Genomic DNA, 57671 nt, shown 5'->3' with positions numbered 1-57671 from the left:
AGGACCGCACTTGGGTCCTTCAAGCCGTGGTCAGACCCCGCCACTACCCCCGGCAGCGCAGGCGATTTCGCCGATCACAGCGTCCAGCCCGCAAGGACCGGCGTCTGGGTCACCATGTCCCGCAGCGTCCGCCGGGTTATCCGGTGTTTCGGAGAAATGGCAGGCCAGCGCGCGGAACAGCACCGCAACCATGGCTGCGGCAGGCGACCATGCCGCCGCCTCGGCCTCAAGGGTGATTTCGTCGTCCCGGATCGTCAGGTGCGCGATTCTGTGTCCGTCCTCGGTGCTTTCGTGGGTGATGTCGGCGCCTTGGGGCATCAGGCGGGCGGCTGCGCCTGCGACGTCGCCGCGGCGGACCTGAGCCGTGACATCCAGCGCCAGAGCCGTCCAGCGCGCGGCGTCGATGTCCCGTCCTGCCTTGCCGAAGATCACCAGCGTCTCGAAGATCATGGCGTCGGCATCGTGCCTGCCTGCGGCCTCCGTGCGCCAGGCAAAACGCTCGAGGTCGCGGGCGAACTTGCGGCGTTGGGCTGCGGACATGCACGGAGCGCTTTCGTGCAGGAAGAAGCGGCGCGTATCGAAATGGGTCGGCAGCAGGTCGGTTCGAGGCGAGGGCATGGCGCGAGCAGTCTTGTCCTATCGGGGGGCTGGCGCTCTTCGCAGTCGGGGGCGGGCAGGCAATCGTGAAAAGGAGGCATGTAACGGTGAAACGGAGCGTATCCCGGGGACCGGACCAGCAGCCCGCCGGCGCTCCACCGGTCGCAATTCCGGGCCTTTTGGGCGCCCAGGAAGGCCTGCGCAGGGGCGTTCTTCGCATGGCCGTGGACAATTCGCTTTGCCCACCTGCGCCAAGCGTTTAAGGGCCTTTGAAGCACGGTATTACGACGAAGTCCCGGTGAACCCCACAGCGTGAAATTCCTAAACGCCATAGACCGCTACATCCTGCGCCTGGTGCTGATGCCGATGTTCGGCATCTTCCTGCTGGCAGCCTCGCTGCTGGTGCTCGACAAGATGTTGCGGCTTTTCGATTTTGTCGCGACGGAAGGCGGGCCGATCGGTGTCGTCTTCAAGATGCTCGCGAATCTCCTGCCGGAATATGCCAGCCTCGCGATCCCGCTGGGGCTGATGCTGGGCATCCTGCTGGCCTTCCGCAAGCTCGCGACGTCGAGCGAACTGGACGTCATGCGTGCGGTCGGCCTCAGCTACACGCGGCTGCTCAGGGTGCCTTATATCCTGACGATCCTGCTGGCGGGCCTGAACTTCGCCATCGTCGGCTATCTCCAGCCGCTTTCGCGCTACTACTACGAAGAGCTGAACTACGAACTGAAGTCGGGCGCTCTGGGCGCCTCGATCAAGGTGGGCGAGTTCACCACGCTCAAGGACCGCGTGGCCCTGCGCATCGACGAGAGCCGCGACGAGGGCCGCCGCCTGATCGGCATCTTCGCGCGCGTGGCCAACGACAAGGGCCAGGTGCTGTCGATCTCCGCGCGCGAAGGCCAGTTCCTCGCGCTCAAGGGCGCGCCTGACACGATCATCCTGCGCCTCGACAACGGGCAGATCATCCAGGACGTGCCGGGCAAGGACCCGCGCGTGCTGACCTTCACCCGCCATGACCTGCCGGTCGAGCTTCCGCAGATCGAGAAGTTCCGCAAGCGTGGCGGCCAGGACCGCGAGTACCTCCTGCCGGAACTGATGCACCTGGGCTGGAACAAGGGCGTGCCCGAGGAAGAGCGCGTCTCCAGCCAGGCCAACTTCAACTACCGCATGGTCGAGGTGATCATGATGCTGCTGCTGCCGCTGCTGGCGGTGGCGCTGGCGATCCCGCCCAAGCGTTCGACATCGGCGCTCGGCCTGTTCGTGTCGATCGTGCTGGTCGTGGCCTATCACAAGGTCAACCAATATGCCGCCGACGTTGCCGCGCTTGGCAAGATGAACCCGATTCTCGGCCTCTGGGGGCCGTTTGCCCTGTTCGCGGCATTGATCGTGTGGATGTACTGGCGGGTCGCCTACGTGCCCGGCGGGCAGCCGCTCGGCTGGCTTGAAAAGGGCTCGGAGATCGTCGTCAAGTGGCTCAAGTCGCTGCTCAAGCGGCGGCGCCATGGACCCGTATTGCCCGAAATCGCGTCCGAAGACGCGGCCTGACCTGGGATCGAGATGGAATTCTTCCCTTCACGCACATTGACCTGGTACCTCGCGCGGCTGTTTGTCGTGCGCATCTTTGCCGTGCTGCTGATGCTGGTACTGGTGCTCCAGGTGCTCGACCTGCTGGGCGAGAGCGGCGATATCCTGGCCTACAAGGGCAACGGCGAATCGCAGCTGCTGTATTACGTGACGCTGCGTATCCCGCAGCTGATCGCGCGGTTCCTGCCCTATTCGGTGCTGCTGGCCACGATCATCACCCTGGCTACGCTCAACCAGAACAGCGAGGTCATCTCGATGAAGGCGGCGGGGCTGTCGGCCCACCAGGTGCTGGCGCCGCTGTTGCTGTCGGCCTTGCTGATTTCCGTCGGCAGCCTGGCGTTCAACGAGCGGATCGTCACCCGCTCGACCGCGATGCTCAGTGCCTGGCAGGGCGCCAAGTACGGGCCGATTCCCAAGAACACCAGCGCCCGCGCCAACCTCTACCTTGCCGATGGCCGGGACCTGATGATGGCCTCCAGCATCGACGGCGACGGCAATGCCATGGTGCTGCACGGCGTGACGTTCTACAACCGTGACGACAACGGCATCATCACCCGCACGCTGCGCGCCGACAAGGCGACGTTTGCCAATCCCGGCTGGCGCTTCGAAAACCCCACCAGCTTCGATGTCGCCAAGACGACGACGAGCCGGGTCGCCACGGTGACTGTGGCCCCGGGGATCACCCCTGCCAAGATCATGCTCTCCAAGGTCGACGCGGATTCGCAGGACATCTTTGAACTCACCCGCTCGATCGAGGCGATGAAGGTTGCCGGACGCCGTACCAGCGAACTCGATGCGGCCTGGTGGCACAAGCTTTCGGGGCCGTTTTCATCGGTGCTGATGCCGCTCTTGGGCGCCGTCACGGCCTTCGGTCTGGCCCGCTCCGGCCAGTTGCTGATCCGCGCGGTGATCGGCATGGCGCTGGGCTTTGCCTACTTCGTGCTCGACAACGCGGCTCTGGCTATGGGCAACTTCGGCGGTTACCCGCCGCTTATCGCGGCCTGGGCGCCGTTCGTGCTGTTTGCCTTCATCGGCGAGACGGTGCTGATCCGCACCGAAGAGTAGGACAGCGGGGAAGAGGGCGACGTGCTCCTCTCCGGACAAAAAAAGGCCTCGCATTTCGCGAGGCCTTTTTTTGTAATCCGCTGATCAATGCGCCCGCATCGTGCTCCGCGCGAGTCGTTCCAGCAGCGGCATCAGCCCGGGGTAGTTCGCTTTGGCATAAGTCGTGCCCGCGCCGAACTGGCGGGCAAGACGGCGATGCGCCTCGGCCAGCGAATGGTAGGGCATCGAGGGCAGCAGGTGGTGCAGCGCGTGATAGCGCAGGCCGACCGGCGCCCAGAGTTCGGAGAACTTCGCCGGCGGCGGCACGTTCACCGAATCGAGGTACTGCGCGGTGACGGTCATCGCCTCGCCATCATTCTCCCACAAGTGCGCGACCAGAGTGCGGACCTGGTTGAGGAAGGCGGTGAGCGACATGACGCAGAGCGCGATCACCAGCGGGCGCCAGCCATAGGCATAGCTCGCGGCGAGCACGGCGATGGCCCAGACCGAGCAGCCCAGTTCCTGCCAGAACACCATCTGCGCGAACTTGCCTTCGGGGGCGCGGCGATCGAAGCGCGGGTTGATGGCGAGCGCCGAGGCACGGCCCCAGACCAGCTTGCGCAAGGGGGGGATCACCACGCCGAGCGGCGTCAGCACCGCCGAGCGGATCAGGAGCGCGGGCGGCAGCAGGATCGCGGTGAGCGCGAAGACCGGCAGGCTCCACGGCTTCATCAGTGCCAGCGGCAGGTATTCCGGGTCCTCGATGGTGCCGTAGCGGGTGCGGGTGTGGTGGATCGTGTGCACGCCCTCGTACATGAACGAGGGGATCAGCATCGGGATGCCGACGATCAGGTTCCACACGAAGCGGAAGCCGGGCAGGGCGTCGCGGTGGATGTGGGTCAGTTCGTGGATGAACAGCAGCGCGCGGTAGAGCGCCAGCGAAGCCAGCAGGCCCAGCGCGAGCGCTGCCCAGGGATTGCTCACCAGGATCGCGCCGGCCAGCGCGCCGTAGCCCACCAGGGCGGATGCCAGCATGTCCGGCCAGTAGATTTCGGGGCGCGCGGCGGCGATGTCGCGCGTCAGCTCGACGGCGGCGCGCAGCATCTCCTTGTCGTCCGGGATCTGCGACGAGCGCAGGCGCTCTGGCGCCTCGGTGGGCGCGTTGGGAGACAGGTCGATGGCTTCCTGGGCAGTCATACGTTCAAAATCCAAAGTCATCGGGCAAAAAGCCGGCCCGTTACGGACTTTTGCGGCTGGCGGCGCCTTGCTCATGCTTGACAAGGTGCGGGCACCGGCCGCAGGTCGCGATCCTGATAGTCCCCATAATGCGGAACAAAGGCAGGATCGTGGCCAAAGCCGAACTAGTCATCACACCCGTTTCCAGCAAGGCCGACCGCGCTGCCTTTGTCGATTACGCTTATCGGCACAATGCGTCAGATCAAAATGGGGCGTCAGATCAAAATGGGCCGTCAGATCCAAACTGGGTCCCCAATCTGCGCTCGGAGGAAATTTCCAAGTTCACCCCCGGCAAGAACCCGTTCTGGGATCATGCGCGCGGTCAGCTGTTCCTGGCCAGGCGCGGCGGCGAGGTGGTCGGGCGCATTTCGGCGCATATCGATGAACTGGCGCTGAAACAGCCGGCGGAGCAGGGCATGGGCCCGGGCACCGGCAACTGGGGCGCGATCGAGGCCGAGGACGAGGAGGTGGCCAAGGCGCTCATCGCCCGGGCCGAGGACTGGCTGCGCGCCGAGGGCATGACCCGCGTGCTGGCGCCGATGAACCTCTCGGTCTGGGAAGAGCCGGGCCTGCAGGTCTTCGGGCATGACCATCCGCCGATGGTGATGATGGCGCACCACGATCCAGCCTATCAGCCGTGGATCGAGGGCGCCGGCTACGACCGGGTGAAGACGCTCTACACCTACGATCTCGACGTGACGAAGCCGTTCCCGCCGCTGGTCCAGCGCATCGTTTCCTCGGGCGAGAAGAATGCCAAGATCCGCATCCGCGAAGTCGATCCCAAGCGGTTCGACGAGGAAGCGGCGCTGATCTGCGACATCCTCAACGATGCCTGGTCGGACAACTGGGGCTTCGTGCCCTTCACCGAGAAGGAAATCGCCTATACCGGCAAGGCGCTCAAGCCGCTGGTCCATCCCGAACTGATTCGCGTCGCCGAATACGAGGGCGAGCCGGTGGCGTTCATGATGACCTGGCCCGATCTCAACCAGGCGCAGAAGCGCTTCAACGGCCCCAAGGGCAAGCCGGGTATCTTTGGCCTGATCAAGCTGCTGCTGTGGCTGCGCAAGCCCAACCCGGCCGACATGCGCGTGCCGCTGATGGGCGTGCGCAAGAAGCTGCAATCCTCGCGCCTTGCCAGCCAGCTGGCTTTCATGATGATCGAATACATCCGCCGTTCGGCCACCGCCAAGTTCGGTGCGCGCCGTGCGGAGATCGGCTGGGTGCTCGATGACAACCAGGGCATGGTCGCCATTGCCGGGGCCATCGACAGCAAGGTGAACCGCGAATACGCGATTTACGAAAAGGCGCTGTGATGGCCGCATGAACGGCTGCCTTTTCAGGCATGCCACAAGAAAGGGCCTGCTGCGCGCGCAGCGGGCCCTTTTCTTTTGCCAGGGCGCGTGACGCCGCTTTCGGGGCGCATATCCATTTTCTTAATCGCGGCCTCCTAGGTCGTAAACTCATAAACGGCACCATCGAGGTTTGAGGCAAAATGGCTCAGCGGCAGGAGGGAAGGCGCTGGAATATATCGATATTTCAAGACTTCCCGACGCAGCGCTGGGCCATTTTGGGCAAATCCCGCAGGGACGCCTAAATGGCTTCCATCTCGAACCGAAGCGGCCTTGGACGGGCAACCAGCCCGTCCGGCGGCAACTTCGGCCCGAGCTGTTCGCCATTTGGGCGCCTCGATGGTGCCGTTTATGAGTTTACGACCTAGGGTTTGGCGATAGGGAAATAGGGGCGCGCAGATGAAGTACAGGTCCTGGCTGATCGTTCCGGGAAACAGCGAGAAGCGTCTGGCGCTGTCGCATGGCGTGGGGGCGGACGTGGTCGTGGTCGACCTTGCGGATACGGTTCCGGGCGAAGGGCGCGAGATCGGGCATCGCTCGGCGGCGCAGTGGCTCATGGCGGGCCGCCATGGCGCGGCAGGCGCACGTCATCAGGCGCGCTGGGTGCGAATCAACAGTTTCGAATCGGGGCTCTGGCGAGAGGATCTTGCTGCGGTGATGCCTGCGGCGCCGGAAGGCATCATCCTGCCGGCTGCAGCCGGGCCCGAGGCGGTGCGCGAGCTGGCCAGCGAAATCTACGGTCATGAGGAGCGCAACGGCATCGCGGCCAGCGCCACCCGTATCATGCCGGTGCTTGGTGCCAGCGCGCGGGCGGTGTTGCATGTGGGGCGTTATCTCGATTCCGCGCACCAGCGGCTGGACGGGCTGGCCTGGAGCGCCAGTGCGCTCGGCGTGGCACTGGGGGGCGCCCAGCGCCGCGACCGACAGGGTGGCTGGGGCGGTGTCGCGGCCCATGTCCGTGCGCAAGTGCTGCTGACTGCCCATGCCGGAGCGATGCGCGCGCTCGAGGCCCCGTTCGAGGACTTCGAGGACGAGGCCGGGTTGGAGCGTGCCGCGCTGCAGGCCCGCGCTGACGGTTTTTCAGGCATGTTTGCGGTGCATCCGGCGCAAGTCGCCGTCATCAACCGGACATTCGCGTCGCGGCCGCAGGATCTCGGTGCTGCGCGCGAGATCGTTGCGGCCTTTGCCGCCAATCCGCATCTCGGACGATGGCGGTGGGCGGCCGGATGGTCGACCGCGCGCACCTTGCGCTTGCGCGTCACACGCTGGCGCAGGCGGATCTTGTCGTCGATGTCGGCGAGGAACTGCGCCGGGCGGCTATTCTCCGCCCGGCTTGACCGGAGCGGTGCTGTCCACCGCAGCCGTTGCCGCTTCGACATCGGCGGCGGCGGCGGCGGCCGCATCGGCGGTGCTGTCGCCGGTCGAGGCGCTGGCATCGCTTGTCGGCCGACGTGCCGACGAACCGCCTGCCTCCGGCGCCATGTGCGGACTTTGCGAACGCACCGTGTCGTACGCGGGCATGTCGTCGGTGACCGAGCGCTGCTGCAATTGCGCACCGGCAGCGGCCTTGTCGCTGGCCGCTTCCTGCTTGTTGCAGCCGGCCAGCGCGAGCGCTGCCAGAATGGCCGCGGAACGGAACATCAGGCTCATGCGGGCGTCTCCGGAGCGGGGGCGGCGGGCGGGCAGGGGCGGTCGAGCGCGGAGAGGAAGGCGTCGGCATGGGACAGCAATGCGGCGTCCCAGCGGTTGAAGTCGATGTCGTGGCCAAGCCGCTTCATGCTGGTGACGCCGAACTCGTCGATGCCGCAAGGCACGATGCCGGTGAAATGGGCAAGGTCGGGGTGAATGTTCACCGCGAAGCCGTGCATCGTCACCCACTTGCGGATGCGCACGCCGATGGCGCCGATCTTGGCCTCGCGCCCGTCGACGTCGCGGGTCCAGATGCCGATGCGGCCTTCGCTGCGGAAGCTCTCGACGCCGAAGTCCTTGAGTGTCTCGATCACCCAGCCTTCGAGGCCGTGGACAAAGCCGCGCGCATCGCGGGCGCGCTTGCGCAGGTCCAGCAGCACATAGGCAACGCGCTGTCCGGGGCCGTGGTAGGTGTAGCGGCCGCCGCGCCCGGCCTCGACCACTTCGAAGCGCGGGTCGAGCAGTTCGGTGCGGTCGGCGCTGGTGCCGGCGGTGTAGACGGGGGGATGTTCGAGCAGCCAGATCAGTTCACGCGCCTCGCCTGCCGCGATCGCGGCATTGCGGGCTGTCATTTCCTCGAGGGCGGCGCGATAGGGCACTTGTTCGGTGCTGACGCGCAGTTCGATATCACCGGCCAAAGTCGTGGGGAAAGTCATGTTCCGTTGCGTGGCGTCATTCCCTGCGGTTATCAAGCCACTTTGAGATGACCGCCCTATCCTGGCGGCGGCAGGAGCAGCAATGACGTTCGACAGCAACCGGGCCTGGAACGAGGCGAGCCGCGCGGTTTCCGCCAACAAGGAAGTGGTTCTGGCCATCGCGGGGGTCTTTTTCCTGTTGCCGCAGCTGATCTTCTCGATCTTCTTTCCGGCGCCGGAAATGGCGAGCGGCGGGACCGAGCAGCAGGTGCTGGATGCGGCGAGCGCGTATTACGCCTCGATTCTCCCGGTGATGATTCCCGTCGCCCTCTGCCAGGCGCTGGGCACGCTGGCGCTGCTCGGCGTGCTCGATACCGATCGCCGTCCGACCGTGGGCGAGGCGATCGGCAATGGCCTCAAGGCGCTGTTGCCTTACCTGCTGGCGCAGCTGGTGATGGGCTTTGCATTGATGAGCATCGGCCTCGCCGTGGCGACGGTCTTTGCGGCGGCGGGCGGCAAGGTGGGCGTGATCATCGGCCTTGCCATCGGTTTTGTGCTGGTGGTGCCGATCGGCGTGCGGCTGTCGCTGGTGGCGCCGGTGATCGCGGTGGACAAGCTGCGCAATCCGATCGCCGCCCTGATCGTTTCATGGCGGCTGACCAAGGGCAACACGGCGCGGATCTTCGGCTTCTATGCGCTCCTGTTCGTGGCGATGATGGTGCTGATGCTGGTTTCGGGCCTCGTCACGCTGCCGATCGGCCTGCTGGCGCCCAAGGACATCGCCGTGCCGCTCGGCGCGGGCGTCCAGTCGCTCGTCGCGGCGCTGATGGCGGCCTATTTCGTGGCGGTGATCGGCCAGATCCACCGCCAGCTTTCCGGGGGATCGCCAGAGGCGCTGACCAGCCCGTTCGAGTGACGGGCCGCGCCTCCGAGGCATCAGGTGCTTCCACCTGATTGGGAAGCGCTCTTGCCTTCACCTGCATGCAAAAAGGCCGGCGTTCGGGAACGCCGGCCTTTTTTGTCTTGCCGATGGCGGGACTTTTCAGTCCCAGGTTTTCAGTCCTCGTCCTTCCAGCCCCACCACATGAAGCAGGGGGGGACGTTGATCGGTTCGATCTTGTCGTCGATGCGCTTGAAGTGGCGGGCCATGAAGCTCTTGGCCTTGGGCGTGAACTGGTAGACCAGGAATGCGCCGCCCTTGCGGATCACGCGGTAGGTGGCCGCGGCGATGGCCGGGCCGACACCTTCGGGCAGGGTCGAGAAGGGCAGGCCCGAAAGCACGTAATCGGCCTTCTCATGGCCGTGCGCGCGCACGATCTCCTCGACGTCGGCCGCCGAGCCGAGCACCGGGATGAAGCGGCTGTCGGTGATCGTGCGGCGCAGGTAGTCGATGAAAAGCGGGTTCGTGTCGATCACGATCAGCTGGGCATCGCGGCTCATGCGGTCCAGCACCGGACGGCAGAACGTGCCGACGCCGGGGCCATACTCGACAAAGAGCTTGGTGTTCGCCCAATCGACGGGCGCCAGCATGCGATTGATCACGAAGCGCGACGAGGGGACGATCGAGCCGACCATCACCGGGTTGCGCAGAAATCCTTCGATGAACACGCCCCACGGTCCGAGGCTGTGCTTGATCTTTCGCTTGATTCGCTGGGGGAGCGCCTCTCGGGCAAGCTCGGTACTGGTCATGCTGGCGAAAACTCTCGCGTTGTTGTCGTCCTGCGGAGGGCGAAGGCGTGGCAGATCGGGGTGGACATTGCAAGCAAGCCGGGTGGCTATGTTGCAGGGCGATTACAAAATCTCGTGGACCTTTTCCATGGGGCGGCAGAGGCGCACGCCCTTGTCGGTCTCGACCAGAGGGCGTTCGATCAGGATCGGCTCTGCGGCCATCGCGGCAAGCACCGCGGCATCGTCGGCATCGGGAATGCCGCGCTCCTGGGCGTCGGTGCCGCGCAGGCGCAGGCCCTGCTGCGGGGTGAGGCCCGCGTCCTTGTAGAGCTGCGCCAGCTTTTCGGCGCTCGGCGGGGTCTTGAGGTATTCGATCACCGTCACGTCCACGCCGGGGGTCTCTTCCAGCACGGCGAGCGTCTTGCGCGAGGTGCCGCACTTGGGGTTGTGCCAGATCGTGGCTTTCATGGAAGCTGTCCTTCAGTGTTCGGATGAAGTCGGGTTCAGCGCCGGGACCGCGCGGGCGGCGTCCTCGGGCGCGATGCCGGGGGCAGGCGCGGCGCTGATGGTTTCCTCGCGCCGCATGACGCGGCCCGCGCGCTGCACGGCGGCGAGCAGGCGCGGGTGGACGCCGCAGCGGCAGAGATTGGGAATGGCGGCGCCGATCTCGGCCTCGCTCGGGTTGGCATTGCGTGCCAGCAGCGCGGCAGCGGCGATGACCACGCCCGGCGTGCAGAAGCCGCACTGGATCGCCTGTTCGGCCACCATGGCCTGCTGCACCGGATGCGAACGGTCCTGCGAGAGTCCCTCGATGGTGGTGACGAAGCGCCCCTCGCACTCGCCCAGGGTGACGAGGCAGGAGCGCAGCGCGGCGCCGTCGACCATGACCGTGCAGGCCCCGCAATCGCCGGTGCCGCAGCCGTACTTGGTGCCGGTGAGATTGGCGCCGTCACGCAAGCCCCAGAGCAGCGGTGTCTGCGGATCCATGCGGATCTCGACCGGGTGGTCGTTGAGGGTCAGGCGCGCCATCGGCATTCCTTAACCATCGCGGCGGCGCGTTTCCAGTGCGGGATCCATCGATATCAGAGCATTACTTTCATGCCTGCCCAGATCGTGCGCGGCACGCCGAGGTCCATCGATCCGTCCTGGTTGCGGGTGACGATGGTCTGGTCGGTGAGGTTCTCGGCCCGCAGCACCAGCGAGACCGGGCCGGCCACCGGCACCTGCAGATAGGCATCGAACGTCGTGGCGGCGGGAAGCACGTATCGCTGCTGATCGTCCTCGAACTGGGCGCCGGTGCGGCGGACCGTGGCGGCGAAGCGCCAGCCTTCGCGCGGCATCCATGCCAGCGTCGCGGTGGCGGAAAGCCTGGGCACTTGCGCCGGGCGCATGCCGTCCAGCGCCAGTCCTTCGGCCTTCACCCTGGAATCGGTCCAGGCCAGCGAACCGTCGAGACTGACCGGGCCGAGATCGAGCGCGGCGCTCGCCTCGATGCCACGCGCGCGGATCGCATCGACGTTCTGACGCTGCTGGGTATTGGTGGCGACAGTGACGTTGGCGATGGCGTTCTTCAGCCGGTTGTCGAAAGCGGTGAGCGAGAGCGTCAGCGGTGTGATCGGCGTGACATCGATTCCGGCTTCATACCCGCGCAGGCGTTCGGGTTTGAGGTTCGGATTGGCGTTGGTCGTCACCGGAAAGACCACGTAGGGCCGGTATAGCTCGTTCAGCGTCGGCAGCCGCATGCCGGTATAGGCGGCGGCGCGCAGGCTGACCGCCTCGCCGGCCTTCCACACGATCCCGCCGCGCGCATTGCCCTCCCAGCCCGAGCGATCGGCATAAGTGCTGTCCTGCGTCACCGCGCCGCTGGTGGGCGAGACCGAGCGGTAGAAGCCATTGCGGATCGTCCAGCGATCGGCGCGGCCCCCGGCGGTGAGCACCAGGTTGCCGATGGTCCAGTCGTCCTGAAGGTAGAAGCCGAGGTCGGACTGGTCGCCGCCCGCGCGGCGCACGGCGGTCGCAAGGCCGGTCGCTGCCGAATAGGGCATTTCGAGGAGGTGCCCGGAGGCCAGCTTCACATCGGTGCCGAGGCGCAGCACGTGGTTGCCGCCCACGGGCGGGCGCAGTTCGGCCTTGCCGCCGATCGCCGTGGTCGGCGTGCGGTGCTGGTCGAGCGTCTTCTTGTAGCTGGTCGAACTGATGACCACGTTCGAGAAGTCCTGCGCCTGCACATAGCCCAGCACGTCGAACTGCCACTGGCCCCGGCCGACCACACGCAGCGAGGCCTGCTGGCCCTCGGACGTCGAATCCGCGCCCTTGAAGCGCAAGCTGCGCGAATCGTCGTAGGCCAGCACGGCGGCCTGCATCTCGACGTCGCCCGAGATCGGGGCCACGGCGCGCAGGCTTCCCGAAAGTGTCTCGTAGGCGGCGCGGGCAGAGGCAGCGACGCGCTGGTCCTTCGGCGTCGTCCAGAAGCCGTCGCCGCGGTCCCACTGCACGCTGGCGACCAGGAAGCCGCTGCCCAGCTTCGGCGCCGCGGTGAGCGAGGCCTGCGTCTCGCCCCGGTCGTTCACCAGCGCCTCGCCTTGCAGCAGGCCGATCTGGTCGGGGCCGGCGCTGCTCATCTCGATGGTGCCCGCCACCGCGCCCGATCCGAATGCACCCGATCCGCCGCCGCGCGTCACCCGCACCGAGCCGATGCGTTCGGGGGGAATGGCGCTGTAGGGGATGTAGCCGAAGAACGGGTTGGCGACCGGCACGCCGTCGAGCAGCACCAGAGTGCGGCTGGCCGCATTGCCGCCCAGCGCGCGCAAGTTCGCGCCTTGCGCCGATGGGTTGGCCGAGCGGCTGTCCGAACGGCGGAACTGCGAGAAACCGGCGACGGAAGACAGCACGTCCTCGATCCGGCCCGAGGCGCTGGAGGTGATCGTGTCGCGGCCGATGATCTCGACATCGTAGGCGGGCGTTGCCGGACCGTCGTCGAGGCCGTGGCCGGTGACGATGATGGGACTCGCCGGCTCGTCGGCCAGCGCGGGCGCGGTGAGGGAGACACTCGCCAGCAGGGCAATCTTCAGAGGCTTGCGCATGGAATCAGGCCGCCGCGATTTCCAGCACCAGCGGTTCGAGGCCGTCCACGCGGCCTTCCAGCCTGTCGCCGGGGGCAACGGGACCGACGCCGGCCGGAGTGCCGGTATAGATCAGGTCGCCGGGGGCGAGGTGATATAGGCGCGAAAGGTCGGCGATCAGTTCGGGGATCGACCAGATCATGTCGCTGAGCGGCGCGTCCTGTTTGGTTTCGCCGTTCTTGGTCAGGGTGATGCGCTGGGCAGCGAGCGCGCCGAACTCTGCGGCGCGGGTGATCGGGGCGATGACGGCGGCGTTCTCGAAGTCCTTGGCGGTGTCCCAGGGATAGCCCTTGGCCTTCGCGGCGTTCTGGAGGTCGCGGCGGGTGAGGTCGATCCCGCAAGCATAGCCATAGACGAGGCCCATCGCTTCATCGATGGAGACTTCGAAGCCTTCGGCGCCAATGGCGACGACCAGTTCCATCTCGTAGTGGCAATCCTGTGTGCCGGGCGGATAGGGTATCGTCGCCGGGGAATTGCACAGCGCGGCGGGGGCCTTGTTGAACCAGATCGGCGCCTCGCGGTCGACCGCGTTGCCCAGTTCGCGGGCATGGGCGGCATAGTTGCGGCCCACGCAGAACACGCGCCGCACCGGATAGCGCGCCGCCTCGCCGATCACGGCGACCGAAGGCGTGGCGGGCAGTTCGAAAAGCAGGCTCACGGGTGAAAATCTCCTGAGGTTTCGCGTTCGCATAGAGTGCCCGGATCGGTGCGAAAAGACGTTAGGAGTTATTTGAAAATCCGCCGCAGGCGGATTTTGGCGGCACCAGCCCACTCCCCCACCCGACCACCCACGAGTGTACCCTGATGGGTGGTCGGCCCCTTCAGCGAAAAGGTCCCCCGGACCTTTTCGTGCTCTTCGGGACGGGAGTGGGCTGGTGCCGCCCCGAAAATGCCCTTTCCGGGCATTTTCCAAAGAGCGCGTTGTGCCTTGCCGTTATGGCCCAAGCGCCTACAATCGCACCGTGACCGAGAAACAATACCTCTCCGGAAGGCTGCTGCTGGCCATGCCGGGCATGTTCGATCCCCGCTTCGACCGCACCGTCAGCGTGATGTGTGTGCATGACGAGAACGGCGCGCTGGGCATCGGCATCGGCCGGCTGCGCGAAGGTGTTCGCTTCCACGATATTCTTGAAGAGTTCGATATCGATCCCGGCGATACCCCCAATTGTCAGGTGCACGATGGCGGGCCGGTGGAGCCGGGGCGCGGCTTCATCCTCCATTCCACCGACTGGGGCGGCGCGGACACCTTGCAGGTCCAGCCGCTCTGCGCGCTGACCGCGTCGATGGACGTGCTGCGTGCCATCGCCGAAGGCCGCGGGCCGAGCCGCTGGCTGATGGCGCTGGGCTATGCCGGCTGGGGGGCGGGCCAGCTCGAGAGCGAGATGCGCCAGCACGGCTGGTATGCGGCCGACCCGCATCCCGAGATCCTGTTCGAAACCCCGGTCGATGCCCGCTGGGGCGCGACATGGCGGGCGGAAGGCATCGATCCCGCCTTGCTGGCGAGCGAGACCGGTCGGGCCTAGCTTCGCAGCGCGTGCAAGTCCTCCGGCCGATCCACGTCCAGCAAGATTGCCGGATCGTCCACCTCATCGAACACCACGTCCCGGCGGGAACGCAGCAGTCGGCCTGCGCCTTCATCGCCCCCCAGCCTGGCGATCTGCGGGAACAGCCGTGCGCGGAGCAGCGCGGGGTGTCCGGGTCTTCCCCGGTAACGGGGCAGGGCGGCGATGTTGTTCCCGATGATCGCCGCCAGCCTTGCCGCTTCCCCGTGCGGCACCCGGGGCATGTCGCCGAGGAACACAAACACACCGTCTGCTCCGGCTGCCGCCGCGATCCCGGCTTTCAGGGATTGCGACAATGCCGCACTGTCGATCCGCAAGGCATCGACCGGCGGTTCGCCTGGCCATTCGCCGAGGTCGAGGCCGGTGCGTGCCACCACGATCACCCGGCAAACCGGCGCGGCCCGCGCTGCGCGGATCGCATGAAACAGCAGCGGTTCGCCGTCGAGCAGGGCAGAGAGCTTGTCGCTGCCGAACCGGCTGGAGTGCCCCGCTGCCAGCACCAGCGCGGTGTGGGTCATGCCCGCTCGGCCGCCGGGTTCATCGCCTGCATGATCTGGGCGAGGATGCCGGTGGCCACTTCGAAGGGTGATTTGCCAAGCCCGGTGACGCCGGGCGAGAGGTTGAGGCGGGCCAGCTCCGCCTCGCTTGCGCCGAGGGCGCGGAGGGCTGCCAGCCGCCCATCAGCCCGCGATCTGGCGCCGATCATGCCGACCCAGGCCGCCTGGCCGCGCAGGGCGGCGAGGCAGCCGCCGAGATCGTGTCCGTCCTCGTGGGTGGCGCCGAGATAGGCGGTCCAGCGGTCCATCCCGAGATCGCTGACGGCCTGTTCCGGCGCGCTGCGCAAGTAGCGCGAGACCGTGAAGGGCGGCGGCGAATGGGGGCCGTCCGGACGCACCAGCACCGTCTCGAACCCGGTCATCGCGGCCAGCCGGGCGGCGGCGAGCGCGCCCGGATCGCCGCCGGAGACGATCAGGCGGCGTGGTGGATCGTGGCGGCGGGCGAGCGTGAAAGGCGCTTCGCAGAAGGCGAGAAGGGGGCCGTCGTCGCGCGTCACGCGCCGGGTCAGCCCATCGCTGTGCCAGCGGCAGGGGCGGCGCTCTTCGGCATGGCGCAGCAGGTCGGCGGCGGCCGGGCAGTCGGCCGCCAGTCGCTCCACCATCACGTGGAGCGCGCCGCCGCAGCGCAGGCGCAGGTCGATCCACGGGCTGCCCTGCCCGTAGTGGAGCCAGCGCGGCTGGCCATCGGCGAGGACTTGCGCGGCGTGGTGCGCCACGTCGCCTTCGATGCAATCGCCCGAGAAATAGCCGCTGGCTTCCAAGGTGCCATCGGAGCGGGCCGCGAACAGCATCTGGGCGCCGGGGCCGCGCGGGGCGCTGCCGGCCACGCGGTAGAGTGTTGCCAGCACGCCAGCGCGGCCACTGGCCCGCGCGGCGGCGAGGGGCGCGCGAATGTCGTCGATCCAGCCGAACAGCGGCCAGTCGGCATGCGCGATTTCGCCGGGCAAGCCCGCGCCCATCGCGCCAGCTGGCGTGTCAGCCTGCAAGGGCACCTGCCGTGACCGCCGAGCGGTCCCCGATCAGCGGGGCGATGACCAGCCGGTGGAGCAGGGGGGCGACGGCATCGGGTGCCATTTCCGGCGCATGGCCCAGCCACCAGGCCAGGAGGTCGAACGTGGCGCCGGTGCCGTGGACGACGCCGAGGTCGGCGGGAAGCCAGGTCACCGGGGTCTCGACCTGGCCCACCAGCCCGCGCGCCTGGCGGATGAACTCGTTGCGCACGATGGCCGCCGCGCCGCCGGCCAGCAGGGCCGACCACAAGGCGCGGTGCTGCTCGACATAGCGGCACAGCGCCAGCGTGGATTCGAAACTGTCGGCATCGCGCAGCACCGGGATCGTCATCGCCAGAAGATGGGCGATTTCATCCGAGGCGACGTCGCCGAGCAGGGCTTCCTTGGTCGGATAATGGCGGAAAAAGGTGGCATAACCGATCCCGGCATGGCCGGCGATCTCGCGGATGGTGATCTGGTCGAACGGGCGCTGCTCCAGCAGCGCGAGCATCGTCGCGTTCAGCGCCTTGCGCGAACGCACCTGCCGCGCGTCGGTGGGCGCGTCCTTCCTGAACCCGGTGAGTTTTCCGTCCATGCCGGTTTTCGTAACAGGACGCCGCCGCACTGTCTAACGCGCCAGTGATGCATGGGATTCATTGACGTCGTGACAAAAATGAAAGCGGGACGCGTTCTTGGCCCGCATTTCAGCGTGTGCCTTGGGCTGGCGCTGAGAGACCGTTTGAAAATTCGCGAAACGCGAATTTTGCGGCACCGGCCCGCTCCCCCACCCTACCACCCAACGGTAGTATCCTGTGGGTGGTAGGGTGGGGGAGAGGGCCGGTGCCGCCCCAAAAATGCCCCTCGGGCATTTTTCAAACGGTCTCTGAGCCGGCGCTCTCAACCTTCGCCGATACGGTCCGCAAACAGCAGGCGCCCGCCCGAAAGGTGCATGAGGGCGTCGCCGAAGTCGGTCGGCGCCATCGCGAAGCAGCCTTCGCTGCGGCCGATCTTGCCCCATTTGGCGATCATCGAGGCATCGACGTACCAGGCCGGATGCATGACGATGGCCCGTTCGAGCGCGGCCGAATTGTCGGCGTCGAGGCCCTTGAGGCGGATCGAGGTCCCGTACTTGCCCTGATACCACTCGCAGGTGAGATAGGCCCCGCGCGAGGTGGCTTCCGAACCGTACATGTTCGAGAACGACTGCAGCCAGCCGCTGTGCGCCGGGTCCGAACCGCGACCGTGCGCAAGCAGGAACGAGCGTACCGTGCCGTTTTCGAGGTTGGCGAAATGCAGGCGCGGTCGGGACGAGGGCTGTGCGAAGTCGGCAATGCCGACAACGTCGGTGCGCCACAAGTGCGACTGAACGCGCTGCACCTGCCGGGCCGCCGCATCGAGGATGCGCCGTTCATAGGGCGTGCGGCTGTAAGGCGCCGCGCTGATGCCGCCCGACGAAGGCGTGCTAACGGAAGAAATTTCGGCTGCCAGCACCCGGGAGGGAAGCGCGAGGCTTGCCCCCGCCGCCAATCCGCCCATGAGGACAGCACGTCGACCCAACGTGTTTTCCATAGGCTTGAGACTAACCGATTTCGGTTAACAGCGCCAGAAGGCCTTACCCATTGGTTCCCGGAAGGCGGTCGGCTCGCCGCATGATGAAAACGGCTTGCCGCAATGCAGCAAGCCGTTGATCAAGTCTCTGATCCGCAACGCTGGTTACGGGCGGGTTGCTGGCCGGTTTCGGATCGCCATCGTTTCATGTCGTTCCGTGCTGCGCTCCCGTGCGCGGCAGAACCGGGGGGGGGGGGGGGGGGGGGGCTCTCAGGCCACCGCCTTCAGCGGCTTTTTCTGGTGCTGGCGAATCCACGCCTCGACGACAGGGGCGATACGGCCGCGCCATTTGCTGCCGTTGAAGATGCCATAGTGCCCCACGCCTTCGGCCAGGAGGTACTTCTTGCGGTCCTCGGGCAGGTTGGCGGCGAGGTGCAGCGCCGCCTTGGTCTGGCCGAGGCCCGAGATGTCGTCCCGTTCGCCCTCGACGGCGAGGATGGCGGTGTCGCGGATCGCGCCAAGGTCGATGCGCTCGCCGCGATGGACGAACTCGCCATTGGGCAGCGAATGCTTCTGGAACACATGCTCCACGGTCTGGAGGTAGTATTCGGCGGTCATGTCGCAGACCGCGCGGTATTCGTCATAGAAGGCCTTGGTCGCCGCCGCGCTCTCGTCGTCGCCTTCGACGAGGTGCTTGAACATGCCGTAGTGGCTCATCATGTGGTTGCCGAGGTTCATCGCCATGAAGCCGGCCAGTTGCAGGAAGCCGGGATAGACCTTGCGGCCGCCGCCGGGATAGGTCAGCGGCACGGTGGTGACGACGTTCTGCTCGAACCAGGCGAGCGGCTGGTTCATGGCGACGTCGTTGACGCTGGTGGGCGCCTCGCGCGTGTCGATCGGGCCGCCCATCACGGTGAGCGTGGCCGGGCGGCAGGGGTTTTCCTGCTTGCCCATGATCGCGGTGGCGGCAAAGGCCGGCACCGAGGGCTGGCACACGGCAAGCATGTGGGTGCCGGGGCCGATATGTTCGAGGAAGGCAATCAGGTAGTCGATATAGTCGTCAAGGTCGAAGCGGCCCGCGCTCTGCGGCACCATCTTGGCGTCGGCCCAGTCGGTGATGTAGACCTCGCAGGTCTCGACCATGCGCGCCACGGTGCCGCGCAGCAGGGTGGCGAAGTGGCCGCTCATCGGCGCGACGACCAGCAGCTTGGGCGCGTTCTTGGGCAGGCCCGGATGGTCGAAGCGCAGCAGGTTGCCGTAAGGGCGGTGCATGACGATGGCTTCGGTGACCGGGTAGGTCTTGCCGCCCAGGGTCACCTCCTCGATGTCGAATGCGGGCTTGCCGCGGGTCATCGTGGCATGGGCAAAGACGTCGAGCGCCGAGGCCATGACCGGGCCGAAGCCGAAGTGGCTGAACGGCATCGAGGGATTCGTCAGCAGCTCAGCGCCGACCGATGCCCAGGCGGCGGCGCCGCTCAGCATGGTGCGCTGCAGTTCGTAAGCGTTGTAAAGCAAGTGAATTTCTCCTGCGCGACATGCCCGCCCGGTCTCTGATTAGCTCTCTTGTGGACCGCATTTGTCGGGGTTTTATGGCATCCATGTGGGCCTGCCGGACCATTTGCGCAATGCGGCAATAGTCCAATGGCATCTTTCACGAGGGTGATCTTGTGCGATCACTGTAAGCGGAACATCCGTCGAGTCGCCTGCCTGCCGGGTCTTTTCCCGGAGCCTGCAAAGGGATAATGCGCAAGGCCATGCAAGCCGATGTGGAACAGAGCGAGGCGCAGGAAATCGGCGCCGCGATGAAGGATGGCCCGAGGCCGGCCAAGGGTGACGGGCGCAGGAGCCTGGGCGCGCTCGGCATGGTCTGGCGCGAACTGTTTCACTACCCCGGCCGCATGGCGATTGCCGGCGCGGCGCTGGTGACGACGGCGACCACGACCCTCGCGATTCCCTATGGTTTCCGCCAGATCGTCGACCAGGGCTTTTCGCAAGGGGCCGATCCTTCGGCGATCCGCTGGTGGTTCGTGATGCTGATGGGGGTGGTGACCGTGCTTTCCATCGCCACCGCGATCCGCTTCTATTCGGTCTCGTGGCTGGGCGAGCGGGTCGTTGCCGACATTCGCCTGCGCGTGCAGCGCCACCTTGTCACCCTCTCGCCCAGTTTCTTCGAGGAAAACAGTCCCAAGGAAATCGCCTCGCGCATGACGGCGGATACCGCGATCATCGAGACGGTGGTGGGGACGACGGTCTCGGTTGCGCTGCGCAACGCGATCATGGCGGTCGGCGGCGTTGCCTACCTGTTCATGCTGGCGCCGCACCTGACGCTGGGCCTTGTCATCGCCATTCCCGTGGTGATCCTGCCGATCGCCGCGTTCGGCCGCCGCCTGCGCGCGGTCGCCCGGTCGAGCCAGGACCGCGTCGCCGACATCGGCGCCATCACCGGCGAGGTCTTCGGCGCCCTCCGCGTGGTCCAGGCCTTCAACCAGGAAGGCCATGAAATGACGCGCTTTGCAGGCGCCGTGGAGCGCACCTTCGAGACCGGGCGCAACCGCATCGTCATCCGCGCGGCGATGACCGCGGTGATCATGTTCCTGATCTTCGGCGCGATCACCGTGATCCTCTGGCGCGGCGCCATCGGCGTGGCCGAGCACACCATTACCGGGGGCACCATTGCCGCTTTCGTGGTGACGGCGGGTATCGTCGCGGGCGCGTTCGGTTCGCTTACCGAAGTCTACGGCGACCTCGTGCGCGGGGCCGGGGCGGCTAGCCGTCTGGCCGAACTGCTGGGCGAGCGTCCGGCGATCACCGCGCCGGCCCGCCCGCTGGTCCTGCCCGAGCCGGCCCGCGGCAAGATCGCGTTCGAGCGCGTGACCTTCCGCTATCCCGCGCGGCCCGACACCGCCGCGCTCCACGATTTCAGCCTGACCGTGGAGCCGGGCGAGACGGTCGCCATCGTCGGGCCCTCCGGCGCGGGCAAATCCACGCTGTTCCAGCTGGCCGAGCGCTTCTACGATCCGCAGAGCGGCGTGGTGAAGATCGACGGCGTGCCGCTGACTTCCGCCGATCCCTCCGAAGTGCGCCGCCGCATCGCGCTGGTGCCGCAGGAAGGCGTGCTCTTCGCTGCCTCCGCGCGCGACAACTTGCGCTACGGCAACCCCGGGGCCGACGACGAGGCAATCTGGGAAGCCGCCCGCGCGGCGAATGCCGAGCAATTCCTGCGTGGGCTGCCCGAGGGGCTCGATACGTTCCTTGGCGAGGACGGTGCGCGCCTTTCGGGCGGCCAGCGCCAGCGCCTTGCCATTGCCCGCGCGCTGCTGCGCGAGGCGCCGATCCTGCTGCTGGACGAGGCGACCAGCGCGCTCGACGCCGAAAGCGAAAGGCTGGTGCAGGACGCGCTCGACCGCTTGATGGCGAGCCGCACCACGCTGGTCATCGCGCACCGCCTCGCCACCGTGCGGCAGGCGGACCGGATCATCGTGATGGACGGCGGCCGCATCGTCGAGGAAGGCAATCACGAGAGCCTGACGCGCTCCGGCGGCCTCTACGCGCGATTGGCGGCCCTGCAGTTCGATATGGTGACCGGCCTGACGGGATAATTCGGGCCTCAACCGTTTTTCCGCAATCGACGAACGGCTGACCGGCGCCGACGAACTGCAACGAGGGGCTGGCGTTGCCCGCGCGGGCAATTATGTTGCGCTGCATGGCGGATCGTTCTGGTCCGTGCGTATTCCATGCGTGTTACATCTTTCGGAAAGGCTCGCTCATGCCTCGCACTCTCCTGAGGGCGCTCGCCACAACGGCGCTTGTTTCTGCAATCGGCGTCTCTGCAACGGTTCTCTCGGTTCCCGCGCTCGCGCAGCAGGCGGCACCCGCCGCTGCCGCCAGCAACCCGATGGAAGTCGATCCGGCCAAGGTCTCGTGGGGCGGCGCGGGCATCCAGACCCAGTGGCAGGACAAGAGCGTCAAGCCGGGCGACGACTTCGACCGTTTCGTCAGCGGCAAGTGGTCGGATGCGGTAGTGCTGCCCAGCGACCGCACCAACTGGGGCTCGTTCACGGCGCTGCGCGATCTTTCCGAACAGCGCCTGCACGGCATCATGAACGACCTGCTGGCCTCGAACCCGGCCCCGGGCAGCGATGCCGCGCGCGTCGCCGCTGCCTACGGCGCATTCATGGACGTCGACGCCATCAACAAGGCCGGCCTCGCCCCCGCGCAGCCGTTCCTGCAGCGCATCTATGCGGCCCAGTCGGCCAGTGACCTGATGAAGCTGTTCGCCTCGCCCGGCTATGCCTCGCCGCTCGGTGCCTATATCGCGCCCGACGCCAAGGCGAGCGACGTCAATGCCTTCCAGGTCGGCCTCGGCGGCCTGGGCCTGCCGGACCGCGATTATTACCTGAAGAACGACGCCCGTTCGCAGGAAATCCGCGGCAAGTACCTCGATTACCTGACCTTCCTGCTCGGCAAGGCGGGGTACACCGATCCCGCCGCTTCGGCCAAGGCCGTGCTTTCCCTCGAAACCCGTCTGGCGCAGGCCGACTGGGATCGCGGTGCCAGCCGCAACCCCGACCTTACCTACAACAAGCTCTCGCTGGCCGAGTTCGAGGGCCTTGCCGCCCCCGGCCTGATGAAGACCTTCGTCGACACCATGGGCGCCGGCAAGGCGACCTACGTGCTGGTCGACGAGATGCCGCCTTCGGCCGACGAACTCAAGGAAGCCCGCATCGACGCGGCGCAGGCCGCCGCATGGTTCGGCGGCGGTGTGCCCGAAGTCGCCAAGCTGATCGAGACGGTGCCGGTCGCCACCTGGCAGGCCTGGCTTGCCGCGCAGTTCCTGCGCAGCCATGCCGCCGTGCTGCCCACCGACATCGATGACGCCAACTTCGCCTTCTACGGCAAGGTCATGAGCGGCCAGCCCGAGCAGCGCGCCCGCTGGAAGCGCGGCATCGCGGCGGTGGAAGGCATGGCGGGTGAACTGCTCGGCAAGATCTATGCCGAGAAGTATTATCCGCCCGAAGCCAAGGCGGCGATGGAATCGCTTGTCGGCAATCTGCGCAAGGCGATGGCCGCGAACCTTTCGGACCTCTCGTGGATGGGCCCGGAAACCCGCAAGGCCGCCGTCGCCAAGCTGGATGCCTTCACGCCCAAGATCGGCATGCCCGCGACGTTCAAGGAATACGAGGGCCTGACCTTCTCGGCCACCGATCCGCTCGGCAACATGATGGCCGCCGAAACCTGGGCCAATGGCGACCAGATGCGCCGCCTTGGCCAGCCGGTGGACCGCGCTGAATGGTTCATGCTGCCCGAGACGATCAACGCCTACTACAACCCCTCGTTCAACGAGATCGTGTTCCCCGCCGCGATCCTGCAGCCGCCGTTCTTCAACGTCTCGGCGGATCCGGCGGTGAACTACGGCGCGATCGGCGCGGTGATCGGCCATGAAATGGGTCACGGCTTCGACGACCAGGGGGCCAAGTTCGACGGCCAGGGTAACCTGCGAGACTGGTGGACGGCGGCCGACAAGGCCAACTTCCAGAAGCTTCAGGACCGCCTCGAGGCCCAGTACAACAGCTTCTGCCCGTTCGACGAGGGCAAGACCTGCGTGAACGGCAAGCTGACCATGGGCGAGAACATCGGCGACCTCGGCGGCCTCAGCCTCGCCTACCGCGCCTACAAGCTCTCGCTGGGCGGCAAGGAAGCGCCGGTGATCGACGGGCTGACCGGCGACCAGCGTTTCTTCATGGCCTGGGCGCAGGTCTGGCGCAGCAAGTACCGCGAGGAAGCGGTGCGCCAGCAACTCAAGACCGACCCGCATTCGCCCGCGCACTATCGCATCAACGGCCTCGTCCGTAACTTCGACGAGTGGTACAAGGCCTTCGACGTGAAGCCGGGTGACAAGCTCTATCAGGCGCCTGCCGAGCGCGTGCGTATCTGGTGAGGCAGAACCGACAAGGCGGTTCCGACAAGATCGGCCGTTGAACCGGTTTGAATGAGATGAAGTGGCTCGGCCGGGCGATAATCCGAGCCGGGCCGCTTTGGTTCTTGAGTAAGCGTATAGCGCCAAACCCCGCAAATGAAGGTCTCGCCTTTGGGCTGGCATGGGATTGGGGCGGGGATATCGCTGTATTTGAGGGGGAAATCACGATGTTGTCGATTGTGCTGCCGCTCCTGTTTGAACAAGCTCTAACGGACCTGCAAAAGGTCGTTCTAGAGGCACCAGCCGAGGAAATGGCTCGTTCGCGAGATGGCATCGAAGTCATCAGGCTGGTGATTGCCCCGGATGGTTCCTTGGCGGGATGCTATCCGCAAATCGTGGGCCGGGGACCGATTGAAGATCGCAGGAGTTGCCGAAAACTGTCGAAATTGACGTTTGCTCCATCCCCGGATCAGGCGGCACACAAAGTCTATGGAGAGACTTTTGCCATTGTCACGTGGCAGGCCATACTCCGAGGTCAAGCATCTCCGCGAGTGTATCCCAAGCTGGGGCCAGAGCTGTATCTGCCGCTGGCACGCCTCCCCGACGGTCTGGCGAACCCGGCAGTCAGACTAGGACTGTTGGTCGAGGCCGACGGCAAGGTCGAGCATTGCGAAGTCAAAAAGAGCAGTGGCAGTGCGTCGCTGGACAAGGCTGCTTGCGGTGCCGTTATCCAAGACGGCGTGGAGCCCCTGAAGATCGCGAGTGGAGAAACGGTGCGGGGTGTCCGGATCGTTGATGTCGGTTTCAAAGTGCTTTCCAATCAGGACAAAGCCGCTGAAGGCCCGGAAAACGCAGCAAGCCAGAAGCACTAGGCCGTAAACTCAGGGTAGGGCGCTTCTTTCCTACAGGGCAGCGGCGGGTCTAGCTTGCCGGGATGAGCGCGTCCGAACGGTCTTTGTCGATACCCTTGATTGGCCAACTTTTACGGCGGCAAGGTGACGCCTTCGCCAGTTGGCGGCAGTTCCTGCCCAGGACCGTGTCAACTGTGTCAACCTGTCAGTCTCCGGCCACATTTCGCCAAAATACGCCGAGCCGCGTTTTTCCAGCGATTATAGAGGCTCGCTTGCACCGCTTCGGGTTGACTTGTTTCGCAGGTGCGGCATGACCTTGCGCCGATGGACCTGACTCTTACCGCAATCCTCCTCGGCATCGTCGAGGGCCTCACCGAGTTTCTGCCGGTCTCCTCGACCGGCCATCTCATCCTTGCCACCGAGCTGTTCGGCTACGACGCCTCGCAATGGGCGACGTTCAACATCGTCATCCAGCTGGGCGCGATCCTGGCGGTGATCGTGCAGTTCTGGCGCACTTTCTGGGCCGTGGGCGCGGGGCTGCTGAAGCTGGACCCGGTCTCGATCCGCTTCGTGCGCAACGTGCTGCTGGCCTTCCTGCCCTCCGCCGTGCTGGGGCTCCTGCTCAAGCACTACATCGAGGGGTTGCTCGGCCAGCCGAGCGTGGTGGCCTGGGCGCTGATCATTGGCGGCATCGCCATCCTCGGCATCGAGAAGGTGGCAAAGCAGGGACCGCTGACCGGCGTGGCTCAGCTCCCCGTCGCCAAGTGCCTCGGCGTCGGCGTGGCGCAGTGCCTGGCCATGGTCCCGGGCGTCAGCCGCTCGGGCGCGACGATCATGGGCGCGCTGGCGATGGGCGTCGAGCGCCGCACCGCGGCCGAGTTCAGCTTTTTCCTCGCGGTGCCGACGATGATCGGCGCCACCACGCTGGAACTGCTGGGCGCGCGTCACGAACTGATGGCGGGTACCGGCCCGGTCGGCTGGGGCGAGATCGGCGTCGGCTTCGTGGTCTCGTTCGTGGTGGCGCTGGTCGTCATCAAGGCCTTCATGGCCTATGTCAGCCGTTCCGGCTTTGCGCCTTTTGCGTGGTATCGTATCGTTGCCGGCGCATTGGCGCTGTTCCTTCTTTCGAAGGTCTAACAAAAGGCTGACCGAATATGGCCGAGGACAAGAACGACAGGAAACTCGGCCGCAAGGACTACGAAAAGCTGCTCGAACCGATGCTCGAGGAACTGGTCGGCATGGCCCGCTGGGCTGCGTCGACCGGGCAGCGGATCGTCGTCCTGTTCGAAGGGCGTGACACCGCAGGCAAGGGCGGGGCGATCAAGGCCGTCGGCGGCCAGCTCAATCCGCGTCAGTGCCGCACCGTGGCCCTCTCCGCACCGAGCGAGCGCGAGCAGGGCCAGTGGTATTTCCAGCGCTACATCGAGCACTTGCCCACGCGCGGCGAGATCGTGCTGTTCGACCGCAGCTGGTACAACCGCGCCGGGGTGGAAAAGGTCATGGGCTTTGCCACCGCGTCCGAAGTGAAGCGCTTTCTCCAGCAGGTGCCGGTGTTCGAGCGCATGCTCGTCGACGACGGCATCCTGCTCTACAAGTACTGGCTGTCCTGTGATCAGGAGCGCCAGGAGGAACGCCTGCGCGAGCGGCTCGACGATCCCCTCAAGCGCTGGAAGCTCTCGCCGATCGATGTCGCCGCGCGCGAGAAGTACGAGGACTATACCAAGGCGCGGGAAGTCATGCTCAAGGCGACGCACAAGAAGCATGCGCCGTGGACGGTCGTGGATTTCAACGATCAGCGAATCGGGCGCCTCACGCTCGTACGCGATCTGCTGGACCGGTTGCCCGACACCAAGGTGGATCCGCAGCCGATTCGCATGGCAAGGCTCGATCATGCCCCTTATGGCGAGAAATTCGGCGTTCTGAAGCCGATCAAACCCTTCGATACGGAGTGATCGGGGCTCTCGCGCTTGACTTTCGGCCCTCGCTATCGCATGGGCCGCAACCTTGAAGGGCGGCGCTCGATTGCCGCCCTGAAATTTTTCAACGGAACATGCCGGCCTGCCAGGGCGGCTGAAACGAGAGATACAGGAAACCGCCATGGCGAAGCCCGCAACCGTCAAGATCCGTCTTGTCTCGACCGCCGACACCGGCTTCTTCTACGTCACCAAGAAGAACCCGCGCAACACGACCGAGAAGATGACCTTCCGCAAGTACGACCCGGTCGTGCGCAAGCACGTCGATTTCAAGGAAGCCAAGATCAAGTAATCGCTTGGGTTCCGGTGCGAATCGGAACCAAGTGCTTAAGGTGCGGTTCAAGGCTGTGAACCCAATGGGAGGCTTATGACCCGCACCTTCAAGATCTTTCGCTCTTGCGTAGGCGCGGCTGCCCCGATTTTGCTCGGGACTGCCGCGTTTTCCGTTCCTGCCCTCCTTCCGGCAACGCCTGCCCTTCCGGCAACGCCTGCCCTTGCGGCATCGCCTGCCGAGCAGCAGCAATTGGCGGCCGCCGTGGCTGCCTTGCGCGGGATCTCCACGCTCAAGGCCGACTTCCTGCAGACCGACCGCAATGGCGGTTCCGTCTCCGGCCAGCTGACGCTCGCCCGCCCCGGGCGCATTCGCTTCCAGTACGAGAAGAGCGCGCGCATGCTCATTGTCGGTGACGGCAAGGCGCTGACGATGGTCGATTATGCAGTCAACCAGGTGCAGCGCTGGCCGATCGGCAATAGCCCGCTGGGGGCCTTGCTCGATCCCAAGCGCGACGTCGCGCAGTTCGGCAAGATCCGTCCTACCGGCAATCCCAATGTCATCTCGGTGGAAGTGCGCGTTCCCTCGCATCCCGAGTACGGCGTGATCACGTTGATCTTCACCCGCAAGGCGTCGGCGCCGGGCGGCCTGGAGCTGACTTATTGGGTGGCGCTCGATTCGCAGAATCAGCGCACCACCATCACGCTGTCGAATCACCGCTACGGCGTTCCGGTCAGCGACAACGACTTTCGGTTCAACGATCCGAGGCCGCGTAACCGTCGCTGAGGCGATCCCGTACGGGCTGTCGATGAGGGGAAACGCTTGGTCGCGATTTACCCCGGGTCTGCGACAAAATGCGACCGAATCCTTCAGTCCGTTCACTTGGCAGCAAGCCAGGAGCACCTAGATAGGAATGGTCAGAACGGTTCGAGGCGGGTTTCCCCCCTGTTGCCCACGCCTCTCACAAGAGCCCTTCTGATTTAGCGTGACGAACGCTTACAGGAACCCTCGGTCCTCTGCCCCCGGACCGAGGGTTTTTGTTTTTTCGGGTCGCCTTTTCCGCTCTGCGGGGCTGCGCCCAGAAGAATTGGGCGCTACCGCTCTGCGCATCCGGTGCTCACGGCCATATAGGCCGCTCCGCTCCGGTTCTCGATCGGCAGCATTCTCGCTCCCTCCTGACGAAAAACTCGACCCGAAAAACGCGGACGTTGCTCGGGGAGTTCGCGTTCAAAAACCACCGTCATCCCCGCGAAGGCAGGGGCCCCGCTTCCATTTTCTTCGCCCAACCGCAGCAGCGCCCGCGCGCACCTCTGGCAATTCGCGGGTGGTATCCCTAATGCCGGAGCCATGAAGATTGCCACCTGGAACATCAATTCGGTCCGCCTGCGTCTCGATCAGGTCGAGCGTTTCCTCACTGAACAGGCCCCCGACGTCCTGTGCCTTCAGGAGATCAAGGTTGCCGAGCATCTCTTCCCGCACGAGATGTTCGAACGCCTCGGCTTTACGCACCGCGCGATTCATGGCCAGAAGGGCTATCACGGCGTCGCCACCGTCTCGAAAGTGCCCTTTACCGAATTCAGCCGCCATGACTGGCAGGACAATGGCGAGGCCCGCCATGTCGGCGTGGAACTGCAGGGCGCCGGGCAGGGGCTGATCCTCGAGAACGTCTACATCCCTGCGGGCGGCGACATCGCCGACCGTGAGGTCAATCCCAAGTTCGGCCAGAAGCTCGACTTTCTTGAACGCATGACGCGCTGGGCGGACAAGATCGACCGCCCGACGCTGATCGTCGGTGATTTCAACATCGCCCCGCTTCCCTCCGACGTCTACGATCACAAGGCACTGCTCAAGGTCGTCAGCCATACGCCGATCGAGGTCGAGACGCTGGGGCGTTTCCAGGACGCGCATGGCTGGGTCGATCTCGGCCGCCAGTTCATTCCCGCGCCGGAGCGCAATTACTCCTGGTGGTCCTATCGCAGCTATTGGCGCCAGAAGGACCAGGGCCGCCGCCTCGACCACATGTGGGCCTCGCCCGACCTTGCGAAGCAGGCGCGGGCGCATTGCTTTGTCGAGGAAACCCGCCGCTGGGACCAGCCGAGCGACCACGTGCCGCTGATCAGCGAGTTCGAACTCTGAGCGGGCAGGGCTCCTCCCGCCGGGTGGCGCTGGCGCTCGATGCGCTGCGCCATGGCTGGCCGATCCGGATTGGCGAGCATTCGGCACTGTTGCCCGCCGAGACCGGCTTTGCGCCGGGTGTCACGGCACCGCGCATGCTGATCTCCGCCGCGCGGGCGGTGACGCTCAAGCTGGCCAACCAGCGCGAGGCGGCCGTGCCGGAAGCGCCGGTGCTGATTCGCGCGGCCGAGCCTTTCGATCTTGCCGCCGCACGCGCGATTGCCGATCCCGCGCTCGATCTGGTCCACCCGATGAAGGGCCCTTTCGCGGCCGAACACATCGATGACGCAGAGGCTGCGCGCACGGCCATGGAGCTGGCGCGGCTGGCCGGTATCCTGCCTGCCTTCCTTGTCGCGCCGGATGCGGCGGGCGAGGCACAGGCGGTCACGCCGGAGGATCTGGCCGCGTGGAAGGACGTCTCCAATCTCGTCATTGCCTCGCGTGCACGCCTGCCGGTTGCGGCGGCGGAGGATGCGGAGATCGTCGCCTTTCGCGCGCTCGACGATCTGCGCGAACATGTCGCGCTGGTCATCGGCACGCAGGATGGCGACCGCGCGCCGCTGGTGCGGCTCCATTCGGAATGCCTGACCGGGGATATCCTGGGCAGCCTCAAGTGCGATTGCGGTCCGCAGCTCGACGCGGCGCTGAGGGCGATGGCCGGGGAGGCGGCGGCCGGCGGTTGGGGGGTTCTGCTCTATCTGCGGCAGGAAGGGCGCGGCATCGGCCTCGTCAACAAGCTGCGCGCCTATCAATTGCAGGATCAGGGCTTCGACACGGTCGATGCCAACAACCGTCTCGGCCTGCCGACCGAGGCGCGCGATTTTCCCGTGGCCGCGCGCATGCTGGACCTGTTGGGCGTTCACGCGATCCGGCTGATGACCAACAATCCGGCCAAGGTCGCCGCGCTCGAGGGCGTGGGGGTGACCGTGGCCGAACGTGTGCCGCACAAGCTGCCGGCCAACCCACACAATGCCCGCTATCTCGATACCAAGCGGGACCGCACGGGGCATATCCTCTAGGGCATGGCTTTGGGCCCGTCGCGCAAGCGGGCCGCGCAAGAGGGGGCGGGGCGCGGAGGGTATCCCGGCCGCGCCCCGGGTCTTGTCACTGTGCGGTCACGAACAGGATGGCGCCGACCACGGCTGCCACCGCGCCCACGAACAGCGTCACGTTGACAAGGTCTTTTGCCTTGAAGCGATCATGGTGTTCTTCGCGGTAGCTGCGGAACTGGGCGGCGATGTCGGCGTCGCCGGCGAGCAGGCCAAGGTCGAGCGCGGTGGCCTTGCACGTGAACAGGTGGTGGAGCTCGGTCAGTTCGGCCTCGTCGAGTGCGGGATAGGTCTTCAGCAGCGCCGCGATGCGATCGCGGGCGGCAACATTGGTATCGGACATGGAAATCGTTTCCTGAATCGGCGTTTCTTGCAGGCGCACGCGTGCGCGCCCGGCGAGAGGCGGATCAGGCGAAAGGCGGTGCGGTGCTGTCCGGCAGCCGCGCGGGATGGACGCGCGGGGGCGGTCCTCGGGCTTCCGGGCGGAGGCGCGGGGCTCTGGCCGGGGCCAGCGATGCGAGCCGGGGCATGGCCGGTGCGATCGCGGGGGAGGGCGGCAGTGAGGGGAGCGGCAGGGCCTGTGCGGTCGCAGCGTCCGTGCGGCGCTGCGCGGCAAGGGCAAGGTCGATGGTCGCGGCGCTGAAGGCCGAACCTTGCTGGCGTTCAAGCGGCGCGCGAATCGGCTCTCCCGCCTGCAGCGCGATGGCCGCCAGCAGGAGCATCGCCCAGAGGCGGAAGCGCAGGAAAGTGGAAAGCACCGTTCCCATGGGGTGCAGCTAGGCGCTCGGGGACGCGCGTGCAAGCGGTGGGGGGCGGTTAGGGGCGATACGGGCGGGGTTCAGGAAAGTCGAAGGGCGCAAGGGACCGGCCTCTGCGCCCTTCGACTTTCAGCAGGCTGACCTCAGAGGGTAAGGGCGACGCGGCCGTCGATGCGGCCATGACGCAGGTCGTCGAGCACTTCGTTGACCTCTTCGAGCGGCCGTGCGGCGACCTTGGCCTTGACCTTGCCTTGTGCGGCAAAGGCGATGGCCTCGTCGAGATCGTAGCGGGTACCGACGATCGAGCCGCGAATGGTGATACGCTTGAGCACGACGTCGAAGATCGGGGTCGGGAAGTCGCCCGGGGGCAGGCCGATCAGGCTGACGGTCGCGCGGCGGCGGGCGCAGGCGATGGCTTGCGAGAAGGCAGCGCGCGAGACGGCGGTGACGATCACGCCATGCGCGCCGCCGCCGGTTTCCTTCTGGACCTTGGCGACCAGATCGGGATCGGTGGCGTCGAAGGCGAGTTCGGCGCCGAGTTCACGGGCGAGCTTGAGCTTCGATTCGCCGATGTCGATGCCGATCACGTTGAGGCCCATGGCCTTGGCATATTGCACCGCGACGTGGCCGAGGCCGCCCACGCCCGAGCAGACCACCCACTGTCCGGGGCGCGCCTCGGTCTCCTTGAGGCCCTTGTAGACGGTGACGCCGGCGCAGAGGATCGGTGCCATCGACACGAAGTCAACGTCGGCAGGCAGGCGGCCGACGAAGGGGGCGGCGGCGATCACGTATTCGGCATAACCGCCGTTGACCGAGTAGCCGGTGTTGGCCTGCTTTTCGCAGAGCGTTTCCCAGCCGGTCTCGCAATATTCGCATTCGCGGCAGGCATGGTGCAGCCAGGGCACGCCCACGGCATCGCCTTCCTTGAGATCGGTAACGCCAGCACCGAGCGCGACGACGTGGCCCACGCCTTCATGGCCCGGGATCAGCGGCAGCGGTGCCTTGACCGGCCAGTCGCCGTCGATGGCGTGAAGGTCAGTATGGCAGACACCGCTGGCGACAACCTTCACCAGCACTTCGCCGGGGCCGGGGGTCGGGATCGGCACTTGCTCGATGGTGAGGGGGGCGCCGTATTCGCGGGCAACGGCTGCGCGCATGGTCTGCATCGGATCTCTCCTTGCTGCGTTCCGCGAGTGGGGGACTCGCGGACTTCTTATGGATAGGCCGGACACGCCGCGTCTTGTTGAAAACGCAGCAAAAGATCGCGTCCGCACGGGGGGTGACACCGCGCCGGGAAGTCTAGGTCAGGCGCGAAAATCAAGGCAACCGTACGGCCGCTCCAGATGCGCACTATGGGGCCCGGGGTGTTTCAACCTTGCGACAGTTTCTGCCATGGCTGCAGTGCGGGCAGCCGCGGCGTCATCGCTTTTCGTAACGGACCAGCCCGGGGCCGAGGGCATTGGCGCCCAGTTTCACCGGATCGCCGGACCAGTCGGCGACGAAGGCGCTCTTGCGGTCGATTCCGGGGGCAAAGCGTGCGTCGTTCGCCTCCACCAGCAGGCCCTGCGAGGTGTGGTTGCGGTGTTCGGCAGCGACGGCGATGAAGGCCGAGTAGTTCTCCTTGTCGCGCCCCTGTACGAACCAGTTGCCGACGATCCGACCGGTCGCGCCGTCGGCCAGGTCGATCATGTAGTTGGTGCCGCGCCCGGCCGAATCGTCGAAGCTGCAATCGGCAACCGCGATCCCGGAGGCGCGGCTCTTGAGGTAGTGTCCGCCGGTGCCCGCCTCGAAACGGGTGCGGGTGACGGTGAGCGTGCCGTAATTGCCGACGTAGATCGAATGCGCGCAGCCTGAACCTTCGCAGGTGCCGAGGCGGCTGAACGTGGACTTGTCGATGATGATCGTGCCCAGCGAATCGTCGCCGGTCAGCAGGCCCTGCTCGCTGTCGCGGAACCAGGACTGCGTGACGGTGAGATTGCCGTGTTCGAGGCGGATGCCCGCGCCGTTCTTATCGCCGACGTGGATGTTGGCAAAGACCATGCCGTCCACGTGGGCACTGCGCCCGCGCAGCACCAGCGCGGCCTTGTCCTCGCAGGTGACACCGTCGAGGATCGACTGTCCCGGCACTGCCGCCTGGTAGGTCACGTCTCCCTTGCTTTGCACCGCGCAGTCGGCAAATCGCATCGAGGCGAAGCGGATGGTGCCGTGCGCGTCACCGATGGCGTCCACCGCGTCCTGCAGGCGGCTGTAGCTGCGCCCGGTCTCGACCACGGTGTAGGGCGCTGTGGCCGAGGGACCGGACGAGGCGGGCGGCACGGCCTCTACCTGCAGCAGTGCGGCCGGAAGGGCCGCAGAGGCGATGACGACGACGGCGATTCGGGCGAGGCGGTTCATGGCGCCGAGACTAGCGGCCCTGGCAGACGATCACGCAAGCCACTTTCGCGACATTCCTGACCACCGTCTCTTTGCGGGACAGGACAGTTTACGGTCTGGGCGGCTTGGACCAAATTCCTCGAGGTCACGATAGCCCCCATGTGCCCCCCGGCGAGGCGCGCGGACGCGGGAAGAGTGGTTCTCTTTCAAGGCCGTGCAACGCTGCCGGGGTGCACATGGGGGCTACCCCGAAGGGGCCGGACCAAAACCCGCCACTTCGGCGTCGGTTCGGCTTGAGCTATCGACATAGTCCTGCGACTCATCTCCTTGAATTGACTGGTTTTTCCTCCGGTCGTGACCTCCAGGAATTTGTCCACGCCGCCTAGAACGAGCGCCGCAGCGAAATTCCGGCCGAAGTCGTATTGCCGGCGATCGCGCCGATGCTGCGCGTGGCGTAGAGGTCGATGCCCAGGCTATCGGTTATCCGCATGTTGGCCGTGACGCCGACTTCCCACCAGCCGTCGGCGGTGTGGCGCGCCGGCAGGAGGCCGGTGCGTGCCGCATAGGCGACGTCGTGATAGTCGCGCACGACGACTTCGGACAGGGCATTGCTGGTCCAGGCACGTGCGACCGAAAGGCCGACGTACTGATTGGCGTTCTGGCCGAAGGCGTGATCGACGCGCAAGGTCGCCGCCGAACTCCAGGTCGGCTCGTCGGTCTCCAGATCGACCAGGCCGGTGCCGTCCGGCGCAGGGTGCAGCAACCGGCCGTGGGCGTAGGATACCGTTGCTGTCGGGGTTGCGAACCAGCGTGTGGCGAGTGGGATCACCTTTCCGAAATCGCCGCCGACAGAATAGTAGCGGCTGCCCGAGGCGCCGGTGCTGTCGCGGGGGACGCTGCCATTGTCGCTGGTGATGCGCCCGTAATCCTGATGGCCATAGCTGATCCAGCCGTCGACGACCCAGTTGTCGAAATTGCCGCCGGCGCCGATGGTGCCGACAAGATAGTCCGAGGGCAACGCGGTGTTCGCCTGAAGGAGCGTGCCGTGATAGCGCATCAGTGCACCGCGCAGGTAGCCACGGCCGATCTGGCGCGTCAGCGCCAGCGATTGCCAGGATCCGTCGGAGCCCTGATCGCGGTTGCTGACTCCGGCGGCCAGCGCGAAACTCCACGGCTTGGAATTGCCAGGAGGGACGGTGTCTCCGTCTTGGGCGCCCGTGCCGGCAGCGCTGGCCGGGGCGCTCGCCTCGGTCGCTGATGCGGAGGTGACGTCGGCCGCGGGTTCGGATGGCAGCGCGGCCGGCACGCTCGTTTCCTGGGCAGAGACCGCGCCGGGCGCGCACACCGTAATAATTCCCGCCAGCAGCGGGCGGCACACCAGTCTGGCGAACATCAGGCTACGGCTTTCAGGCTCGGATCGTAGGCGGCAGGCACCGCGACACGCACGATGAACCCGTCGCCGGAATGGGCGAAGCTGACGTCGCCGCCGTGGGCGCGGGCGATCGAACGGCACACTGCCAGGCCGAGGCCGGAGCCCTTCTGGCCCGATTTACGCGCCGAATCGGTCCGATAGAACGGTTCGAAGGCGCGGTCGTATTCCTCTTCGGGGATACCGGGGCCGGTATCGACGATCTCGGCTACGGCCTCGCCGTCATTCAGGCTCACGCGCACGCGGGCGCGCTCACCGTACTTGATCGCGTTCTCGAGCAGGTTGTCGAGCAGGCGGCGGATGCCGACCGGATCGACGTCGACCGGGATATGGGTATTGTGTTCGATGATGACGTCGCCGCCGACCAGCTGTGCATCGGCGACGCTGCTTGAGATCAGCTCGGCAAAGTCGGTGCGTTCGCGCGCGCCCGGTGTCGAGGCATCGCGGATGAAGCCGATGACCTGGCTGATCATCGCTTCCATCTCGGTCACTTCCTTGAGAAGCCCGTCGCGCTGCTCATCCGGCACGTCCTCGATGCGGAAGCGCAGCCGCGTGAGCGGGGTGCGCAAGTCGTGGCTGATCGCACCGACCATGGCGGTACGGTCGTCCACGAAGGCGCGCAGGCGATTGCGCATCTGGTTGAAGGCATTGGCGGCGCGGCCGATTTCGGCAGGGCCCGACAGCGGCAGGATCGTTGCCGAAGGGTCACGTCCGAGCAGTTCCGCAGCGCGCGCGAAATCGCGCAGCGGCAGGACGATGCGACGGGCGAACAGCCATGCGAGCGGGCTGACGATGGCGAGGCTGAGTGCGAACCACAGCATCACGCGCTTCTGCCAGGCATTGGGGAACGGCTCGGCACGGGGGGCGACCGCGACCCATTGGCCATTGGGGCGACGCAGCGCGGCCACGAAGTCGCCCTCGATGAAGGGGGGCGAGGTGAGGTCGAACAGGGTGCCGGCGGCATGGCGGAACGGGATCGGCTGCGGCGTCCCGGGTACCGCGGGGGCGGGCTGCCCGGTGCGGGGCGTTGTCGGCGCTTGTAGGGTTTCGCTGGCAGATGGCGAGGGTGCCGCCAGCGGGATCACCGGGACGGTCATGCGCGGCGGGTCGCTGAGCGCGCGAGATGTGGCTGTTGCCGTCGCTGCCGGCGCGGAGCTCGCCTGTGTGGTCCGGGGCAGTTCGCCGATGCCGGGAAGCACTGGCACCTGGCCGCCGATGCGGCCAATGCCGCCGGTACCGATGCCGCCAATGCCGTGATTGCCGAGGCCGCCAAAACCGCCGGGGCGGACGCCCTCCTGACCGATGCCCTGGCCTTGCCCATTTCCGGGGAAGTTGCCGACAGGAGTGCCGCCACTGCCGGAACTACCGCCATTGGTTCCGCCAGGCACGCCCGGGCTCCCACCGGGAGAGCCGGCCTGTGTTCCGCCAGCCTGTGACCCGCCAGCCTGGCTGGGCGCGGGTAGGCCGGACGGCCTTTCGCCGCCGATCTGCCCGCCCCCGATCTGTCCGCCGGGGACATGGTTGCCCGGGAGCCTGCCGCTCGGCAGGCGCCCGCCGGGCAACTGGGCGCCGGGCATTTGACCGCCGGGGCGGCCGCCGGGGAACTGGCCTCCGGGGAAATGCCCCCCGGGCATGCCGGCCGGGCCGGGCATGCCGCCGGCCGGCGGGCCGCCCGGGATCGATTGGGCGTCGGCCTTGCCCACCAGCATCGTCGACAGGGCCGAAGGTGCGGCCGGATTGTCACGGATGGCCAGCGGCGAGCGGGACTTGGCAGGGACGGCGACCCCGCCCACCGGAAGCTGTGTGTAGAAGGCGAGAACCACGTCTTCACTGCGCCGGTCGAGCCGGTTCGCCAGTGCCTCGCGCGAGGATTCGGATACCAGCCAGCCCTGTCCGCTGACGTCCGGCGGGCCGATCATCGTCTTACGCTCGAGGCGATCGAGCACCTCGCCATCGGCGTCGCTGCCGCGCAAGGCGCGGGCAACATCATCGATGTTCCAGCGCGCGGTCGGGCTGGGCGGAAGGATCACCGTCAGCCCGAGCGTCACCAGTTGCGCGCCGATCAGCGCACAGACGAGAATGGCGATCATCTGGATCGCCAGTGGAAGGCCGATTCGGTTGGTGAGGCGTGGCAGCGTCATGATCGCGGCCTTGCCACGGATTGACTGCGAATTCGAGCCGAAGCCATGTCATCGCGGGCTGGCGATGCAAGTTGCGGAGCGGGCTCGAAAGAGAGGGACACGTCCCTTTCGAACCCGCTCCGCGTCCCCGCCCAGCGGCATGAAGCCGCGTGGCGGAGACGGTCACCCCGGGTCCATTCCAGCAATCGTGTCCCCTGATCCGAGGCTGGAAGGCAATACTGTTCGCTCCGGTCCGATCGGCAGGCGTGCGGACCAAGGCTGGTTTGCGGAGGCGCGTAGCACTGTGATGTTACATTTCGCGGACCGTCCACCGTGCTTCCCCCATGCAGCAATGAAGATGAACCGAGCGTGTGCGATATGGCTCGGAAAAATCCGGGACCACCGACGGGCAGGGCGGGTGCGACTACGTGACCTGCGGCGTCGGTGGCCCCGGCACCGTCCGGCGCCTTGGCGGTAGCGTGACGGACGGCGTTGCCGGTTGCCCAAAAGGCAGGCTGGTGGCGTTCGGGCGCGGCGGGGGATGCCGGTAACCCGAGGCCGCCTGCCCCGTGGGTCGAGACCTGGCGAACTGGATAGTTCATGGGAGGCTAGGTCGCCGCTGGAGTTTGCCCGGCGATTTCGCTGTGGTTGCAGTCATGTTGCAGGATGTTGCAATTTGCCGATCCGACTGAAATGTGGCTGGAACACGGGGTTTCTATTGGGGTGCAATGATCCTAGAACAACCCTCGATGGACCTGCAGACCCGCATTCTCATCGTTGATGACGATGAAGGCATTCGTTCGCTGATCGGCGAGTTTCTCGGCAAGCATGGATATGCAACCGAAACGGCGGCCGATCCCGAAGCCATGCGCGCCTTGCTGGCGCAGGAGCGCTTTGACCTGATCGTGCTCGACGTGATGATGCCGCGCGAGGATGGACTGACCGCCTTGCGCCAGCTCGGGCCTGATGCGCCGCCTGTTATCATGCTTTCGGCGGTGGGCAGCGATGTGGATCGTATCGTCGGGCTCGAGATGGGCGCGGACGACTACCTTGCCAAGCCCTGCAATCCCAGGGAGCTTCTTGCGCGCATTCGCACCGTGCTGCGCCGCCGTGCCCCGGTTCAGGGGGCGTCGGCTCCCGTGCTCACGATCGTGTCCGACCGCAGCGAATTTGTCCCGGTCGCCGAAGACGTGAATTCCGGAGAAGTCCTGCGGTTCGCCGGCTGGCGCATGGATCTGGGCCTGCGCCTGCTGTTTGATCCGACCGGCAAGCTCATTTCCCTTTCCGATGGCGAATTCCGCCTGCTGCGGGCGTTTGCCGAGCATCCGCGCCGGGTTCTGACCCGTGATCAATTGCTCGACTGGTCGCGCGGCGAGGACAGCGAGCTTTACGACCGGGCGATCGATGTCCAGCTCTCGCGCCTGCGCCGCAAGCTCTCCGATGGCGACGGCGGCGGCGACATCATTCGCACCGTGCGCAACGAAGGGTATCTGTTCGTCCCTTCCGTGATTCCTGCTGTCGTGCCCGGAGGGAATGCGCAGTAGACCGAAATATTTGGTTATACTGTTGAAATTCTTGTGAAATCTTGCCGCAAAGGCCGGCTTCCAGTCCTGCTCCCGAGTGTCCCGTGGCCCGACCCAATCCGGTCGGGGCGGTGCGAACGCGAGGGAGATTGTCTTGGCGCATCACGGAGAGGGGCCGGAAGGCCGGGAGCAGGGCGTTGACGATCATGACCGCGGACTGGTTCACGATCTCGGCGTAATTCGCGAAAGGCTGATGGGGCGGCGGCGCGCGCTGGCGTTCCTGGCCAGTGCCGGTACGGCAGTGACGGTGGCGGCCTGCGGCGGCGACGATTCATCGGGTTCGAGCTCCGGTTCTTCGAGCTCCACTTCGTCGACCACGTCGACATCCTCGTCCTCAGGCTCCACCACCGGCAGTTCGACGACCAGCACTTCGTCGACCTCTGGCGATACCTCGTCCTCCTGCGTCGCCGACGCTTCCGAAACCAATGGACCCTATCCGGCCGACGGCACCAACTCTTCGAGCGGCTCGACCTCGAACGTCCTGACGGTCAGCGGTGTCGAGCGCTCTGACATCCGCTCCAGCTTCATCAATTCGACCACGACGGCCACCGGCGTCCAGCTCGACATCACGCTGCAGCTGGTCGACGTCAACAACGGCTGTTCGGCCATCGAAGGGGCGGCCATCTACATCTGGCACTGCGATGCCTATGGCCGCTATTCGCTCTATTCGAGCGGCATAACCACCGAAAGCTACCTTCGCGGGGTGCAGGTCACCGACAGCGAGGGCAAGGTCACGTTCACGACGATCTACCCCGGGTGCTACTCGGGCCGCTGGCCGCACATTCACTTCGAGGTCTTCACAGATGGTCTTGCCAGCACCAGCACCGGCCGGACTGCGAGCCTGATCTCGCAGCTGGCGATGCCGGCTGCGGTCAACACCGCGATCTATTCGGGCGACACACGCTACACCTCGAGCATCGCCAACTACAACGCGATCTCGCTCTCGTCCGATAACGTGTTCGGCGACAACACCTCGGCGCAGTTGGCCCAGATGACCCCGAGCCTCACCGGAAGCGTATCGGCCGGATACACCGGCAGTGCGCTGATCGGCATCGCCACCTGACCGGTCCCCGGCGTTCGATTTTCTCCAAGAAAGAGTGCGATTAACATTATGAATTCGCTTCATTCATCGACCAGCCTGGGGGCGCTGGTGCTGGCTCTCGTCACCAGCCCGACCCTTGCCGCCACCACTGTCAAGACCGACACGACCACGGCGCAAGTGACCTCTACCGCAGGCGACGTCACCGTCACCGACGCCGGCACGATCACGCTGTCCAGCGGTAATGCCATCACCGTCGACAGCAACAATGCCGTGGACGTCGAAGGCGGGCTCGCGCTGGGTGGCGCGGACGGTGCGACCGGCATCGCCGTCAATGCCGGCACCACCTCGACCGTGACGGTGGGCGAGGATGCGACCATCGCCGTCAAGGAAGACTTCGTTCCGGACGACGACAACAGCGACGGTTACGCGGACGGCGCCATTGCATCGGCAAGCAACCGTTACGGCATTCATGTGCTTTCGGGGGCGACCACCAGCGGCTCCATCAGCAATGCCGGGGTGATCACGGTCGAAGGGTTGAACTCGGGCGGCATCGTGGTCGATTCGGACTATGTCGGCAACATCACCAATACCGGGACCATCAAGGTGCTCGGTGACAATTCGGTCGGCATCTCGACGCAGGCGGTCGACGGCGACATAACCCTCGACGGTACCGTCACCGTGGTGGGGGCAGGAGCGCAGGACCTGGTCGTCAATGGCGATGTTTCGGGCTCGGTGATCATCGAGGGCGCCGTTTCCCAGGCCACGTCCTTCACCGATGACGACGGCGACACCCTCGTGCTTTCCCGCGCCGCGCTGCGAACGGGCGCGGCAGCGGTGGAGATCAACGGCAACGTGGATGGCGGCATCTACGTGACGGCGCCCGATCCCGACGATGATGACGATGACACCGGCACCGGTTCGATCACGTCCTACGGAACTTCGCCGGCGATCCAGATCGGCGGAACCAGCGATATCACGATCGGCGGGGTTTCCAGCAATTCGGGCACGTATTCGCTGGCGATCGACGGGACCGTAAGCGCCAATTCGTACTATTCCAAGACGAATGCCTACGGGGTGGTGATCGGCGGCCAGGGGGGCAACGTCACTTTCACCGACGGCATCGGCGTGACCGGTACCCTGAGCGCCACCACCTACGATTCGGAAGCCACCGCGCTGCTCATCAACGAGGGCAGTTCGGTCACCAGCCTGTACAACTCGGGCACGATCGCGGCGGTGATCTCCTCCCCGGGCGAAGGTGTCGCGACCGCGATCCGCGACTTGTCCGGCACGCTGACGACGATCAACAACACCGGCTACATTTCGGCCACCGGTTCGAGCACCGACACGCTGACCGCGATCGACCTGTCAGCCAACACCACCGGCGTAACGGTCAACCAGTACCTCAACGACGACGACGCCGAGACCAGTGCGGAGTATCTCGAGGACAACGACACCGATACCGACCCGACGGTCTACGCCAGCATCAAGGGCAACATTCTCCTGGGCTCGGGTAACGATACGCTGAGCGCATCGACCGGCACCATCATCGGCGACACCTACTTCGGTGCAGGCGACGATACTTTCTCGCTCTCGGGCAATGCGGCCTATACCGGTGACCTCTACTTCGGCACCGGAACGGCGACGGCTTCGCTCGCGGGGACGTCCACGTTCACCGGCAACATGGACTTTGCCGGCGAGACCGGCACGCTGACGCTTTCGGATTCGTCGGTCTATTCGGGCACCTTCTCGGATGCCGACAACCTTGCCGTGACCGTCAACAGCGGCGCCAAGCTGACGGCCAACGATACCGATACCAGCAGCTTCGGTACGCTGACGGTGGCGTCCGGCGGATCGCTCGGCGTCTATGTGGAGGACGGCAAGAGCTCGCTCTTCACCGTGACCAATGCAACGCTGGAAGATGGCGCCAAGGTCACCGCGACGGTGTCCGATCTCGGCACCGCCGAGGGAACCTACACGGTCCTCACCGCCGACAACCTCAACGTGGAAGGCTCGCTCGATTCGACCGACACCGACCTGCCGTTCATCTACAACGGCGATGTCACGAGCGATGCCAACAACATCTACCTGACCATCGAGCGCAAGACGACCGACGAACTCGGCCTGACCAAGAGCGAGGCGTCAGGCTGGAACGCCATCTACCAGACGGCCCAGAACGACGACGAGATCACCGAGAGCCTGTTGCAGGTCGAGGATTCGGCGACTCTGCAGAAGCAGGTTTCGGCGCTGCTGCCCGACCATGCGGGTGGCATCTTCGATGCGGTCACCACTGCCGACCGTCTTGTCGCACGCCACCTTTCCGACGAGACGACGATGTTCGATATCTCGGACGTCGGCGGCTGGCTGGAGCCGCTCTACTGGCGCAACAGCAAGGATGCGGGCAGCACCGCTGGCTACAAGAGCAGCGGCTGGGGCATCTCGGCCGGGTTCGAGCGGCACCTCGATATCGGTTACGTGGGCGTGTCCTATGCCTGGCTTCAGGGCAATGTGAAGGACAACGGCGGCAGCGGAAATCTCGATGTCGGCCAGCACGACTTTGGCGTGTTCTGGCGCACCGCCTCGGGCCCGCTGATGGCCTGGGCCCGTCTGGGGGCCTCGCGCATCTCGATCGATTCGACGCGCACCTATACTGGCACCATCGACGATACCGATTTCACGTATGATGCCGATGGCAAGTGGAACGGCTGGCTGCTCTCCGGCCTCGCCGGGGCTTCGTACAAGTTCCAGATGTCGCGCCGCCTGTTCCTCAAGCCCAAGCTGGAACTGGAGCAGTACTGGCTGAAGGAAAACGGCTACAGCGAAACCGCCGACAGCGATGCCATGGCGCTGACCGTCGCGAGCCGGACCAGCAAGGAGACCACTGTCACGCCGACGCTGACCGCCTCGTACTCGCTGGGTTCGATCTCGCCCGACTGGCACCCGCTGACCTTCCAGTTCGAGGCTGGACGCCGCGAGATCTTGGCCGGCAACCTCGGCAGCACGACCGCCTATTTCAACGGCGGCGACAGCTACGATGCGGGCGAGAGCTTCACGATCACGCCGGAAAGCCTCAAGGGCGCGTGGATCGGTGAAGCCGCGGTGCTGGCGGGCGGCTACGACTTCACGTGGAAGATCGCGGCCCGGACCGAACAGTCGAGCACCAACACGTCCTATTCGCTGCGCGCCTCGCTCAGTGTCGCGTTCTGATGAATTCCAAGCTGCCGTGATGCTGACGCATCAGCAGCTTGGTACGCTCAGGCGCCGCGCGGGTTTAACCAACCTGCGATGAGCTCAAGCTCCACGCAGCTTGGTATAGATCCCTCTGGCGGCATGGCGCCGCCGGAGGGTGCGATGGAACGAAAACAAAAGCGCGTGGTCGGACTTGGGTCCGGCCACGCGCTTTTGTTCATTCGCTGAGGCGGGCCGTTTCAGGCGGGCTCTGCGCGAATCTCGCTCAACTTGCGTTCCCAGGCGAGGGCATGCTCGACGATGGTTGGCAGGTCGGCGTAGCGCGGCTGCCAGGGCAGGGTGGCCTTGATCCGGCTGTTGTCCGAGATCAGTGCATCGGGATCGCCGGCGCGGCGCCCTTCGATGCGGCGCTCGATCTGGAGGTTGGTGACGCGGTCCACCGCGTCGAGCACGTCAAGCACGGAGAAGCCGCGGCCGTAGCCGCAATTCATCGTCAGTGACCGGGTGGGCTCGGCGATCAGGGCCTCAAGCGCCAGCACGTGCGCGGCGGCAAGGTCGGAGACATGGATGTAGTCACGCACGCCGGTTCCGTCGGGCGTGTCGAAATCGGTGCCGAACACCGAGACATGGCTGCGCTTGCCCAGCGCGGCCTCGACGGCGACCTTGATGAGATGCGTGGCGCCGGCGGTGGACTGGCCGGTGCGCGCCTGCGGATCGGCGCCGGCCACGTTGAAGTAGCGCAGTGCGCAGAAGTTGAGCGGATGGGCGCGGGAGACATCGCCCAGCATGATTTCGGTCATCAGCTTGGACATGCCGTAGGGATTGATCGGAAGCTTTGGACTGTCCTCTTGCACCGGCGAGACTTCGGGTATGCCATAGGTTGCCGCGGTCGAGCTGAAGATGAAATGCGGCACCCCGGCCTTGACTGCCGCTTCGATCAGGCTGCGGCTCTTGGCCGTATTGTTGTAATAATATTTCAGCGGGTTCTCGACCGATTCCGGGACAACGACCGAGCCCGCGAAATGCATGATCGCCTGGATTCCCTGTTCCGCGAATATGCGTGCAAGCAGCGCGCTGTCCTCGATATCGCCTTCATAGAGCGCGACACCTTCGGGCACGGCGAAGCGGAAGCCGGTGACCAGATTGTCGATGACGGTGACCGGCCAGCCGGCGTCCTTGAGTGCGAGCACCGCGTGGCTGCCGATATAGCCGGCGCCACCGGTGACGAGGACGGGAAGCTTGCTGCTCATATTTCTCCGTTCGTTCCTGTCGGCATCTTGCGGCCGATGTCCGCGCGCCGGTTTCCACGAGTACCGATCATTGCGGTATGGCAACGTGCTGCGCCGCGTCAAATACTTCAAGCCTGCGCCAATAGCCATGAAATCGTAATGTTTATTCACGACTGGCGGCTTCTATTTCTGCCGTCGCATGCCGCAATCGCGTATCGAAGTCGCATGGTCTTGCTGCCCCGAGGCGCTTGGCGCAAAAGCGATCGGCCTGCGACTGAACCTGACCGGAGTATTCGAGTTTGTCCCACTATCCGACGATCGTGACCGGCGCCGCGGGTTTTATCGGGGCGGCGGTCGCCGACGCCCTGATGGCGCGGGGAATCCCGGTGATCGGCATCGATTCGATGAACGATTACTATGCGGTCTCGCTCAAGGAAGCGCGGCGCGACCGGTTGCACGCCCGTCACGGTAACCTGTTCACGTTCCTCCCGCTCGATTTTGCCGACATGGACCCGCTGGCGAGGGCGCTTGAGCCGCATCGCTTCGACCGGATCGTTCATCTCGGCGCGCAGGCGGGCGTGCGCTACTCGCTGGAAAACCCGCAGGCCTACGTGGCCTCCAACCTGGCCGGCCACGTCAACATGCTGGAGATCGCCCGCGCCCGAAAGGTCGAGCACATGGTCTATGCCAGTTCGAGTTCGGTTTACGGTGGCAATGAAAAGCTGCCCTTTGCGGTCGAGGACCGGGTCGATCATCCGGTTTCGCTCTATGCGGCCACCAAGAAGGCCGATGAACTGATGAGCGAGACATATGCTCACCTGTTCCGTATCCCCTTGACGGGGCTTCGCTTCTTTACGGTCTACGGCCCCTGGGGGCGGCCCGACATGGCGCTTTGGAAGTTTACCGAGCGCATGCTGTCCGCGCGTCCGATCGAGGTCTTCAACAACGGCGAGATGTATCGGGACTTCACCTATATCGATGACATCGTGGCCGGGGTTTTGGCGTGTCTCGACCGGCCTCCCGTCGATGACGGAGCGCCCAAGGCTGGCGGCAGCGTCAAGCCGCATGCGCTTTACAACATCGGCAACAACCGCAGCGAGCATCTGATGCGGCTGATCGAAGTGCTGGAGGAGGCCTGCGGCGTGAAGGCCGTGCTTGATCTGCTGCCGATGCAGCCGGGCGACGTTCATGCCACGTTTGCGGACATTGCCGCGCTCACGCACGACACTGGCTATGTGCCGTCCACGCCCATCGAAATCGGAGTGCCGCGGTTCGTCGAGTGGTATCGCGATTACGCGGGCATCTGAAGGACGAGCGCCTGCTGGCACAATAGGGCGCCGCCCGGGTAGGGGAGGCGGAACCGTTGATCCGAACGCATCGGATCAACGGTCTCACGTCTTCGGATCAACGGCCTCAGGACTGTGGCCTTTCGCGCTGTCCGAAGCAGAAGGTGATCGCACCTGGATTTAGTTGCGGCTGATGACCGCAAAGGCGTTGAACACTGGCGCGGCCTTCAGGAAGTCCTGCCACAGGCCCTTGATGACGGAGTTGCCGATCATCACGACGTCGCCATCCAGAATGACGGGATCGGGCGCGACGCCGGTGCGGATGTCCTTGAGGTTGAAGCGTGCGGCCATGCGCTGGCCGTTGATCGTGCGGAAAATCACCACTTCGTCGAGCTTGGCCGTGACCAGCGGACTTTCTGCTCGCGCGATCGCCGAAAGCAATGTGGCATTCTTCGACAGTTCATAGACGCCTGGCTTGTTGACCTCGCCTTCCACCGAGACGTAGCGCAGTGCCAGTTCATCGACCGAAACGGCGACTTGCGGATCGCGCATGTACTTGCGGCGCAGTCGCTCGGTGATGTCGTTGGCGACTTCGGGCGCGCTTCGCCCGGCTGCCTTGATTTCCCCGGCCACGGGCACGTGGATGAAGCCGGCATCATCGACCAGGGCCTTTTCGACCGAAAGATCGGGTTCGCCGACAACACGCACTTGCAGGGTATCGGCCGGCACGATGCTGTAAGTGCTCGGTTGGCTGACCGTTGGGGGAATGACCTCGTAGGCTGCCGCGCCCCGGGGGAGGTTCGGATTGTGCGTTGTTGACGTGCAGCCTGACATGAATGTGCCGGCGAGCAGCACGGCGAGGCCGAGGGACTTAGGTGAACTGTGCACTTTCGGGTGTCTCCATGACCGTAAGCGGATTTTCGGAACCGGGCAGCCACGGTGTGCCCGGTTGATAAAGATGTGAGGGAGCGTCCAATTCGGCTTCCGAACTTGTCGGATACCCTGACTAGACATCTTGCCGAGGGCTGCCAAGCTGTCAGCGCCCGTTACCGGCGACCTGTCCGACAAGTCCGACGGTCGGAGGACAGGGGCCGTTCAGGGCATACTCGCGCATCAATTTTACTCGTGATTTCGGCGATCGATGACTGGGGGATCGGAACAGGCGCAGCCAGTCCTGGGCATTGTAGCGCAACCAGAATTCGACCCCGCGGGCAGGGGCATAGCCCGCGCAGCGGGCCAGTCCGGCGCCGAGCAGGTCGGCACGATCTTCCATGCGGCGGCGGTCGTTCAGTCCCCTTGCGTCAGCATCCTGATTGACGACGTGTCCCAATTCATGCCCGGCAACGAGGGCCAATTCGTCGTCGTTTTGCGAAAATTCGATCAGGCTACTGGAAATAGCAACATTTTTGCTGTCGCTGAAGGCATCTATGCCCTTGTTTGTCTTTATCAGGAAGCGGGCGCTGCAGATCGGGATGGGGTGCACCGTGGCTTCGCGTTCCTGACCGCCGCGGCGCAGGCGCAGATGAATTGCGCGACCGGGCGGTGTCGCCCCGAGACGTTCTTCCAGGGCGTCGGAAAACAAAGATGGATTCTGCGTATCCGCGAAAAGCGAATCTGTGGACGCGCCGTCGATGGCTAGCAGATCGTCACCGACGCGCAGGCCGGCCATATCCGCCGGGCTGCCGCTCGCGATGGCGGCAATCTGCGGTGAATCGGTCATTCCGAGCAATTGCGCGACGGCGACCTGATCGCTTTTTTGATAAGCGCCGATATGGTCGAGAGTGAGGCCGATTCCCGACATTGTAGAGTGACATAGCGGGGCTGCCGCAAGGTCGAGGCGAAAGCCGATATCGGCGATTCGAGCCATCTGCTCGCGCAACGTGACGGGCCACGGATGGGCCTCGGCGGCTTCGGCGACCGGTGCGACGAAGAGCGCCAAGAATGCGACCAAACTCGCCGGGGTCTTGAATAATGTCGGTATTATATTGCGTTGCATTGTGCGCTGCGGTATAGGAATAAGTGCTATTAGTCTATAGTACGTAACGTCATGGAGGTTTCATGAAGCTCAAGAATGTCATGCCGGTGGTGGCTGCTGCCGGTCTCCTTTTTGCCCCGATCGCCGCGCAGGCCGGTACCGCTGCTTCGGCTGCGCTGCCCAAGGCTGCAACCCTTTCGGGCGTTGGCGTGCGTAGCTCGGCTCCGGTTCAGGCCAAGCAGAAGGCTGCTCCGGGCGTGTTCGTTCTCGGCGCGATTGCTCTGGGTCTCGCGACCTGGGGTGTCGTCGAGGCGACCAAGAGCGACAACAAGTCGAACGGCGCCTGATCGCTTCGACTTTCTGAAAGGTCCTGCCCCCGATTTTTCGAGGGCAGGGCTTTTTACATGACGCCTTTGGATTCGTTCAGCGAATCATGTGTTTTATTATTCTGACGTGCATGCGGGTCTTGCCCGGTTGCTTCATCGGTTTAGTAAGATTTTTTCCTTCGCGTGTTGATGAGACATCAGGTCGGAACCGTCATGGTTGCGATTCCGACCTGATCTCCCTGATCTGCCGATTTTTCCAACTTTCGAGGTGAAGCTCTGTCCGGGTCACCAATTGTTAGTGGGAGGCAAAACCGTCCTGCAGTCGGGCACGTTCCGGGCTTGGCGGGGGCGTTGTCGCAAGCGCAGGGGCGTCGCGTGGCGCAGGCCATGGCGCTTGTCCTGGTAGGCGTCATCTTTGGCGGCGGCGGCGGCGGTGCAGGCCTTTACAATCTCCTTGTCCAGCTTGCGGCCATCGCGTTGATCGCGGTGAATGCATCGGCTTTTGCCGATTTTCTGCGCAGTTCGCCGCGGTATTTTGTGGTGCTGGTGGTCGCGACCTTGCTTCTGCCGTTGTTGCAGATCGTACCGCTGCCGCCGTCGATCTGGCGGGCGCTGCCTGGCCGCGAGATGGTGGAGCAGTCGCTTACACTGATCGGGCGCCAGGACGAATGGTTCCCGTTCTCGCTCGACATGCGTAGGACGGCCGTGGCGTTCCTGGCGATGCTGCCGCCGCTGGCGATTCTCATACTCGCGCGTGACTCCTCGGCGCAGCACCGCCGCCAGTTTCTAGTATTGATCGCTATGGCTGGTGCGCTCAGTGTGCTGATTGGATTGCCACAACTGGCTACGGGGAACCGGATGTTCGTTTTCTTTGCGGAGGCTTACGGTTCGCAGGAGTTGCAGGGCACGTTTGCAAACCATAATACCGCCGCCTTGTTCCTCGACATCGCTCTGGTGGCTCTGATTTGCGCGCTGCCGGAGGTCCGGATGCGGCCGAGCCTTGTGCTTTCGGTTGGGGGTTGCGGCTTGTTGCTTCTGATCGGTCTGTTTCTCACCCGTTCGCGATCGGGTATGCTGATCGGGGTGGTGCCATTCGTTTGCCTGTTGGTGCGGATTTATTTTGTCATGGCGCATCGCGTCGGCCGAAAGCGCTTCGGGATGGCCATGCTGTTGAGTTGTCTAGGTTTAGGCTGTGTAGTGTGGGGGGGCGCGCAAGTCGATCGTGTCCAGCAGAGCTTTGCGCGTTTCGAGAACCTCAACGACGAGCGTCCAGCGATTTGGAGCGATACGCGGTCGGCAATCCGTCGCTATTGGCCCGTTGGTAGTGGGGTGGGGACCTTTGATGAGGTTTTTCAGGTTGACGAATCGCTGGAAAATCTTGCGCCTCATCGTGCTGGACGTGCCCATAATGATTATCTGGAACTGACGCTGGAATCGGGGGTCTTCGGTATCGCGCTGCTGATTGGATGGTTGGCAGTAATCGTTTCGGCGATGTTGCGGGCCGTTAGCAGTCGTGGCATCATCGATTTGGCACCAGGGGCTGTTTTCGTGATGCTCTTTATGCAGTCGGTTCTGGATTATCCGCTTCGCAGTCAGGCGATCCTGTGCGTGGCTGGATTGATGTTGGCCATGATCATCCGCCCTGTCAATTCTGGGCCGACGACGGTTCGTTCGCGGCGGCGCACAGAAGTTGTTGGGTTCTTGTGAGAAGAATGTAGTTAAGGTTGGCTGGCTGGCCTTAAATTTTGACGTGTCGGATTGGCGATAGCGGAGCCAAGCTAGTGTTCGCTTGTCGATGCAACAGGTCATCGAGCTTGAAAGAATGGCGGGGTTGAATTTGAAAGACTTACAATCTGCTGAGGGCTCGCAAGAAGGTGAGTTCGCCGGTTGGGATGCCGATACCAGCCTCGAAGTGATTCTCAAGAAAGTCATCGCGATAGTTCGGCGAAATGTACTCCTGATCGCCGCAACGGTGGCGAGCGTTGTCGTATTCGGCGTTATCGTGACGATGCTGATTACTCCGAAGTATGATTCTCAGGCCCAGGTCCTCGTCGAAGATCAGGCCGATCAGATCATCGAAGGTAGTGATCTGCAGAGAGCCGGTGCCGCCTGGGATACCGATCGTTTCCTGCAGACTCAGTTGGGAATCTTGCAAAGCCGTTCGCTCGCCCGCAGCGTGGTGGAAGCCGGGCGCTTCCATGAGGATGCGGCTTTCTATTCCGCGATGGGCGTTGATATGCCCTCGGACGACGATCTGGCCCGCGAAGGTTTCGCGAAGAAAGCTTACGCCAATGCGCGCAAGGACGTGGCGATTGACGCGCTGACGGAAGCGCTTTCGGTCAAGCTACCGATGAACAGCCGTATCATCGCAATCACCGTCAAGAGCCGCAGCCCCGAATATGCGGCGAATCTCGCCAACATGTTTGCCGAACGCTACATAGACGGCAACTTGCGCCAGAAGTATGAGAGCAGCGCTTATGCGCGCAAGTTCCTGGCCGATCAGCTTGAGGAAGCGCGCACCAAAGTGACGCAATCCGAGCATGATCTCAATCGTTACGCCCGTGCCGCTGGCCTGATCCGCGTATCGAACCAGGGGGACAGCTCGAAACCGGAAGCCGAGCTTTCGGTGACCGGAAGCACGCTCGTCCAGCTCAACGACGCGGCTTCGCGCGCAACGGCGGACCGGATTGCCGCACAGGATCGCTGGCAGGCGATTTCGTCGGCGCCGCCGCTGTCGATCAGCGAAGTGAACAGCAACCAGGCCGTTCAGTCGCTGGTGGGCGAAAAGGCGCGCGTCGAGGCGGAACTGGCCGATGCCCGTTCGCGTTACATCGACGATTCGTCGCAGGTTAAGGCGAAGAAGGCGCAGCTTGCCGAGTTCGACCGACGCATCGGGGTGATTGCGGAATCGATCAAGCGTTCGTCTTATCTCGATTACCAGTCCGCCAGCGAGCGCGAACAATCGCTTATGGCCAAGGTCGATTCGCTGCGTAACGAAGCGTTGAACGAGCAGGATCGCGGGGTCCAGTACTCGGTGCTCAAGCGCATCGCCGATACCAACCGGGCGCTCTATGATACGCTTCTATCGCGCTACAATCAGATCAATGCAATCGCAGGTGCGGCGGTCAACAACATTACGCTTGTTGATCGCGCCGAGGTGCCGACCGAGCCCTCGTCCCCCAAGCTGATCCTTAACATCGCTCTTTCGTTTATCGTGGGGTTGCTGGTAGCTGCCGCTGCTGTGCTGTTGCGCGAGGTCTTCGATGGATCAATCCGCTCGCCGGAAGACGTTGAGGTGAAGGTCGGGCTGCCGTTACTCGGCCTCATCCCGCTGGAACCCAAGCGCGACGTCAACGATGCGCTGGAGGATCGTAGGTCGGGCGTAGGCGAGGCTTACAGCACGCTGGTCACCAATCTGCGCTATTCCACTGCCAACGGTTTACCAGAATTGCTGATGGTGACCAGTTCGCGCGAAGGTGAAGGTAAATCGACCGCTTCGCGTACTATCGCACGCGATATGGCCCGCCTCGGCAAGCGCGTCCTGCTGGTAGACGCCGACCTTCGTCGTCCTACCCTGCACGGCTATCTGGCTGAGCGAAACAAGCGTGGATTGTCCGACTATCTCACCAACCAGAAGACTTTCGATGAGATCGTTGCTCCCACGGATGTCGAGAACCTCAACTATGTGACTGCACTACCGATGCCGCCAGATCCGGCACTGCTGTTGGGCGGCGAAGGTGTGAGTCGCTTCATCGCGGAGGCGCGTGCACGCTATGACTTGGTGATCATCGACAGTCCGCCGTTGCTGGGCCTGTCGGACGCGGCCCTGCTTGCCAACCATGCGGATGGCGTGCTCTTCGTGATCGACGCCTCGGTGTTCCACCGCGGTGCAGTCAAGTCGGCGCTGCGCCGCATCAAGCTGGTCAATGCCAAGATCTTGGGTGTCGTCCTCAACCGTTTCGATCCTAAGAACTCGGGCGATAACTACAGCTATTACGATAACTACTACACTTATGGTCAGGCCGAGGACTGAGAGACGGTCGCGTGTGCATGACGGTTATTCGCAAGTTGGTTTGGTTCGCGCTGTGGGTGGCCGTCGCGATTGCTGCGTTGGGGTTCGAAACGGATCGCGAGGCTAGGCATAATGCATCGCTAGCGGAGTACGTTCCTACACCGTTTCGGGGGTTTGCGCTCGAAGTGTTGGCGCGTGGTGACTTTGCACGTGGAGACGATGCTGCTGGCATGCAACTGGCGCGTGAGATGGTGGCACGCCGTCCGATACCGGCCGAAGGGATGGCGATGGTCGCGCAGGGTGAACTGGCTGAGGGTCGTGAGCGGCCCGCGCTTGCTGCTGTCATGGTGGCGGCCGAACGCGGCTGGCGTGACAGTTTCACTCAGGCGGCCCTTGTTCAATTGGCCGTCCAAGGTGGCGACTGGGACATCGCCGCGCAGCGCCTCCTGGCACTTTGGCGCAAGGGCGAGAACAACGACGAGCTTCGTGTTTTGAGTGGCGCTGTGCTATCGCGCAAGGAAGGACTAAGGGCCTTTAATGCGCAATTGCGCGCCGAGGCAGGCTGGAGCAATGCATTGCTGCTTTGGTCGGCGGACACACTTGATGCTTCGTTGGTAAGGAGCTTGGCCCATACGCTGCGGCGCCAGCATGCGCAACTCGACTGTTCGTTGCTGTCTGTCCGTGCAATTAGCGCGATCCGCAGAGGCCGTGGAGACGTTGTTGACGCGTTGTGGCAAGCGGCGTGCAGCGGTACTTCGAATGGTGTAGTAACTCGTGGTCTTGGAACACTCTTGTTTACGCCTACTGACGGACTTGTAGGTCCCTTTGATTGGAGCTACCCCGTTGGGCTAGGCGTCGTCCAAGAAGTTTCTCGTGCAGGTGGCGAGACTATCTTGCATTTCTCTAATTCTGAAATAATTCGTCAGCCGATTGCAAGGCGGATGGTGCTGTTACCATCCGGAGAACACTTTGTCAGAGCGGAGGGTGGCGCAGTGACACCTTCGGAAGATCTCACTCTTTTGATAACGTGTTTCGATCGTGATGGAAGGCGCCAAACAATAGGAAAGTTCACTCTCACTAGAGAAAGTCGGGATTTTAATATATCGGCGGCATGTGTCAGTCAGATGCTTGAAATTGAGGCGGGTTCTGGAAGCGGGAGCTTGAGTTTTATAAGGATCGATTGATTGTTTGTTAATTTTTACTAAGAAATGGCTCTGAATCTCGCTGGAGAATGGATATTTACGCACGAAAACTTGGCGATCATCGGCCCGACCGGCATCGGGAAAGTTGCTTCGTATGGGTTTTATTGCGCAAATCGGTCGGATTGCGGCAGTCGGCGTTTGAAGGCGCCGGTCACGCGACACGTTGAGTTTGGGGCCTTCCTAGTGTCCTGTCCCGCAAATAGCTTTACATAGGCGTTCGACCTTTTCGAGGATGGCTTCGCTTGTGGCGGTCCAGACAAATGGTTTCGCCTTGGTGTTGTATGCCTGCACGAAGGCGTTGATTTTATCGACGAGGTCCTTGGCGCTGGCGAAAGAAGCGCGACGGATCTGGCGTTGGGTGAGAAGCGCGAACCAGCGTTCGACCTGGTTCAGCCAAGACGCATAAGTCGGCGTGTAATGAACATGGAAGCGCGGTCGCGCAGCAAGCCAGGCGCGGACTTTGGGATGCTTGTGCGCGGCATAGTTGTCGACCACCAGATGAGCGTCGAGGTCAGGCGGGACATTCGCCTCGATGTGCTTGAGGAAAGCCAGGAATTCCTGGTGCCGGTGACGGGCGCGGCACTGGGTGAGGACCTGGCCATTCGCGATGTCGAGGGCCGCGAACAAGGTCGTGGTACCATGCCGGACATAGTCGTGCGTGACGCCTTCGAGATATCCAAGACCAAGCGGCAACACGGGCTGCGTTCGTTCCAGCGCCTGGATTTGCGTTTTCTCGTCAACGCACAGGTGAGGTAGAGCCCGACGATGTCCTTGACCTTCTCGACGAACAGCGGATCGGTTGAGAGCTTGAAGCTCTTCGAGCGATGCGGCTGAACACCGAACAGCGTCAACATGCGCCCCACTGTGGTCTTGGACGGACCCGTGGCCGCCACTGCGGAGCGAACTGTCCAATGCGTACCGTCTGCAGGCTTGCTCTCGAGAACCGTGCGCAGCAACTGCGCCACCCTCTCTTCGTCATGGGTTCTCGGCCGCCCTGGCCGGGCTTCTCCGTAAAGTCCTACGAGCCCCTATTCGAACCATCGCTTGCGCCAGTGGCAGACCGTTGGGTTCGTGGTTCCGAGCCGGCGCGCAATTGCGGTGTTGGTCTCGCCATCGGCTGAGGCCAGAATGATCTGCGCACGACGAACCACACTGTGCGGAGCGGAATGGGAACGGCTGATCCGCTCCAACTCTTCGCGCTCGCCATCACTAAGTGCCTGACTCATACCAAAACCTGTGGAATCTGACTCATCGGGGGTATCGGGGTTTGCGCTGACGTGATTCACCATCGCAAACGGTAGGAGTTTTGCGATGGCAGCGCCGGTCAGACTTCGAGGTGATTTCAGCCCAGGGCAGGTTCGGGCCTTTGCTCGCCGCGCCAAGGATGCAGACCAGGTCCGGCGTCTCCTGGCAATTGCGACGATCCTGGACGGCGGTAGCCGGAGCGACGCGGCCAAGGTCGGCGGGGTGACGCTACAGATTGTCAGGGATTGGGTGCTGCGCTTCAACGCGCATGGCCCTGATGGTCTGGAAACCCGCAAGGCGCCGGGGCCGGATACTATCCTCGACGACTGCCATCGACGCGCGCTGGCTGAAACCATCGAAGCGGGCCCTATTCCTGCTGTTCATGGTGTGGTTCGCTGGCGGATCATCGACCTCGTCCAATGGCTATGGGAGGAGTTCGAAATCTCGATCAGCAAGCAGGCGCTGGGGCATGAACTTCGGACCATGGGCTATCGCAAGCTCTCGGCCCGGCCACGCCATCAGGGGCAGCGCCCTGAAGATATTGCCGTTTTTAAAAAGCCTTCCCCGCCCATCTGGCACAAATCCGAAGGCACCTGTAGCGCGACAAACAGGATGAGGATTGCGCGTCAATCAGGATGAGAATGTGATTGTCGCGGCGCGTCATTCAGTGCCGATTTTAATTGTCGCTGGCAAGGACCTCGTTCTCATCCTGATTGTCGCGGATGGTCTCGAGGACTTTTGGAGTGGTGTAAGCGGCAGGACGTCCAGCCCCGGTGCGGCGGGCCTGAGCCGTGCGCCGGCGATAACTTTCGACGTTCATCTCGAAGATCGTGGCGTGATGCACGAGCCTGTCGACCGCAGCGAGCGTCATTGCTGGGTCCGGGAAGACGCGGTTCCATTCGCCGAAGGGCTGGTTAGCGGTGATAAGCAGGGATCTGCGCTCGTATCGGGCACTGATCAGTTCGAAGAGGACGGAGGTCTCCGCCTGGTCGCGTGAGACGTAGGCGAAGTCGTCAAGAATGAGCAGATGATACTTGTCGAGCTTGGCGATTGCGGATTCCAGCGTCAGTTCGCGGCGAGCGACCTGCAGACGTTGGACGAGGTCAGAGGTGCGGGTGAACAGTGCTCGCCAGCCATTTTCCACCAATGCTAGGCCGATCGCCGCCGCCAGATGGCTTTTGCCGCCGCCTGGCGGGCCGAACAGGATGAGATTGGAACCTTGGTCGAGCCAGCCATCGCCGGCGCACAGGGCCATGACCTGGGCCTTGGAGATCATCGGCACGGCCTCGAAGGCAAAGCAGTCCAACGTCTTGCCCGCCGGCAGGTGGGCTTCAGCCAGATGACGCCCGATCCGGCGGCGATCGCGTTCGGCGAGTTCGTGTTCGGCGAGAGCTGCAAGGAACCGGCTCGCGGGCCATCCTTCCTTATCCGCCTGGGCCGCAAAATCTCCCCAGATATGCTTGATGGTTGGCAAGCGCAGTTCATTGAGCATCAGGCCCAGGCGCTGTGCGTCGATCATGGGAGCCGTGCTCATGCCGCTTCTCCCTGTTCGATCAGCCCGTCGTAGATCGAGAGCGAGACCATCTCGACCACAACTTCGGGCAAAGTGGCGGGATCGGGGCTAAAGCGGCCCCGAAGTGCCGACAGGCATGGGGTCCTGCGGATTGCCAGGTCCTCCTCCAGGATATGGGCGAGCTCCGCCTCACAGGCGCGCTCGTGGGCCATGGCCAGAAGCTCAACCATGATCCGGCAGGCTTCTTTCTCGCCCACAGCTTCCAGCAAGTGCTCGAACATGAGGCGGTAGGGTGCGCGGGGGAACAGGCTGTCACGATAGACCAATCCACGCAGCGCCATCGGCTTGCGGCGCAGGGAATGAATGACATGGCGATAATCGACAACGTGGCCGTGCTTACCGTTCACACCGGCGCGGCCGCGCTGCAGGGTCATGAGCCTTGTGCCGCCGATGAAGACATCGAGACGGTCGTCGTAAAGGCGCACTCGCAGGCGATGACCGATCAGGCGCGAGGGGACCGTGTAGAAGACCTTGCGCAGGGTGAAGCCGCCCGAGGACGTCACTGTCACAAGGACTTCCTCGTAATCGGTAGTCCTTGCGTTCGGGAGGGATTGCAGCGCCTTGCGCTCAGCATCGATGCCGGGACCGTGGCGCCGGTTCCTTGCGGTCACGACTTCGTCGATGAAGCGGCGATAAGCGGCAAGGTCGATGAAGTCCGTGGTTCCGCGCAGTAACAGCGCGTCCTTCACTGCAGCCTTGATATGACCGTGGGCGCTCTCGATCGCACCGTTCTCGTGGGCAATGCCTGTGTTGTTGCGCGTCGGCTCCATTCCATAATGGGCGCATAGGGCGTCATAGCGCCTGGTCAGGTCGGCCTTCGCATCGGCGTCCAGATTGCGGAAGGCGGCCGACAGGCTGTCGGTGCGGTGGAGCCTGGGCGCTCCGCCGGCAGACCAGAGCGCATTCTGCAGCCCTTCGGCTAGGGCGACGAAACTCTCGCCGCCCAGAATGACGTGTCCATGTTCAAAGCCGCCGCAAGGCAGGCGGAAGTGATAGAGCAAGTGGTCCAAGGGTGCCCCGGCGATGGCGACCTCCAGATCGTTCATGCACGTAAAATCGGACATGCCGAGCCGCCCCGGCTCATGAACCTGCCTGAAGATGACTTCCCGATCCTGGCCGTTCAGAGCGCGCCAGTCGCGAATACGCCTCTCCAGGGTTCGTCGTGAGCCGAACTCGGTATCCGGGTACCGGCGGCGCAGTTCCTCGAAGATCGCGACAGGACGAAGACCGGGAGCGGCCTCCAGCATCGGCACGACAACCTCCTCGAAAATGCCCGATAGCGGATCAGGGCGCCGTCGGCCGCGCGGCGCCTGTCGCTGGGAAGGCAGGCGCGCATCCTGCAGCACCCGATAGCCGGTCGCCGGGCTGAAACCGGCCTTTGCCGCTGCCAGGGCGACGGGATCGTTACGTCTGTGGGTCATGAAAAGTCTCACCTGATGATCGTTGATGTGTCGGCCCGCCACACGCCAGGTCCTCCTTCCCAAGAAAACCCAATGCATAGCGGCCGCCGCGACCATCACAGGCACCCTTCAAAACGCGCCTCCTGCGTTCCGGCATCGGCTACGGGCTACGCCCTTCGCCAATCCCGGAACGCAGGATTCTCATCTTGTTTGTCGCGCTTTCTCACCCTGAATGTCGCGCGACAGGCACCTGCCCAAAGGCACGCCGATAGAGCTGTGGTGGCAAGATGAGGCCCGGATCGGGCAGAAGACGCAGATAACCCGACGCTGGGCCAAGCGCGGCACGAGACCCGTCGCGCCCCGTGATCTGCGCCGGGCTTCGGCATGGATCTTTGGGGCAATCTGTCCCGCAGAAGGCAAAGGCACCGCGCTGGTCATGCCTCGTTGCAACAGCGAGGCTATGGACCTGCATCTCGCCGAAATCAGCAGCCAGGTCGCACCCGGCGCTCACGCCGTGCTCATGCTTGATCAGGCCGGGTGGCACATGTCCGGAAAACTCGACATTCCTGCCAACATCACCCTCCTGCCGCTGCCGCCCAAATGTCCCGAACTCAATCCGGTCGAGAACGTGTGGCAGTTCATGCGCGACAATTGGCTCTCGAACCGCATCTTCTCGTCCTACGACAACGTCGTCGATCACTGCTGCCACGCTTGGAACCGCCTCATCGATCAGCCATGGCGCATCATGTCCATCGGCTTGCGCAAATGGGCGCATGGGTCATGATCAGAGAGTCTTGGTATCAGAAGTTCCTCAAGCGTAGCAATACCTTGCAGTTCTGCGGGTGAGCATGCGGATGGAAGCTATCGTTGTCCATGCTGTGGAGGATGCGATGGTGGTTTCCCAGTCCTTGGCGAGGCGGCGGCATCGACCAAGCCATGCAAAGGTGCGTTCAACGACCCACCGCCGCGGGAGAACCTGGAAGCCCTTTGCCTTGTCTGAACGCTTGATGATCTCGATCGTCCAGACTCCCGATCCGGCGAGGGCTGCACTGAGTTTGTGGCCAGCATAGCCCCCATCGGCAAAAACATGGCGTAGCCACGGGAAGCGCTTCCGCA

The 57671-nt window shown here is 64.5% G+C and carries 48 protein-coding genes and 3 pseudogenes (1 of these 51 only partly in view); 25 read left to right on the top strand and 26 right to left on the bottom strand.

The genetic code is table 11. The features are described 5' to 3' along the window. Positions 1-30: 30 nt before the first annotated feature. Positions 31-618, bottom strand: coding sequence for a hypothetical protein (locus CA833_RS03605; RefSeq protein WP_207079272.1), 588 nt, complete (start codon positions 616-618; stop codon positions 31-33). 291 nt (positions 619-909) lie between these two features. On the opposite strand from CA833_RS03605, the gene lptF reads away from it, so the two are divergent. Next, positions 910-2142: an LPS export ABC transporter permease LptF gene (lptF, locus tag CA833_RS03600; RefSeq protein ID WP_142632258.1), complete on the top strand. Its 1233-nt coding sequence runs from the start codon at positions 910-912 to the stop codon at positions 2140-2142. 6 nt (positions 2143-2148) lie between these two features. Continuing rightward, positions 2149-3246: an LPS export ABC transporter permease LptG gene (gene lptG / locus CA833_RS03595; protein WP_142632259.1), complete on the top strand. Its 1098-nt coding sequence runs from the start codon at positions 2149-2151 to the stop codon at positions 3244-3246. An 84-nt stretch (positions 3247-3330) separates the two neighbouring features. Here the strand turns inward: lptG and CA833_RS03590 are convergent, their stop codons facing one another. Beyond that, entirely contained in the window at positions 3331-4422 is a 1092-nt protein-coding gene (locus tag CA833_RS03590; RefSeq protein ID WP_142632260.1) for a fatty acid desaturase, read from the bottom strand. A 149-nt stretch (positions 4423-4571) separates the two neighbouring features. Between CA833_RS03590 and CA833_RS03585 the strand changes: the two genes are divergently transcribed. Continuing rightward, positions 4572-5774: a GNAT family N-acetyltransferase gene (locus tag CA833_RS03585; RefSeq protein ID WP_142632261.1), complete on the top strand. Its 1203-nt coding sequence runs from the start codon at positions 4572-4574 to the stop codon at positions 5772-5774. Between the two features lie 435 nt (positions 5775-6209). Beyond that, a pseudogene (locus CA833_RS26855) lies at positions 6210-6854 on the top strand (aldolase/citrate lyase family protein); the annotation flags it as partial. Positions 6855-7456: 602 nt separating this feature from the next. Here the strand turns inward: CA833_RS26855 and lipB are convergent. Continuing rightward, positions 7457-8155, bottom strand: a complete 699-nt coding sequence (lipB, locus tag CA833_RS03580) for a lipoyl(octanoyl) transferase LipB (RefSeq protein WP_142632264.1) — start codon at positions 8153-8155, stop codon at positions 7457-7459. 82 nt (positions 8156-8237) lie between these two features. On the opposite strand from lipB, the gene CA833_RS03575 reads away from it, so the two are divergent. After that, on the top strand, positions 8238-9050 hold the full coding sequence (locus CA833_RS03575; RefSeq protein ID WP_207079271.1) for a hypothetical protein: 813 nt from the start codon (positions 8238-8240) through the stop codon (positions 9048-9050). A gap of 140 nt (positions 9051-9190) precedes the next feature. Here CA833_RS03575 and CA833_RS03570 read toward each other — a convergent pair whose 3' ends face one another. From CA833_RS03570 to CA833_RS03550, 5 genes are all read right to left on the bottom strand, one after another. Continuing rightward, positions 9191-9823: a class I SAM-dependent methyltransferase gene (locus CA833_RS03570; RefSeq protein ID WP_142632266.1), complete on the bottom strand. Its 633-nt coding sequence runs from the start codon at positions 9821-9823 to the stop codon at positions 9191-9193. Positions 9824-9925: 102 nt separating this feature from the next. After that, positions 9926-10270 (bottom strand): ArsC/Spx/MgsR family protein, encoded by a 345-nt coding sequence (locus tag CA833_RS03565; protein WP_207079270.1) that lies wholly within the window; start codon positions 10268-10270, stop codon positions 9926-9928. Between the two features lie 12 nt (positions 10271-10282). Then, positions 10283-10831: a (2Fe-2S)-binding protein gene (locus tag CA833_RS03560; RefSeq protein ID WP_142632268.1), complete on the bottom strand. Its 549-nt coding sequence runs from the start codon at positions 10829-10831 to the stop codon at positions 10283-10285. A gap of 53 nt (positions 10832-10884) precedes the next feature. Beyond that, positions 10885-12885 (bottom strand): TonB-dependent siderophore receptor, encoded by a 2001-nt coding sequence (locus CA833_RS03555; RefSeq protein WP_207079269.1) that lies wholly within the window; start codon positions 12883-12885, stop codon positions 10885-10887. Between the two features lie 4 nt (positions 12886-12889). Further along, on the bottom strand, positions 12890-13582 hold the full coding sequence (locus tag CA833_RS03550; protein WP_207079268.1) for a fumarylacetoacetate hydrolase family protein: 693 nt from the start codon (positions 13580-13582) through the stop codon (positions 12890-12892). A gap of 304 nt (positions 13583-13886) precedes the next feature. Here CA833_RS03550 and CA833_RS03545 point away from each other — a divergent pair, with 304 nt between their 5' ends. Continuing rightward, positions 13887-14447: a YqgE/AlgH family protein gene (locus CA833_RS03545; RefSeq protein ID WP_207079267.1), complete on the top strand. Its 561-nt coding sequence runs from the start codon at positions 13887-13889 to the stop codon at positions 14445-14447. Here the strand turns inward: CA833_RS03545 and CA833_RS03540 are convergent. From CA833_RS03540 to CA833_RS03520, 5 genes are all read right to left on the bottom strand, one after another. After that, complete coding sequence (locus CA833_RS03540; protein WP_207079266.1) at positions 14444-15004, bottom strand: NTP transferase domain-containing protein; 561 nt, start codon at positions 15002-15004, stop codon at positions 14444-14446. The genes CA833_RS03545 and CA833_RS03540 overlap by 4 nt on opposite strands. Then, positions 15001-16029: an XdhC family protein gene (locus CA833_RS03535; RefSeq protein WP_242526250.1), complete on the bottom strand. Its 1029-nt coding sequence runs from the start codon at positions 16027-16029 to the stop codon at positions 15001-15003. The genes CA833_RS03540 and CA833_RS03535 overlap by 4 nt, the downstream gene beginning before the upstream one ends. Continuing rightward, positions 16019-16627, bottom strand: coding sequence for a TetR/AcrR family transcriptional regulator (locus CA833_RS03530; RefSeq protein ID WP_142632273.1), 609 nt, complete (start codon positions 16625-16627; stop codon positions 16019-16021). The genes CA833_RS03535 and CA833_RS03530 overlap by 11 nt, the downstream gene beginning before the upstream one ends. 302 nt (positions 16628-16929) lie before the next feature. Further along, positions 16930-17589 carry a murein L,D-transpeptidase catalytic domain-containing protein gene (locus CA833_RS03525; protein WP_242526249.1) on the bottom strand — a complete coding sequence of 220 codons (660 nt, stop codon included), beginning with the start codon at positions 17587-17589 and terminating at the stop codon, positions 16930-16932. Positions 17590-17850: 261 nt separating this feature from the next. Further along, positions 17851-19095, bottom strand: coding sequence for a polyhydroxyalkanoate depolymerase (locus CA833_RS03520; RefSeq protein WP_142632275.1), 1245 nt, complete (start codon positions 19093-19095; stop codon positions 17851-17853). Between the two features lie 287 nt (positions 19096-19382). Here CA833_RS03520 and CA833_RS03515 point away from each other — a divergent pair, with 287 nt between their 5' ends. From CA833_RS03515 to ribA, 9 genes are all read left to right on the top strand, one after another. Continuing rightward, the gene (locus CA833_RS03515) at positions 19383-21179 is read left to right on the top strand and encodes an ABC transporter transmembrane domain-containing protein (protein WP_207079931.1); all 1797 of its coding nucleotides are present in this window, start codon (positions 19383-19385) and stop codon (positions 21177-21179) included. Between the two features lie 167 nt (positions 21180-21346). Continuing rightward, the gene (locus CA833_RS03510) at positions 21347-23518 is read left to right on the top strand and encodes a M13 family metallopeptidase (RefSeq protein WP_142632276.1); all 2172 of its coding nucleotides are present in this window, start codon (positions 21347-21349) and stop codon (positions 23516-23518) included. Positions 23519-23574: 56 nt separating this feature from the next. After that, on the top strand, positions 23575-24369 hold the full coding sequence (locus tag CA833_RS03505) for an energy transducer TonB (RefSeq protein ID WP_142632277.1): 795 nt from the start codon (positions 23575-23577) through the stop codon (positions 24367-24369). A gap of 303 nt (positions 24370-24672) precedes the next feature. Continuing rightward, the gene (locus CA833_RS03500; RefSeq protein WP_207079265.1) at positions 24673-25485 is read left to right on the top strand and encodes an undecaprenyl-diphosphate phosphatase; all 813 of its coding nucleotides are present in this window, start codon (positions 24673-24675) and stop codon (positions 25483-25485) included. 17 nt (positions 25486-25502) lie between these two features. After that, positions 25503-26300: a polyphosphate kinase 2 gene (gene ppk2, locus CA833_RS03495; RefSeq protein WP_142632279.1), complete on the top strand. Its 798-nt coding sequence runs from the start codon at positions 25503-25505 to the stop codon at positions 26298-26300. 145 nt (positions 26301-26445) lie between these two features. Then, positions 26446-26613, top strand: coding sequence for a 50S ribosomal protein L33 (gene rpmG / locus CA833_RS03490; protein ID WP_021232219.1), 168 nt, complete (start codon positions 26446-26448; stop codon positions 26611-26613). 75 nt (positions 26614-26688) lie between these two features. Continuing rightward, positions 26689-27378 (top strand): outer membrane lipoprotein carrier protein LolA, encoded by a 690-nt coding sequence (locus tag CA833_RS03485; protein ID WP_207079264.1) that lies wholly within the window; start codon positions 26689-26691, stop codon positions 27376-27378. Between the two features lie 561 nt (positions 27379-27939). Further along, positions 27940-28728 carry an exodeoxyribonuclease III gene (gene xth / locus CA833_RS03480; RefSeq protein WP_207079263.1) on the top strand — a complete coding sequence of 263 codons (789 nt, stop codon included), beginning with the start codon at positions 27940-27942 and terminating at the stop codon, positions 28726-28728. Between the two features lie 23 nt (positions 28729-28751). Next, the gene (ribA, locus tag CA833_RS03475; protein ID WP_242526248.1) at positions 28752-29786 is read left to right on the top strand and encodes a GTP cyclohydrolase II; all 1035 of its coding nucleotides are present in this window, start codon (positions 28752-28754) and stop codon (positions 29784-29786) included. A gap of 85 nt (positions 29787-29871) precedes the next feature. Here ribA and CA833_RS03470 read toward each other — a convergent pair whose 3' ends face one another. The 6 genes from CA833_RS03470 to CA833_RS27235 form a co-directional block, all read right to left on the bottom strand. After that, entirely contained in the window at positions 29872-30159 is a 288-nt protein-coding gene (locus CA833_RS03470; RefSeq protein ID WP_207079262.1) for a hypothetical protein, read from the bottom strand. A 64-nt stretch (positions 30160-30223) separates the two neighbouring features. Then, the gene (locus CA833_RS03465) at positions 30224-30583 is read right to left on the bottom strand and encodes a hypothetical protein (RefSeq protein WP_207079261.1); all 360 of its coding nucleotides are present in this window, start codon (positions 30581-30583) and stop codon (positions 30224-30226) included. A gap of 134 nt (positions 30584-30717) precedes the next feature. After that, on the bottom strand, positions 30718-31740 hold the full coding sequence (locus tag CA833_RS03460; protein ID WP_142632284.1) for a zinc-dependent alcohol dehydrogenase: 1023 nt from the start codon (positions 31738-31740) through the stop codon (positions 30718-30720). 253 nt (positions 31741-31993) lie between these two features. Further along, entirely contained in the window at positions 31994-32968 is a 975-nt protein-coding gene (locus CA833_RS03455; RefSeq protein WP_207079259.1) for a right-handed parallel beta-helix repeat-containing protein, read from the bottom strand. A 361-nt stretch (positions 32969-33329) separates the two neighbouring features. Then, entirely contained in the window at positions 33330-34340 is a 1011-nt protein-coding gene (locus CA833_RS03450) for an autotransporter domain-containing protein (protein ID WP_207079258.1), read from the bottom strand. After that, complete coding sequence (locus tag CA833_RS27235; protein ID WP_207079256.1) at positions 34340-36517, bottom strand: ATP-binding protein; 2178 nt, start codon at positions 36515-36517, stop codon at positions 34340-34342. The genes CA833_RS03450 and CA833_RS27235 overlap by 1 nt, the downstream gene beginning before the upstream one ends. 707 nt (positions 36518-37224) lie before the next feature. Here CA833_RS27235 and CA833_RS03440 point away from each other — a divergent pair. The 3 genes from CA833_RS03440 (at position 37225) to CA833_RS03430 (ending at position 42325) form a co-directional block, all read left to right on the top strand. Continuing rightward, a complete protein-coding gene (locus tag CA833_RS03440) occupies positions 37225-38040 on the top strand; it encodes a response regulator (RefSeq protein ID WP_305082435.1) in 816 nt (271 codons plus the stop codon). A 133-nt stretch (positions 38041-38173) separates the two neighbouring features. Next, on the top strand, positions 38174-39142 hold the full coding sequence (locus tag CA833_RS03435; protein ID WP_242526247.1) for an intradiol ring-cleavage dioxygenase: 969 nt from the start codon (positions 38174-38176) through the stop codon (positions 39140-39142). Positions 39143-39190: 48 nt separating this feature from the next. After that, positions 39191-42325 (top strand): autotransporter domain-containing protein, encoded by a 3135-nt coding sequence (locus CA833_RS03430; RefSeq protein ID WP_207079254.1) that lies wholly within the window; start codon positions 39191-39193, stop codon positions 42323-42325. 221 nt (positions 42326-42546) lie between these two features. On the opposite strand, the gene galE is transcribed toward CA833_RS03430, so the two are convergent. Beyond that, positions 42547-43557: a UDP-glucose 4-epimerase GalE gene (galE, locus tag CA833_RS03425; protein WP_207079252.1), complete on the bottom strand. Its 1011-nt coding sequence runs from the start codon at positions 43555-43557 to the stop codon at positions 42547-42549. A 278-nt stretch (positions 43558-43835) separates the two neighbouring features. On the opposite strand from galE, the gene CA833_RS03420 reads away from it, so the two are divergent. After that, a complete protein-coding gene (locus CA833_RS03420) occupies positions 43836-44843 on the top strand; it encodes an NAD-dependent epimerase/dehydratase family protein (protein WP_255535864.1) in 1008 nt (335 codons plus the stop codon). A 159-nt stretch (positions 44844-45002) separates the two neighbouring features. Here the strand turns inward: CA833_RS03420 and CA833_RS03415 are convergent, their stop codons facing one another. After that, positions 45003-45710 carry a polysaccharide biosynthesis/export family protein gene (locus tag CA833_RS03415; RefSeq protein WP_185928673.1) on the bottom strand — a complete coding sequence of 236 codons (708 nt, stop codon included), beginning with the start codon at positions 45708-45710 and terminating at the stop codon, positions 45003-45005. Between the two features lie 148 nt (positions 45711-45858). Continuing rightward, a complete protein-coding gene (locus CA833_RS03410) occupies positions 45859-46818 on the bottom strand; it encodes a M48 family metallopeptidase (protein WP_207079251.1) in 960 nt (319 codons plus the stop codon). Positions 46819-46880: 62 nt separating this feature from the next. On the opposite strand from CA833_RS03410, the gene CA833_RS03405 reads away from it, so the two are divergent. The 4 genes from CA833_RS03405 to CA833_RS03390 all read left to right on the top strand — a co-directional run bounded on the left by CA833_RS03405 (position 46881) and on the right by CA833_RS03390 (position 52319). Continuing rightward, positions 46881-47144: a hypothetical protein gene (locus tag CA833_RS03405; RefSeq protein ID WP_207079250.1), complete on the top strand. Its 264-nt coding sequence runs from the start codon at positions 46881-46883 to the stop codon at positions 47142-47144. Between the two features lie 354 nt (positions 47145-47498). Then, positions 47499-48830, top strand: a complete 1332-nt coding sequence (locus CA833_RS03400; protein WP_207079249.1) for an O-antigen ligase — start codon at positions 47499-47501, stop codon at positions 48828-48830. A gap of 88 nt (positions 48831-48918) precedes the next feature. Further along, positions 48919-51156 carry a polysaccharide biosynthesis tyrosine autokinase gene (locus tag CA833_RS03395; RefSeq protein ID WP_207079248.1) on the top strand — a complete coding sequence of 746 codons (2238 nt, stop codon included), beginning with the start codon at positions 48919-48921 and terminating at the stop codon, positions 51154-51156. Between the two features lie 17 nt (positions 51157-51173). Then, entirely contained in the window at positions 51174-52319 is a 1146-nt protein-coding gene (locus tag CA833_RS03390; protein WP_207079247.1) for a hypothetical protein, read from the top strand. A gap of 198 nt (positions 52320-52517) precedes the next feature. Here the strand turns inward: CA833_RS03390 and CA833_RS03385 are convergent. Beyond that, positions 52518-53563: pseudogene (locus CA833_RS03385) on the bottom strand (IS630 family transposase). An 85-nt stretch (positions 53564-53648) separates the two neighbouring features. On the opposite strand from CA833_RS03385, the gene CA833_RS03380 reads away from it, so the two are divergent. Further along, complete coding sequence (locus CA833_RS03380) at positions 53649-54221, top strand: winged helix-turn-helix domain-containing protein (RefSeq protein ID WP_207079246.1); 573 nt, start codon at positions 53649-53651, stop codon at positions 54219-54221. A 37-nt stretch (positions 54222-54258) separates the two neighbouring features. On the opposite strand, the gene istB is transcribed toward CA833_RS03380, so the two are convergent. Beyond that, positions 54259-55116 (bottom strand): IS21-like element helper ATPase IstB, encoded by an 858-nt coding sequence (gene istB / locus CA833_RS03375; protein ID WP_207077822.1) that lies wholly within the window; start codon positions 55114-55116, stop codon positions 54259-54261. Beyond that, positions 55113-56654 carry an IS21 family transposase gene (istA, locus tag CA833_RS03370; RefSeq protein ID WP_370584490.1) on the bottom strand — a complete coding sequence of 514 codons (1542 nt, stop codon included), beginning with the start codon at positions 56652-56654 and terminating at the stop codon, positions 55113-55115. The genes istB and istA overlap by 4 nt, the downstream gene beginning before the upstream one ends. A 160-nt stretch (positions 56655-56814) precedes the next feature. On the opposite strand from istA, the pseudogene CA833_RS03365 reads away from it, so the two are divergent. Continuing rightward, a pseudogene (locus tag CA833_RS03365) lies at positions 56815-57339 on the top strand (IS630 family transposase); the annotation flags it as partial. A gap of 27 nt (positions 57340-57366) precedes the next feature. Here CA833_RS03365 and CA833_RS03360 read toward each other — a convergent pair. Then, positions 57367-57671 carry the 3' end of an IS5 family transposase gene (locus CA833_RS03360; protein ID WP_207079245.1) on the bottom strand. The gene runs 529 nt beyond the window's last position, so the window shows 305 of its 834 coding nt (coding positions 530-834); the start codon falls outside the window, past its right edge; it ends in the stop codon at positions 57367-57369.

The sequence above is a fragment of the Novosphingobium sp. KA1 genome, assembly GCF_017309955.1.
Classification (GTDB): Bacteria; Pseudomonadota; Alphaproteobacteria; order Sphingomonadales; family Sphingomonadaceae; genus Novosphingobium.
Note: the sequence above shows the minus strand (reverse complement) of the source record. Positions and strands in the feature narration are given on the sequence as shown.

What these genes read in the sequence shown, in the direction of transcription:
- CA833_RS03605 (WP_207079272.1), bottom strand. Translation starts at nt 618, where the DNA reads ATGCCCTCGCCTCGAACCGACCTGCTGCCGACCCATTTCGATACGCGC.
- CA833_RS03590 (WP_142632260.1), bottom strand. Translation starts at nt 4,422, where the DNA reads ATGACTGCCCAGGAAGCCATCGACCTGTCTCCCAACGCGCCCACCGAG.
- lipB (WP_142632264.1), bottom strand. Translation starts at nt 8,155, where the DNA reads ATGACTTTCCCCACGACTTTGGCCGGTGATATCGAACTGCGCGTCAGC.
- CA833_RS03575 (WP_207079271.1), top strand. Translation starts at nt 8,238, where the DNA reads ATGACGTTCGACAGCAACCGGGCCTGGAACGAGGCGAGCCGCGCGGTT.
- CA833_RS03570 (WP_142632266.1), bottom strand. Translation starts at nt 9,823, where the DNA reads ATGACCAGTACCGAGCTTGCCCGAGAGGCGCTCCCCCAGCGAATCAAG.
- CA833_RS03565 (WP_207079270.1), bottom strand. Translation starts at nt 10,270, where the DNA reads ATGAAAGCCACGATCTGGCACAACCCCAAGTGCGGCACCTCGCGCAAG.
- CA833_RS03560 (WP_142632268.1), bottom strand. Translation starts at nt 10,831, where the DNA reads ATGGCGCGCCTGACCCTCAACGACCACCCGGTCGAGATCCGCATGGAT.
- CA833_RS03555 (WP_207079269.1), bottom strand. Translation starts at nt 12,885, where the DNA reads ATGCGCAAGCCTCTGAAGATTGCCCTGCTGGCGAGTGTCTCCCTCACC.
- CA833_RS03540 (WP_207079266.1), bottom strand. Translation starts at nt 15,004, where the DNA reads ATGACCCACACCGCGCTGGTGCTGGCAGCGGGGCACTCCAGCCGGTTC.
- CA833_RS03530 (WP_142632273.1), bottom strand. Translation starts at nt 16,627, where the DNA reads ATGGACGGAAAACTCACCGGGTTCAGGAAGGACGCGCCCACCGACGCG.
- CA833_RS03515 (WP_207079931.1), top strand. Translation starts at nt 19,383, where the DNA reads ATGAAGGATGGCCCGAGGCCGGCCAAGGGTGACGGGCGCAGGAGCCTG.
- CA833_RS03510 (WP_142632276.1), top strand. Translation starts at nt 21,347, where the DNA reads ATGCCTCGCACTCTCCTGAGGGCGCTCGCCACAACGGCGCTTGTTTCT.
- CA833_RS03505 (WP_142632277.1), top strand. Translation starts at nt 23,575, where the DNA reads ATGAAGTGGCTCGGCCGGGCGATAATCCGAGCCGGGCCGCTTTGGTTC.
- CA833_RS03500 (WP_207079265.1), top strand. Translation starts at nt 24,673, where the DNA reads ATGGACCTGACTCTTACCGCAATCCTCCTCGGCATCGTCGAGGGCCTC.
- ppk2 (WP_142632279.1), top strand. Translation starts at nt 25,503, where the DNA reads ATGGCCGAGGACAAGAACGACAGGAAACTCGGCCGCAAGGACTACGAA.
- rpmG (WP_021232219.1), top strand. Translation starts at nt 26,446, where the DNA reads ATGGCGAAGCCCGCAACCGTCAAGATCCGTCTTGTCTCGACCGCCGAC.
- CA833_RS03485 (WP_207079264.1), top strand. Translation starts at nt 26,689, where the DNA reads ATGACCCGCACCTTCAAGATCTTTCGCTCTTGCGTAGGCGCGGCTGCC.
- xth (WP_207079263.1), top strand. Translation starts at nt 27,940, where the DNA reads ATGAAGATTGCCACCTGGAACATCAATTCGGTCCGCCTGCGTCTCGAT.
- CA833_RS03470 (WP_207079262.1), bottom strand. Translation starts at nt 30,159, where the DNA reads ATGTCCGATACCAATGTTGCCGCCCGCGATCGCATCGCGGCGCTGCTG.
- CA833_RS03465 (WP_207079261.1), bottom strand. Translation starts at nt 30,583, where the DNA reads ATGGGAACGGTGCTTTCCACTTTCCTGCGCTTCCGCCTCTGGGCGATG.
- CA833_RS03460 (WP_142632284.1), bottom strand. Translation starts at nt 31,740, where the DNA reads ATGCAGACCATGCGCGCAGCCGTTGCCCGCGAATACGGCGCCCCCCTC.
- CA833_RS03455 (WP_207079259.1), bottom strand. Translation starts at nt 32,968, where the DNA reads ATGAACCGCCTCGCCCGAATCGCCGTCGTCGTCATCGCCTCTGCGGCC.
- CA833_RS03450 (WP_207079258.1), bottom strand. Translation starts at nt 34,340, where the DNA reads ATGTTCGCCAGACTGGTGTGCCGCCCGCTGCTGGCGGGAATTATTACG.
- CA833_RS27235 (WP_207079256.1), bottom strand. Translation starts at nt 36,517, where the DNA reads ATGACGCTGCCACGCCTCACCAACCGAATCGGCCTTCCACTGGCGATC.
- CA833_RS03440 (WP_305082435.1), top strand. Translation starts at nt 37,225, where the DNA reads ATGATCCTAGAACAACCCTCGATGGACCTGCAGACCCGCATTCTCATC.
- CA833_RS03430 (WP_207079254.1), top strand. Translation starts at nt 39,191, where the DNA reads ATGAATTCGCTTCATTCATCGACCAGCCTGGGGGCGCTGGTGCTGGCT.
- galE (WP_207079252.1), bottom strand. Translation starts at nt 43,557, where the DNA reads ATGAGCAGCAAGCTTCCCGTCCTCGTCACCGGTGGCGCCGGCTATATC.
- CA833_RS03410 (WP_207079251.1), bottom strand. Translation starts at nt 46,818, where the DNA reads ATGCAACGCAATATAATACCGACATTATTCAAGACCCCGGCGAGTTTG.
- CA833_RS03405 (WP_207079250.1), top strand. Translation starts at nt 46,881, where the DNA reads ATGAAGCTCAAGAATGTCATGCCGGTGGTGGCTGCTGCCGGTCTCCTT.
- CA833_RS03395 (WP_207079248.1), top strand. Translation starts at nt 48,919, where the DNA reads ATGCAACAGGTCATCGAGCTTGAAAGAATGGCGGGGTTGAATTTGAAA.
- CA833_RS03390 (WP_207079247.1), top strand. Translation starts at nt 51,174, where the DNA reads ATGACGGTTATTCGCAAGTTGGTTTGGTTCGCGCTGTGGGTGGCCGTC.
- CA833_RS03380 (WP_207079246.1), top strand. Translation starts at nt 53,649, where the DNA reads ATGGCAGCGCCGGTCAGACTTCGAGGTGATTTCAGCCCAGGGCAGGTT.
- istB (WP_207077822.1), bottom strand. Translation starts at nt 55,116, where the DNA reads ATGAGCACGGCTCCCATGATCGACGCACAGCGCCTGGGCCTGATGCTC.
- istA (WP_370584490.1), bottom strand. Translation starts at nt 56,654, where the DNA reads ATGCATTGGGTTTTCTTGGGAAGGAGGACCTGGCGTGTGGCGGGCCGA.